Origin of the sequence: Sphingobium fuliginis, assembly GCF_004152845.1 — a bacterium.
Lineage (GTDB): Bacteria > Pseudomonadota > Alphaproteobacteria > Sphingomonadales > Sphingomonadaceae > Sphingobium > Sphingobium fuliginis.
Map to the genome: position 1 here is coordinate 1 of NZ_SEON01000001.1, position 54,663 is coordinate 54,663.

General features: G+C 65.5%; 55 protein-coding genes, 3 tRNA genes and 1 pseudogene (1 of these 59 only partly in view). 28 read left to right on the plus strand and 31 right to left on the minus strand.

The window, feature by feature from the left end:
* Positions 1-105, plus strand: a pseudogene (locus EWH10_RS00005) (IS5/IS1182 family transposase); the annotation flags it as partial.
* Between the two features lie 119 nt (positions 106-224).
* Here the strand turns inward: EWH10_RS00005 and EWH10_RS00010 are convergent.
* From EWH10_RS00010 to tkt, 4 genes are all read right to left on the minus strand, one after another.
* Positions 225-1,121 (minus strand): fructose bisphosphate aldolase, encoded by an 897-nt coding sequence (locus EWH10_RS00010; RefSeq protein ID WP_044662548.1) that lies wholly within the window; start codon positions 1,119-1,121, stop codon positions 225-227.
* A 125-nt stretch (positions 1,122-1,246) separates the two neighbouring features.
* Positions 1,247-2,449, minus strand: coding sequence for a phosphoglycerate kinase (locus tag EWH10_RS00015; protein WP_044662549.1), 1,203 nt, complete (start codon positions 2,447-2,449; stop codon positions 1,247-1,249).
* 74 nt (positions 2,450-2,523) lie between these two features.
* Complete coding sequence (gene gap / locus EWH10_RS00020) at positions 2,524-3,534, minus strand: type I glyceraldehyde-3-phosphate dehydrogenase (RefSeq protein WP_025552063.1); 1,011 nt, start codon at positions 3,532-3,534, stop codon at positions 2,524-2,526.
* A gap of 28 nt (positions 3,535-3,562) precedes the next feature.
* On the minus strand, positions 3,563-5,530 hold the full coding sequence (gene tkt / locus EWH10_RS00025) for a transketolase (RefSeq protein ID WP_044662550.1): 1,968 nt from the start codon (positions 5,528-5,530) through the stop codon (positions 3,563-3,565).
* Between the two features lie 173 nt (positions 5,531-5,703).
* Between tkt and EWH10_RS00030 the strand changes: the two genes are divergently transcribed.
* From EWH10_RS00030 to EWH10_RS00045, 4 genes are all read left to right on the plus strand, one after another.
* On the plus strand, positions 5,704-5,910 hold the full coding sequence (locus tag EWH10_RS00030) for a hypothetical protein (RefSeq protein WP_229742433.1): 207 nt from the start codon (positions 5,704-5,706) through the stop codon (positions 5,908-5,910).
* Entirely contained in the window at positions 5,903-6,238 is a 336-nt protein-coding gene (locus tag EWH10_RS00035) for a cell division protein ZapA (protein ID WP_044662552.1), read from the plus strand. Before EWH10_RS00030 ends, EWH10_RS00035 begins: the two co-directional genes overlap by 8 nt.
* 197 nt (positions 6,239-6,435) lie before the next feature.
* Complete coding sequence (locus tag EWH10_RS00040; RefSeq protein ID WP_025552056.1) at positions 6,436-7,014, plus strand: 5-formyltetrahydrofolate cyclo-ligase; 579 nt, start codon at positions 6,436-6,438, stop codon at positions 7,012-7,014.
* Positions 7,011-7,253: a DUF2842 domain-containing protein gene (locus tag EWH10_RS00045; protein WP_025552055.1), complete on the plus strand. Its 243-nt coding sequence runs from the start codon at positions 7,011-7,013 to the stop codon at positions 7,251-7,253. The genes EWH10_RS00040 and EWH10_RS00045 overlap by 4 nt, the downstream gene beginning before the upstream one ends.
* Before the next feature lie 201 nt (positions 7,254-7,454).
* Here the strand turns inward: EWH10_RS00045 and EWH10_RS00050 are convergent.
* The 3 genes from EWH10_RS00050 to EWH10_RS00060 all read right to left on the minus strand — a co-directional run bounded on the left by EWH10_RS00050 (position 7,455) and on the right by EWH10_RS00060 (position 8,886).
* A tRNA-Asp gene (locus EWH10_RS00050) sits at positions 7,455-7,531 on the minus strand.
* Positions 7,532-7,613: 82 nt separating this feature from the next.
* Positions 7,614-7,690 (minus strand) — tRNA-Asp (locus EWH10_RS00055).
* Positions 7,691-7,731: 41 nt separating this feature from the next.
* Positions 7,732-8,886 carry an AI-2E family transporter gene (locus EWH10_RS00060; RefSeq protein ID WP_044662553.1) on the minus strand — a complete coding sequence of 385 codons (1,155 nt, stop codon included), beginning with the start codon at positions 8,884-8,886 and terminating at the stop codon, positions 7,732-7,734.
* Between the two features lie 173 nt (positions 8,887-9,059).
* Here EWH10_RS00060 and EWH10_RS00065 point away from each other — a divergent pair, with 173 nt between their 5' ends.
* Positions 9,060-9,527 carry a hypothetical protein gene (locus tag EWH10_RS00065; protein WP_044662554.1) on the plus strand — a complete coding sequence of 156 codons (468 nt, stop codon included), beginning with the start codon at positions 9,060-9,062 and terminating at the stop codon, positions 9,525-9,527.
* A gap of 75 nt (positions 9,528-9,602) precedes the next feature.
* Here EWH10_RS00065 and EWH10_RS00070 read toward each other — a convergent pair whose 3' ends face one another.
* Together EWH10_RS00070 and ygfZ are read right to left on the minus strand one after the other, a co-directional pair.
* Complete coding sequence (locus EWH10_RS00070; protein WP_044662555.1) at positions 9,603-10,349, minus strand: glutaminyl-peptide cyclotransferase; 747 nt, start codon at positions 10,347-10,349, stop codon at positions 9,603-9,605.
* A complete protein-coding gene (ygfZ, locus tag EWH10_RS00075) occupies positions 10,346-11,083 on the minus strand; it encodes a CAF17-like 4Fe-4S cluster assembly/insertion protein YgfZ (protein ID WP_044662556.1) in 738 nt (245 codons plus the stop codon). The genes EWH10_RS00070 and ygfZ overlap by 4 nt, the downstream gene beginning before the upstream one ends.
* 62 nt (positions 11,084-11,145) lie before the next feature.
* On the opposite strand from ygfZ, the gene EWH10_RS00080 reads away from it, so the two are divergent.
* Positions 11,146-12,471 carry a dihydroorotase gene (locus tag EWH10_RS00080; RefSeq protein WP_044662557.1) on the plus strand — a complete coding sequence of 442 codons (1,326 nt, stop codon included), beginning with the start codon at positions 11,146-11,148 and terminating at the stop codon, positions 12,469-12,471.
* On the opposite strand, the gene rarD is transcribed toward EWH10_RS00080, so the two are convergent.
* Entirely contained in the window at positions 12,468-13,334 is an 867-nt protein-coding gene (gene rarD / locus EWH10_RS00085) for an EamA family transporter RarD (RefSeq protein ID WP_076605722.1), read from the minus strand. The two genes, EWH10_RS00080 and rarD, sit on opposite strands and share 4 nt — an antisense overlap.
* A 41-nt stretch (positions 13,335-13,375) precedes the next feature.
* Entirely contained in the window at positions 13,376-13,597 is a 222-nt protein-coding gene (locus EWH10_RS00090; protein ID WP_044662558.1) for a hypothetical protein, read from the minus strand.
* Positions 13,598-13,757: 160 nt separating this feature from the next.
* Between EWH10_RS00090 and EWH10_RS00095 the strand changes: the two genes are divergently transcribed.
* The gene (locus EWH10_RS00095; RefSeq protein ID WP_044662559.1) at positions 13,758-14,453 is read left to right on the plus strand and encodes a hypothetical protein; all 696 of its coding nucleotides are present in this window, start codon (positions 13,758-13,760) and stop codon (positions 14,451-14,453) included.
* A gap of 57 nt (positions 14,454-14,510) precedes the next feature.
* Here the strand turns inward: EWH10_RS00095 and EWH10_RS00100 are convergent, their stop codons facing one another.
* The 4 genes from EWH10_RS00100 to thyA all read right to left on the minus strand — a co-directional run bounded on the left by EWH10_RS00100 (position 14,511) and on the right by thyA (position 19,200).
* Positions 14,511-15,797 (minus strand): dihydrolipoamide acetyltransferase family protein, encoded by a 1,287-nt coding sequence (locus EWH10_RS00100; RefSeq protein WP_044662560.1) that lies wholly within the window; start codon positions 15,795-15,797, stop codon positions 14,511-14,513.
* A gap of 9 nt (positions 15,798-15,806) precedes the next feature.
* Positions 15,807-16,811 (minus strand): alpha-ketoacid dehydrogenase subunit beta, encoded by a 1,005-nt coding sequence (locus tag EWH10_RS00105; protein WP_025550931.1) that lies wholly within the window; start codon positions 16,809-16,811, stop codon positions 15,807-15,809.
* 50 nt (positions 16,812-16,861) lie between these two features.
* Positions 16,862-18,157 (minus strand): 3-methyl-2-oxobutanoate dehydrogenase (2-methylpropanoyl-transferring) subunit alpha, encoded by a 1,296-nt coding sequence (locus EWH10_RS00110; RefSeq protein WP_044662561.1) that lies wholly within the window; start codon positions 18,155-18,157, stop codon positions 16,862-16,864.
* Positions 18,158-18,264: 107 nt separating this feature from the next.
* Entirely contained in the window at positions 18,265-19,200 is a 936-nt protein-coding gene (thyA, locus tag EWH10_RS00115; RefSeq protein ID WP_044662562.1) for a thymidylate synthase, read from the minus strand.
* A 156-nt stretch (positions 19,201-19,356) separates the two neighbouring features.
* On the opposite strand from thyA, the gene EWH10_RS00120 reads away from it, so the two are divergent.
* The 4 genes from EWH10_RS00120 to EWH10_RS00135 all read left to right on the plus strand — a co-directional run bounded on the left by EWH10_RS00120 (position 19,357) and on the right by EWH10_RS00135 (position 21,497).
* Entirely contained in the window at positions 19,357-19,650 is a 294-nt protein-coding gene (locus EWH10_RS00120; RefSeq protein ID WP_044662563.1) for a JAB domain-containing protein, read from the plus strand.
* 104 nt (positions 19,651-19,754) lie between these two features.
* Positions 19,755-19,831, plus strand: a tRNA-Pro gene (locus EWH10_RS00125).
* Between the two features lie 58 nt (positions 19,832-19,889).
* On the plus strand, positions 19,890-20,384 hold the full coding sequence (locus EWH10_RS00130) for an Lrp/AsnC family transcriptional regulator (protein ID WP_025550938.1): 495 nt from the start codon (positions 19,890-19,892) through the stop codon (positions 20,382-20,384).
* A gap of 66 nt (positions 20,385-20,450) precedes the next feature.
* Complete coding sequence (locus tag EWH10_RS00135) at positions 20,451-21,497, plus strand: LacI family DNA-binding transcriptional regulator (protein WP_130029748.1); 1,047 nt, start codon at positions 20,451-20,453, stop codon at positions 21,495-21,497.
* A 125-nt stretch (positions 21,498-21,622) separates the two neighbouring features.
* On the opposite strand, the gene purB is transcribed toward EWH10_RS00135, so the two are convergent.
* Positions 21,623-22,936, minus strand: coding sequence for an adenylosuccinate lyase (gene purB, locus EWH10_RS00140; protein ID WP_065846743.1), 1,314 nt, complete (start codon positions 22,934-22,936; stop codon positions 21,623-21,625).
* A gap of 255 nt (positions 22,937-23,191) precedes the next feature.
* Here purB and EWH10_RS00145 point away from each other — a divergent pair, with 255 nt between their 5' ends.
* Positions 23,192-23,581: an EF-hand domain-containing protein gene (locus tag EWH10_RS00145; RefSeq protein WP_044663177.1), complete on the plus strand. Its 390-nt coding sequence runs from the start codon at positions 23,192-23,194 to the stop codon at positions 23,579-23,581.
* Between the two features lie 109 nt (positions 23,582-23,690).
* Here EWH10_RS00145 and EWH10_RS00150 read toward each other — a convergent pair whose 3' ends face one another.
* The 3 genes from EWH10_RS00150 to ku all read right to left on the minus strand — a co-directional run bounded on the left by EWH10_RS00150 (position 23,691) and on the right by ku (position 27,441).
* Complete coding sequence (locus EWH10_RS00150; RefSeq protein WP_044662565.1) at positions 23,691-23,879, minus strand: hypothetical protein; 189 nt, start codon at positions 23,877-23,879, stop codon at positions 23,691-23,693.
* Between the two features lie 160 nt (positions 23,880-24,039).
* A complete protein-coding gene (gene ligD, locus EWH10_RS00155; protein ID WP_044662566.1) occupies positions 24,040-26,535 on the minus strand; it encodes a DNA ligase D in 2,496 nt (831 codons plus the stop codon).
* Between the two features lie 3 nt (positions 26,536-26,538).
* On the minus strand, positions 26,539-27,441 hold the full coding sequence (ku, locus tag EWH10_RS00160) for a non-homologous end joining protein Ku (protein WP_025548903.1): 903 nt from the start codon (positions 27,439-27,441) through the stop codon (positions 26,539-26,541).
* A gap of 138 nt (positions 27,442-27,579) precedes the next feature.
* On the opposite strand from ku, the gene EWH10_RS00165 reads away from it, so the two are divergent.
* The 7 genes from EWH10_RS00165 to pyrF are packed head-to-tail and all read left to right on the plus strand — an operon-like array spanning position 27,580 to position 33,695.
* On the plus strand, positions 27,580-28,704 hold the full coding sequence (locus EWH10_RS00165) for a fumarylacetoacetate hydrolase family protein (RefSeq protein WP_044663178.1): 1,125 nt from the start codon (positions 27,580-27,582) through the stop codon (positions 28,702-28,704).
* Entirely contained in the window at positions 28,701-29,459 is a 759-nt protein-coding gene (gene xylB, locus EWH10_RS00170) for a D-xylose 1-dehydrogenase (RefSeq protein WP_044662567.1), read from the plus strand. The genes EWH10_RS00165 and xylB overlap by 4 nt, the downstream gene beginning before the upstream one ends.
* 4 nt (positions 29,460-29,463) lie before the next feature.
* Positions 29,464-30,336, plus strand: a complete 873-nt coding sequence (locus EWH10_RS00175; RefSeq protein WP_044662568.1) for an SMP-30/gluconolactonase/LRE family protein — start codon at positions 29,464-29,466, stop codon at positions 30,334-30,336.
* 22 nt (positions 30,337-30,358) lie between these two features.
* Positions 30,359-31,771: a sugar porter family MFS transporter gene (locus EWH10_RS00180; protein ID WP_025548897.1), complete on the plus strand. Its 1,413-nt coding sequence runs from the start codon at positions 30,359-30,361 to the stop codon at positions 31,769-31,771.
* 14 nt (positions 31,772-31,785) lie between these two features.
* Positions 31,786-32,658 (plus strand): aldose 1-epimerase, encoded by an 873-nt coding sequence (locus tag EWH10_RS00185; RefSeq protein ID WP_044662569.1) that lies wholly within the window; start codon positions 31,786-31,788, stop codon positions 32,656-32,658.
* A 30-nt stretch (positions 32,659-32,688) separates the two neighbouring features.
* The gene (locus EWH10_RS00190) at positions 32,689-33,024 is read left to right on the plus strand and encodes a lipopolysaccharide assembly protein LapA domain-containing protein (RefSeq protein ID WP_044662570.1); all 336 of its coding nucleotides are present in this window, start codon (positions 32,689-32,691) and stop codon (positions 33,022-33,024) included.
* Positions 33,021-33,695 (plus strand): orotidine-5'-phosphate decarboxylase, encoded by a 675-nt coding sequence (pyrF, locus tag EWH10_RS00195; protein ID WP_044662571.1) that lies wholly within the window; start codon positions 33,021-33,023, stop codon positions 33,693-33,695. Before EWH10_RS00190 ends, pyrF begins: the two co-directional genes overlap by 4 nt.
* Positions 33,696-33,718: 23 nt before the next feature.
* Here pyrF and EWH10_RS00200 read toward each other — a convergent pair whose 3' ends face one another.
* The 7 genes from EWH10_RS00200 to EWH10_RS00230 all read right to left on the minus strand — a co-directional run bounded on the left by EWH10_RS00200 (position 33,719) and on the right by EWH10_RS00230 (position 43,599).
* Positions 33,719-34,138, minus strand: a complete 420-nt coding sequence (locus EWH10_RS00200) for an acyl-CoA thioesterase (RefSeq protein ID WP_425281075.1) — start codon at positions 34,136-34,138, stop codon at positions 33,719-33,721.
* 81 nt (positions 34,139-34,219) lie between these two features.
* Complete coding sequence (locus tag EWH10_RS00205; RefSeq protein WP_025548890.1) at positions 34,220-34,873, minus strand: outer membrane protein; 654 nt, start codon at positions 34,871-34,873, stop codon at positions 34,220-34,222.
* A gap of 172 nt (positions 34,874-35,045) precedes the next feature.
* Positions 35,046-36,440 (minus strand): L-serine ammonia-lyase, encoded by a 1,395-nt coding sequence (locus EWH10_RS00210; RefSeq protein ID WP_044662572.1) that lies wholly within the window; start codon positions 36,438-36,440, stop codon positions 35,046-35,048.
* Between the two features lie 2 nt (positions 36,441-36,442).
* Positions 36,443-40,624, minus strand: coding sequence for a translocation/assembly module TamB domain-containing protein (locus EWH10_RS00215; RefSeq protein ID WP_044662573.1), 4,182 nt, complete (start codon positions 40,622-40,624; stop codon positions 36,443-36,445).
* Entirely contained in the window at positions 40,624-42,687 is a 2,064-nt protein-coding gene (locus EWH10_RS00220) for an autotransporter assembly complex protein TamA (protein ID WP_083199128.1), read from the minus strand. The genes EWH10_RS00215 and EWH10_RS00220 overlap by 1 nt, the downstream gene beginning before the upstream one ends.
* A 146-nt stretch (positions 42,688-42,833) precedes the next feature.
* Positions 42,834-43,304, minus strand: coding sequence for a DUF1465 family protein (locus EWH10_RS00225; protein ID WP_025548883.1), 471 nt, complete (start codon positions 43,302-43,304; stop codon positions 42,834-42,836).
* Positions 43,305-43,419: 115 nt separating this feature from the next.
* Positions 43,420-43,599, minus strand: coding sequence for a YdcH family protein (locus EWH10_RS00230; RefSeq protein ID WP_037482328.1), 180 nt, complete (start codon positions 43,597-43,599; stop codon positions 43,420-43,422).
* Positions 43,600-43,790: 191 nt separating this feature from the next.
* On the opposite strand from EWH10_RS00230, the gene EWH10_RS00235 reads away from it, so the two are divergent.
* The gene (locus tag EWH10_RS00235) at positions 43,791-43,949 is read left to right on the plus strand and encodes a YdcH family protein (protein WP_007684009.1); all 159 of its coding nucleotides are present in this window, start codon (positions 43,791-43,793) and stop codon (positions 43,947-43,949) included.
* Between the two features lie 146 nt (positions 43,950-44,095).
* Here the strand turns inward: EWH10_RS00235 and EWH10_RS00240 are convergent, their stop codons facing one another.
* Positions 44,096-44,461 (minus strand): PilZ domain-containing protein, encoded by a 366-nt coding sequence (locus EWH10_RS00240; protein WP_025548880.1) that lies wholly within the window; start codon positions 44,459-44,461, stop codon positions 44,096-44,098.
* Positions 44,462-44,526: 65 nt separating this feature from the next.
* Complete coding sequence (gene dksA / locus EWH10_RS00245) at positions 44,527-44,991, minus strand: RNA polymerase-binding protein DksA (protein ID WP_025160963.1); 465 nt, start codon at positions 44,989-44,991, stop codon at positions 44,527-44,529.
* A gap of 441 nt (positions 44,992-45,432) precedes the next feature.
* Here dksA and EWH10_RS21850 point away from each other — a divergent pair, with 441 nt between their 5' ends.
* Positions 45,433-46,251 (plus strand): PEP-CTERM sorting domain-containing protein, encoded by an 819-nt coding sequence (locus EWH10_RS21850; RefSeq protein ID WP_170825622.1) that lies wholly within the window; start codon positions 45,433-45,435, stop codon positions 46,249-46,251.
* A 53-nt stretch (positions 46,252-46,304) separates the two neighbouring features.
* Here the strand turns inward: EWH10_RS21850 and EWH10_RS00255 are convergent, their stop codons facing one another.
* Positions 46,305-46,745, minus strand: coding sequence for a host attachment family protein (locus tag EWH10_RS00255; protein WP_025548877.1), 441 nt, complete (start codon positions 46,743-46,745; stop codon positions 46,305-46,307).
* A gap of 97 nt (positions 46,746-46,842) precedes the next feature.
* Between EWH10_RS00255 and serS the strand changes: the two genes are divergently transcribed.
* The 4 genes from serS to rimO all read left to right on the plus strand — a co-directional run bounded on the left by serS (position 46,843) and on the right by rimO (position 51,574).
* Positions 46,843-48,120 (plus strand): serine--tRNA ligase, encoded by a 1,278-nt coding sequence (gene serS, locus EWH10_RS00260; RefSeq protein ID WP_044662575.1) that lies wholly within the window; start codon positions 46,843-46,845, stop codon positions 48,118-48,120.
* Between the two features lie 34 nt (positions 48,121-48,154).
* Positions 48,155-48,928: a 5'/3'-nucleotidase SurE gene (gene surE, locus EWH10_RS00265; RefSeq protein ID WP_044662576.1), complete on the plus strand. Its 774-nt coding sequence runs from the start codon at positions 48,155-48,157 to the stop codon at positions 48,926-48,928.
* A gap of 168 nt (positions 48,929-49,096) precedes the next feature.
* On the plus strand, positions 49,097-50,155 hold the full coding sequence (locus EWH10_RS00270) for a potassium channel family protein (protein WP_044662577.1): 1,059 nt from the start codon (positions 49,097-49,099) through the stop codon (positions 50,153-50,155).
* 36 nt (positions 50,156-50,191) lie between these two features.
* A complete protein-coding gene (rimO, locus tag EWH10_RS00275; RefSeq protein ID WP_170825621.1) occupies positions 50,192-51,574 on the plus strand; it encodes a 30S ribosomal protein S12 methylthiotransferase RimO in 1,383 nt (460 codons plus the stop codon).
* Positions 51,575-51,669: 95 nt separating this feature from the next.
* On the opposite strand, the gene EWH10_RS00280 is transcribed toward rimO, so the two are convergent.
* The gene (locus tag EWH10_RS00280) at positions 51,670-52,524 is read right to left on the minus strand and encodes a DUF4163 domain-containing protein (protein WP_044662578.1); all 855 of its coding nucleotides are present in this window, start codon (positions 52,522-52,524) and stop codon (positions 51,670-51,672) included.
* Complete coding sequence (locus EWH10_RS00285; RefSeq protein WP_007684028.1) at positions 52,524-52,727, minus strand: hypothetical protein; 204 nt, start codon at positions 52,725-52,727, stop codon at positions 52,524-52,526. The genes EWH10_RS00280 and EWH10_RS00285 overlap by 1 nt, the downstream gene beginning before the upstream one ends.
* Before the next feature lie 139 nt (positions 52,728-52,866).
* Between EWH10_RS00285 and EWH10_RS00290 the strand changes: the two genes are divergently transcribed.
* Together EWH10_RS00290 and EWH10_RS00295 are read left to right on the plus strand one after the other, a co-directional pair.
* The gene (locus EWH10_RS00290) at positions 52,867-54,264 is read left to right on the plus strand and encodes a leucyl aminopeptidase family protein (RefSeq protein ID WP_044662579.1); all 1,398 of its coding nucleotides are present in this window, start codon (positions 52,867-52,869) and stop codon (positions 54,262-54,264) included.
* A 61-nt stretch (positions 54,265-54,325) separates the two neighbouring features.
* Positions 54,326-54,663 carry the 5' portion of a MarR family winged helix-turn-helix transcriptional regulator gene (locus EWH10_RS00295; protein ID WP_025548865.1) on the plus strand. It continues 70 nt past the right edge of the window, so 338 of the gene's 408 nt are visible here — the first part of the coding sequence; it begins with the start codon at positions 54,326-54,328; the stop codon falls past the right edge of the window.

Below are 54,663 nucleotides of genomic sequence, written 5' to 3' on the forward strand. Positions count from 1 at the left end.
GCCAAGCTCAAGCAGTGGCGCCGTATCGCAACACGCTATGACAAACTCGCCGCAAACTTCCTCGGCTTCGTCAAACTCGCCAGCATCATGCTATGGCTCAAATGATTAAATCGTCACTACGGCCTAGTTTCACCCCGTCAGAACCGAACCGTGCTCCTGCGAAGGCGGGAGCACGGCGGACCGGCCGCGAGCGCCTTCCGGGCGCTCACGACCGTCACCGCAGATCAGGCCGCCTTGCTGGTGGAAGCGCCGTGAATCTCGTCGATCGCTTCGCCCAGCGAGGCGTTGAACTCCTCGTCGCTCATCTGGTGGCGCAGGTCGTTCAGCAGCGCGCGGCTGAAGCTGGCGATGATGCCGCGATTCCTGGCCAGCTCGACGCAGGCTTCGGAACGCGAGAAACCGCCGGACAAGGCGACGACGCGCAGCACGCGGGGATGGTCGACCAGCGGATCGAACAGACCGGCCTTGGTCGGCAGCGACAGCTTCAGCATCACCTTGTCGTCTCCCGGCAGCGCGTCGAGATTCTTGAGGATTTCCTCCAGCAGGATCTGGTCGGCCTCTGCGCGTTCCGGGCTCTTGATGTTGACTTCCGGCTCGATGATCGGAACGAGCCCTGCGGCCAGCACCTGCCGACCGACCTCGAACTGCTGCCTGACGACGGCGGCGATGCCCTCGCGATTGGCGAGGTTGATGACCGAACGCTCCTTGGTGCCGAACACGCCCAGCGCCTTGGCGCGGTGCAGCAAGGTGTCGAGGCCGGGGTTCGGCTTCATCAACTGAACGCCGTTCGCTTCATCCTCCAGCCCCTTGTCGATCTTGATGAAGGGCACGACGCCGCGCTCGATCAGCGCCTGCGGAACCGATTTGCCGCCCGCTTCGCCGTCCATGGTGCGCTCGAACAGGATCGCGCCCAGCACCTTCTCGCCCGAAAAGACAGGCGAGGTGATGATGCGGCTGCGCATATCGTGGATCAGCGCGAACATTTCCTCTTCGGTGGACCAGGCGTCTTCCTCGATGCCATAGCCCTTCAGCGCCTTGGGCGTCGAACCGCCGCTCTGGTCGAGCGCCGCGATGAAGCCGTTGCCGCCCTCGATCTTCGCCTTCATGTCCTCGAACTGCATCTGCACATACCTCTTGGTTGGATGCGCCGCCCTCCCGGCAGCGCGTCTAGGGGGCGGACGCCATTGCACGGCGTCCATGGTCGAGCGGAGCGCGCCACTCTCCAAGGCGCGCGCCGCAATCTGAATCAGGCCATCAGCGCCTTGACGCCGGGCAGCTCCTTGCCTTCCATCCACTCCAGGAACGCGCCGCCAGCGGTGGAGACGAAGCTGAAATCGCCCGCCACGCCCGCATGGTTGAGCGCCGCGACGGTATCGCCGCCACCCGCGACGGACGTCAGCCCGCCTTCCTTGGTGAGCGCCGCCGCGGTCTTGGCCAGCGCCACGGTCGCCTTGTCGAAGGGCGCGATCTCGAATGCGCCCAGCGGGCCGTTCCATACCAAAGTCCGGCAATTCTTCAGCGCATCGCCCAACGCCTCGACCGCCGCTGGGCCGACGTCGAGGATCATCTCATCCTCTGCCACCTCATGCACGTTGCATGTGCGCAAGGAGGGCGGGTTGGCGGCAAATTCCTTCGCCACGACGACGTCATAGGGCAGATGGATGGTGCAGCCCGCCGCTTCCGCCTTGTCGAAGATCGCCTCCGCGGTCTCCGCCAGATCCTTCTCGCACAGCGACTTGCCGACATCCACGCCGCGCGCGAACAGGAAGGTATTGGCCATGCCGCCGCCGATGATCAGATGATCGACCTTGGCGACGAGGTTGTTGAGCACGTCGAGCTTGGTCGACACCTTCGCCCCGCCGACGACCGCCGCGACCGGCTTCACCGGTTCGCCCAGCGCGGCCTGCAGCGCGTCCAGTTCCTTCTCCATCGATCGGCCGGCAAAGGCGGGCAGCTTGTGCGCCAGCCCCTCGGTCGAGGCATGGGCGCGATGCGCGGCGGAAAAGGCGTCGTTGACATACAGGTCGCCAATCGCCGCCATCGCCTCCACCAGCGCGGGATCGTTCTTTTCCTCGCCGGCATGGAAGCGGGTGTTCTCCAGGATCGCGATGTCGCCGTTGCGCATCACCTTGATGCCGTCGACAGCCGCCTCGCCCTGACAGTCGGGGATGAACTGCACGTCGCGGCCCAGCACGGCGGTCAGCGGGCGAGTGATCTTGGAGAGCGAGAATTCGGGGTTCTTCTGGCCCTTGGGACGGCCGAAATGGGCAAGGATCAGAACCTTGGCGCCCCGATCGGCCAGTTCCAGCACGGTGGGCATCGCCGCGCGCAGGCGGGTGTCGTCGGAGACGGAACCATCCTGCATCGGCACGTTCAGATCCTCGCGCACCAGCACCACCTTGCCCGTGATGTCTTCCATGTCGTCGAGTGTCTTGAACGGCTTTGCCATGATCGCTCCCTGCTGCGAAAATAAGGATGGTGATGAAAAACCCCGCCGGACGGTCCGGCGGGGCTGATGGTCTTTTAGAGGAACTTCGCCACGACCCCGGTGGTGTCGATCATGCGGTTCGAGAAGCCCCATTCATTGTCGTACCAGCTCAGCACGCGGACCAGCGTGCCGTCGATCACCGCCGTTTCCAGGCTGTCGACGGTCGAGCTGCGCGGATCGCCATTATAGTCGATGGACACCAGCGGCTCCTCCGAATAGCCAAGAATGCCCTTCAGCGGGCCGGATTCCGAAGCGGCCTTCAGCAGTTCGTTGACTTCCTGGACGGTGGTGGCGCGCTTGGCGATGAACTTCAGGTCGACGACCGAAACGTTCGGGGTCGGCACGCGCACCGACGAACCGTCCAGCTTGCCCTTCAGTTCCGGCATCACCTCCCCGACAGCGCGAGCGGCGCCGGTGGTGGTCGGGATCATCGACAGGGCGGCGGCGCGGGCGCGGCGCATGTCCTTGTGAAGCTGATCCAGCGTGTTCTGGTCGTTGGTGTAGCTGTGGATCGTGGTCATGAAGCCCTTTTCGATGCCGATGGCGTCATGCAGGACCTTCGCCAGCGGCGCGAGGCAGTTGGTGGTGCAGCTCGCATTCGAGATGACGACGTCGCCGGCGCTCAGCGTCTCATGATTGACGCCGAAAACCACGGTCTTGTCGACGCCGGTGGCGGGAGCGGAGATGACGACGCGCTTGGCGCCCGCGGTCAGGTGCGCGCTGGCCTTTTCCTTGTCCGCGAAAATGCCGGTGCACTCCAGCGCGACGTCCACGCCCTGGGCGGCATGGGGCAGCTTGGCGGGGTCGCGTTCGGCGGTCACGGCGATACGCTTGCCGTCGATGACCAGGAAATTGCCGTCGACGCTCACTTCGCCGGCCCAGTTGCCGTGCACGGAATCACGCTTGAACAGCAGGGCATTCGACTTGGCGTCGCCCAGGTCGTTGATGCTCACCAGTTCCAGATCATGGTCGGTGCGCGAGAGAATCGCACGGGCGACCAGACGACCGATGCGGCCGAAACCGTTGATTGCTACCTTCGTTGCCACTGCACTTGTCTCCCGGTTGGTTTGAATTTCAGTCGAGCGCGGCCACGATCTGCGGCGCGATCTTGGCGGCGGTCAGGCCGAAATGATCGTAGAGCACTTCCGCCGGAGCCGAGGCGCCGAACGTATCGATGCCGAAACGCAGGCCGGCGATGCCGACATAACGCTCCCACCCGAAAGTGGTGCCTGCCTCAATCGAGGCGCGCAGGACATGGTGCGGAAGGAGATCATCCTTATACGCCTGCGGCTGCGCATCGAAATGCGCCCAGCTCGGCATGGAGACGACGTCCGCGCCGATGCCCTGCTCTTCCAGCAGCGCGGCGGTAGCGACGGCGATCTCGACCTCGGACCCGGTGGCGACCAGCACCACCTTGCGCTCGGCCGTGGCCGCCTTCAGGCGATAGGCGCCCTTGGCCGACAGGTTTTCACCCGCCTTCTCGGTGCGAAGCTGCGGCAGGTTCTGGCGGGTCAGCGCCAGCACCGACGGGCCGTCGGCATCCTTCAGCGCCAGTTCCCAGCACTCAGCCGTCTCGACAATGTCGGCCGGGCGATAGACGTCCAGGTTCGGGATCATGCGCAGCGACATGACATGCTCGATCGGCTGGTGGGTCGGGCCGTCCTCGCCCAGACCGATGGAGTCATGGGTCAGCACATGGATGGCGCGGATCTGCTGGAGCGCCGCCAGACGGATGCCCGCGCGCATATAGTCGGAAAAGACCAGGAAGGTGCCGCCATAGGGAATGACGCCGCCATGAAGCGCCATGCCGTTCATGGCGCAGGCCATGCCGAACTCGCGAATGCCGTAATAGACGTAACGGCCCGAATAATCGTCTTTGGTGAGCGGCCCGGTCGACTTGGTCTTGGTGTTGTTGGAGCCGGTGAGGTCCGCCGAGCCGCCCAGCGTCTCCGGCAGCAGGTCGTTGATCGCGCCCAGCGTCAGTTCGCTCGCCTTGCGGGTGGCGACCTTCTGCGGATTGGCGATCAGCGTGTCGATATAGGCGTCAAGCGAGAAACCGGCGGGCAGGTCGCCGGCCATGCGGCGCTCGAATTCGGCCCTTTGCGCGTTGGAACCAAGACGATCCGCCCAGGCCACATGGGCGTCGCCGCCCTTTGCGCCGATGGCGTGCCAGGCGGCGGCAATGTCTTCCGGGATCACGAAAGGTTCGGCCGACCAGCCAAGGAATTCACGAGCGGCAGCGACTTCGGCTTCACCAAGGGCGGAGCCGTGGACGCCCGAAGTGCCCGCCTTGTTGGGTGCGCCATAACCGATCTTGGTGGCGCAGGCGATCAGCGAGGGGCGCGGATCGGCCAGCGCCTCGTCGATGGCGCGGCGCACATCGGCCATGTCATGACCGTCGCAGGACACGACATGCCAGCCGGTCGCGGCATAGCGGGCGCGCACATCCTCGCTGCTCGAAAGGTCGACCGCGCCGTCGATGGTGATCTTGTTATCGTCCCACAGCACGATCAGGCGGCCCAGGTTCAGATGCCCGGCAAGGCCGATGGCCTCATGGTTGATGCCCTCCATCAGGCAGCCGTCGCCGGCCAGCACCCAGGTGCGGTGATCGACCAGATCGTCGCCGAACTGCGCATTCAGATGCCGCTCGGCAATCGCCATGCCCACCGCGGTGGCAAGGCCGGAACCCAGGGGCCCGGTGGTCGCCTCCACCCCCGCCAGCTCGAAATTCTCCGGATGGCCGGCGCAGGGGCTGCCCAGCTGGCGGAAATTCGCGATGTCTTCGATGGTCGGACGCGCATAGCCGGTCAGGTGCAGCAGCGAGTAGATCAGCATCGATCCATGGCCCGCGGACAGCACGAAGCGGTCGCGGTCCGCCCATTTCGGCGCCTTGGGATCGAACTTCAGATAATCCTTGAACAGCACGGTGGCGACGTCGGCCATGCCCATCGGCATGCCTGGATGGCCGCTGTTAGCGGCCTGCACCGCGTCCATGGAAAGCGCCCGGATGGCATTGGCGAGGGACTTTTCGGAAACGGTCATCGAAGCGGCGTCTTTCCTGGCTTGTCTATGGCCCCCTGTTAAGGCCAGCGAATCGAAATTGCGCCCCCTTTGTCGCCTCAGGGACAAGGCGTCAACTACGGGTGGCCCCCAGGGTGCGCCAAGCCGCCGAATGACGGCTTTTGCGCGGTGAAAACTTTGTCTATGCGTGGAGCATGGCAAGTGACCGAATGATGCAGGCGATCCGCGCTCTGGAACGCGCGATCGACCGGCTCGAACAGGATGTGGAAGGCCTTGCGTCGGCCGCCTCCGGCCCCTCCCCAGGCATCGACGCCGCCGCCGCCCGCACGGCGCTGCGGTCGCTGGACAGTCTCATCACCGAATTGAAGGGGCAGGATGTGAAGGAACAGGCCGGTGGCTGAAACCACATTGCACATTGCCGGGCGCGTCTATGACCTGCGTTGCCGCGACGGGGAGGAGGCCCATCTGGCGCATCTCGCCAACCTGATCGAGCGCAAGGCGCGACTGGCGCAGCAGAACACCCCGGGCCTGACCGAGGTGCGCACGCTGCTGTTCGCCGCGCTGTTCCTGGCCGACGAACTCAACGACCTGAAGCGCGAGGCGATAGGGCGGCAACAGACCCTGGCGCTGGAGCCGGAGGACGAGCCTGCCATCCGCGCGCTCGAATCCCTTGCCACCCGCATAGAAAAGCTGCGCGAGAGACTTGTCGCCGCCGCTCCTCAGGCCTAAATAGAGAGGCGACGGGCACTGCGCGGTATCGAGCTTTAGCGAACATCCCTGAGGCGATAATCACATCCACGGGGACTGTCCCTGGGCGGGCTCTGGCCCGATCTACATGGTTCCCACCTGACGTTGAGGCGTCAGAGGATTTTCCAGCACACGGCCGAGGCGGTCCCGTCACCCCCTCCCGCAATTCAAGGCCCCCGATGAGCGACGACACTGACAAGGCGACCCTGCGTGCCATCGCCCGGCAGAGGCGACGCGCCTTCGTGGCTTCGCTCGATCCGCTGGCGCACCGGCTGGCGTTCAAGGTGGTCCCTTCCCCCCTTGCGCATCGGCTGGCGGACGCTGAGGTGGTGGCTCTCTATATGGGCCTGGACGATGAAGCCCCCGCGCAAAGGCTGGCCGCGCCCTTGCAGGCCATGGGCAAGACACTGGCCCTGCCCCGCGTACTGGATCGGCTTGGCAGCATGGATTTCGTGCGCTGGAACCCGGAGGAACAGCTTTTCCCCGGCCTGTTCGGCACCAGCCATCCCGAACCGGTGGGCGATCCGGCTACCCCCGACGTCATCATCGCGCCGCTGATCGGCTTCGACCGGGCGATGAACCGGCTGGGGCAAGGGGGCGGCTATTATGACCGGGTGTTCGCACGCTATCCGGATGCCTTGAGGATCGGCCTCGGCTGGTCGGTGCAGGAACATGACGATCTGCCCGCGGACCCATGGGATCTGCCGCTGCACCTGATCCTGACCGAAGTCGAACTGATCGAAGGATATGAAGCATGAGCACGGACCCCCGGCCAGCCTACAAGCCGAGCTGGCGCAAGCCGGTGGGCATGTTCGTGATCCTGGGCCTGATCGCGCTCTGGGCCGTGCTTGTGGGCAGCCTGTCGGCGCTGATCGGACGGCTGCCGATGATGGTGCAGGTGCCGGTCTATGTCTTTCTGGGCCTGATATGGATCTGGGTGCTCCCGTTGAAGCGCCTGCTTGCCTGGATGGAGACGGGACGCTGGCGGGGATTTTGAAGGCGGGATGGATGGATTGCGGACATTCCCCCTCCCGCAGGCGGGAGGGGGTTAGGGGGTGGGCTGGCGCGGCATCTGCGCTGTTTTGCAACGGCTAAGTCAGAAGCTCGCTACGCTCGCGCCCACCCCTAACCCCTCCCGTTTACGGGAGGGGAATGTCCTGAATTGGCCATTTCCAGCCATATCCATTATAAAGGAAAGTGGCGCGAGTGACGGGGCTCGAACCCGCGACCTCCGGCGTGACAGGCCGGCGCTCTAACCAACTGAGCTACACCCGCGCAGGGCGGCATCTTGGCATGACCTCAATGGCCACCAGACGATGCTGATCTGGAAAACCTTCCACTTCCCCCTTGAGGAAAGTGGCGCGAGTGACGGGGCTCGAACCCGCGACCTCCGGCGTGACAGGCCGGCGCTCTAACCAACTGAGCTACACCCGCGTTCGGTGTGGGCGGGCATCTATGCGGCCCCGTTCCCCCTGTCAACTGCCTGCAACATCAGTTTCACGGCTTTCGTCATTTTCTTTGCGCGGGTCGACCGTCAGCGTGCCGCGCTCGAACAGGAAACCGGCGATATCCGGTGTTCCGGCCGCCGACACGACTGTCTGGATGATGATCAGCAACGGCACGCCCAGCAAGGCGCCCGGGGTTCCCCACACCCACCCCCAGAAGGTCAGCGACACCAGAATCAGCAGGGGGTTCATGGTGAGCCGCCGTCCCAATATCGTCGGCGTGATGACATTGGCCTCCACCAGATGGAATCCGACCTGCAAGGCCGCGGGCAGCAGCGCCTTCCACACATCGTCGAACACCATGAGCCCGCCGAGCGCCAGCAAGGCGGCCGCCAGCATCGGCCCGAAATAGGGAACGAAATTCAGCAGCGCGACAATTCCGCCCCACATCAGCGGCGAAGGCATGCCGATCAGCCACAACGCCAACGCCACCGCCAAGCCAAGGCACAGGTTGATCGTCGCGATGGTGAGGACATAGGCGGATGTCGCGTCGACCACATTCTGGATCACCCGCGCCACCGCCATTGCGCCATCGAAACTGCCCCGGCTGTTGATCGTCCGCCGCCGCAGTCGCGTCCAGCCGGCAAGGAAGAAATAGATGATGAGCAACGCGAACACCATCTGGATGATCGCCGCGGGGGCGGAGGTAGCCGCGAACTGCAGGAGCGATCGGGGCGCATCCACCGCCGCCGTCTGCGCCGCCGCCACCGGCCCGGTCGCCAGCATCTGCACCGTTTCGTCGACGAAGCGCTGAAGCTGCGAATAGAAATCGATCAACGGGGCGAGATTATTCTGTATCTGGGGAAGGCGCTCGGGCAACAGCCGGAACCAGTCGGCCGCCGGGACGACGATCAGCACGAGGGCGGTATTCGCCACCAGCAGGAAGGCGATCACCGCCATCAGCGCCGCCAGTGCGGAAGGGACGCGCCGCCGCTCCATCCATTCCAGGAACGGAACCAGCGCAATGGCGATCACCAGCGCGGCGGTCAGCGGCAGGAAGAACTCCGCCCCCTCCCTCAAGGCGAAGGGTAGCGCCAGGACGAGCCCGATCCCGGTCGTCAGCGCGATCGACGCCAGCAGGCGGTCCCGCCGCCGGTTGATCTCCTGCTGTTCCTGGGGTGTCACGCCTGAAATGTCCTTGCCCGCCGCCCTTTTTCTGCACCGGCGGCACCGGTCCGTCAATTTAGGCCCGACGATTTACATCAGCGAAACAGGCGGATAGCAAGGGAAACAAGGTCTTAACCAAATCTTCGGCACCTGCTGCCACATTCGGCCGGGAAACAGCATGGGGGACTGGGATGAAATTGGGGGCTTGGCTCGTCGCTCTCGCCTGCACGGCGGCGCCGCAGCTTGCGTCGGCACGGCAGGAGATCCGTTTGGAGCGGCAGATGTTCGTGGAGCGGGTCAGCACCGACGTCAACGGCCGCGCCCGCCGCGTGCTGGAAAGCGCCGACCGTGCAGGATCGGGCGACCAGCTTATCTTCGTCGTCAACTGGCGCAATGAGGGCAACCGTCCGGTGCGCGGCCTGGCCGTCACCAATGCCGTGCCGCGCGGTACGCAACTCGACCTCAGCGATCCGGCCATGCAGGTTTCGGTGGATGGGGGTGCTCATTGGGGGCGCCTTGCCGACCTCTGGCTGCCAACTCCGCTGGGCGGAACCCGTCGGGCCGTGCCTGCCGACATCACCCATGTCCGCTGGACCGTGCTGGACGAGATTTCACCGGGGGAGAGCGGCCGGCTGAGCTATCGGGCTACTGTTCGTTAAGCGGTACGGCGATCCGGGTGTAATTGGCCAATAGGCGCCCTTACCGCCCCGCTCCCAATACGCCCGCCACCCAATTCATTTCCCGATCCTGATCTCGAAAAGCCTGGCCCAGTTCTTGCCTGTCACGAACAGCCGGTCGGCCTTCGCGTCATAGGCGATGCCGTTCGCCACCGCCTCGCTGTCCTTCGCGCCGCTCGCCTTCAGGAGCGGCGCGATGTCGAGCCAGCCGATCACCGCGCCCGTGCGCGGATCGATCCGGACGATATGGGTGTCGTACCAGATATTGGCCCAGATCTCGCCCTTCACATATTCCAGTTCATTGAGCCGCTCCACCGGGCGGCCGTTCCATGTCACCGTGATCCGGCGCTCTTCGGTCAGCCCTTCGGGGTCCAGGAACCGCAATTGCGCGGTGCCGTCACTCATGATGAGGCTGCGCCCATCCTGCGTCAGCCCCCAGCCTTCCCCTTCATAACGGAACTGGGAAACCGGCGAAAAATCATCGAGCTTCCAGACGAAACCCTGCCGATGCCGCCAGGTCAGGCTGATCAGCCGATCCTTCCAGTTGACGATGCCTTCCCCGAAATAAGGGCGGGGAACGATCCGGCGGTTCAGCACCTTGCCGCTTTTGGGATCGACCTTCCGAATCTCCGACTCGCCTTCCAGACCCGTGCTCTCGTACAGGGCGCCGTCATGGTAGAAGAGCCCCTCGGTAAAGGCGCCGGGATCGTGCGGATAGCTTCGGACGAGCGTCCAGCGCGTTTCCGCCTGAGCGGGAACGATCAGCAGCCACGCGCCCAGCAGCGCGAAAAGCGCGCGCTTCATCCGGCGGCCTGGTCCGCCACGGCCCCAGCGAGCCAGCCGGGCAGGAACGCGGGATCGACATCCTCCACCCGCCGCAATTCGATGGAGAGGCCAAGATCGGCCAGCGCGGCCTTCTGCCGTTTCTCGTCGGCCTGGGCCAGCGGCACCGCGACCAGGCGCCGGTTCACCTTGTTGCGATAATGCATGCGGGCGGTGTTTTCCTGCCCGACATAGCATCCCTTGTCATAATCGACCCCGCCCAGTTCGCCGGCATTGGTTTCCAGCCATAGGATCTGGTCCTGTCCCAGTTCGCCCACCCCCTCGAATATGCCGAGCGACAGCCGGTGCGCCCGAAATGCCGCCGAAGCATCGCCCTCATCCGGCGGCGCGATCCAGCGATGGCCGAGTTGCGACAGACGTGGGTCGAAAGGCTTGCCAGAAGCCTCCAGCGCCCAATGCACCGCCAGTTCATCGGCCCGCGCAATGGCGACCTTGCGCCGCAGCCGGTAAATCGTCAGACGCTTCGCCAAGGCTTCCGCCTGACTCGCCTCGCAATCGATCAGCACATCCTCGCCATCCGCCCACAGGATGAAGTCGAACAGCGCCTTGCCCTGTGGCGTCAGCAGCGCGGTCCAGCGCGGTTCGCCCTCCTTCAGCCCCAGCACATCGCGGGTGAGCAGGCCCTGAAGGAAGCTTTTCGCCTCCTCGCCGGAAATTCTGAGGAGAGCGCGGTCGGTAAGGGTGGTGCCGGTCATCGGCTTTAGGTAGGACAATCGCCCATCATATCCAAGCCCACCCCCAAGCTGGCGAGACCGACATGACTTTCGACCTTCTCCTCAAGAACGGCACCGTGCACACCCCCGGCGGGGCGGAAAGCGTGGATGTGGGCGTGCGCGGCGGCAGGATCGTCGCCATCGGCACGGCGCTGGGCGACGCGGGAGAGGCGATCGACTGCACCGGCCTGGACGTGCTGCCCGGCTGCATCGACAGCCAGGTCCATTTTCGCGAACCGGGGCTGGAGCATAAGGAAGACCTGGAATCGGGCAGCCGCGCCGCGGTGCTGGGCGGCGTCACCGCCGTGTTCGAAATGCCGAACACCAACCCCAATACCGACACCGCCGATCGCGTGCACGACAAGCTGAAGCGCGCCCATCACCGCATGTGGTGCGACCATGCCTTCTATGTCGGCGCCACCGCCGACAATGCCGAGCGGTTGAAGGAGCTGGAGCGGATTCCCGGCACATCGGGGGTCAAGATCTTCATGGGCGCCTCGACCGGCAGCCTGCTGGTCGACGATGACGACGCCCTGTCGCGCGTGCTGGCCAGCGGCACCCGCCGCGTCGCCATCCATGCCGAGGATGAGGCGCGGATGAACGCCCGCAAGGATCATCGCGTGGAGGGCGACCCGTCCTCCCACCCCGTCTGGCGCGACGATGAAAGCGCGATGATCGCGACGAAGCGGATCATCGACCTTGCCCGCAAGGCCCGCCGCCGCATCCATATCCTGCATGTGACGACGCCCGCCGAACTGGAATATATCGCCCGTCACAAGGACATAGCGACCTGCGAGGTGACGCCCCAGCATCTGACCCTGGCGGCGGAGGACGCCTATCCCCGCCTTGGCACCTATGCGCAGATGAACCCGCCGATCCGGTCCGGCGCGCATCGCGACGGTCTGTGGCACTGGCTGAACCAGGGCGTGCCCGACGTGCTGGGCAGCGACCATGCCCCCCACACGATCGAGGAGAAGGCGAAACCCTATCCCGGCTCGCCCAGCGGCATGCCCGGCGTCCAGACGCTGGTCCCGCTGCTGCTCAACCATGTGGCGGAGGGACGGCTGTCGCTGCGCCGCTTCATCGAACTGACCTCCTCCGGTCCCCAGCGCGTCTTCGGCCTGGTGGGCAAGGGCCGCATCGCCCTGGGCTATGATGCCGACTTCACCGTGGTGGACCTGAAGAAGCGCTGGACCATCGGCAGCGACTGGCTGGCTTCGCGCTGCGGCTGGTCGCCCTTCGAGGGCATGGAACTGACGGGCAAGGCCATCGGCACCATCATCCGCGGGCATCGCGTGATGTGGGAGGACGCACTGGCCAACCAGGCGGTGGGCGAGCCTGTCCGGTTCGAAGCGACCGAGTTCGCCTAAACCGTAGCCAGGCGATTGCGGCGGGCAGCGGTCAGGCCGTCCGCCGCGAACAGGATGAGGCTGAGCCAGATCAGCGCAAAGCTCGCCATCTGGCCCGCCGTCAGCTTTTCCCCGAACAGCAATATGCCGCACAGGAACTGCAGGGAAGGCGCCAGATATTGCAGCAGGCCGAGCGTCGCCATGGGCAGCCGGTGGGCGGCGGTCGCGAACAGCAGCAGCGGCGCTGTCGTTACCGCGCCGGCGGCAATCAGCAGGATGGTGGTCGGCATGTCCTGCCCGAAGCCGACGCCGCCATGCCCCGACAGCCAGAACAGATAGGCCATGGCCGGCGGCATCAACAGCAATGTCTCGACACCCAGCCCCACCATCGGCGCCACCGGCGTCAATTTCCGGATCAGCGCGTAAAAGGCGAAGGTCAGCGCCAGCGCCACGCTGATCCAAAGCGTCGTGAGGGCGGTCGCCGCCATGATGGCGACGCCGACCGCGGCTATTCCCACCGCCGCCAACTGCCCTCGCCGCAGTCTTTCGTGGAGCAGCAGCACGCCCAGCCCGACGGTGACCAGCGGATTGAGGAAATAGCCCAGGCTGGCGGCGAGCACATGCCCGGCGTTCACCGCCCAGACATAGGTCAGCCAGTTCATGCCGATCAGGACGGCCGATGCGGCGAGGGCCGAAAGAAGCCGCCGGTCGCGCAATATCGTAACCAACTCGACAAGGTTGCGCCGCATCAGCAATAGCGCCAGGATCAACAGCAGCGACCAGAGCACGCGCTGGCTGACGATCTCCACTGCATTCACATGATGCAGCAGCTTGAAATAGATCGGCAGCAGCCCCCAAGCGCAGTAGGCGGCCACCGCCGCGATGAGGCCGCGGCGAGCCGCCTGTTCCGATGGCGGGGAGGAATTCAGAGGATGCCTCCGCCCAGGAACAGCCGCAGCGCACCGAAGGCCGCCACGACCAGACAGAAATTGCGCCCGCCATTTTTGGTCGAGAACATGCCGACAAAAGCGCCCAGCAGCGCGACCGGCACCAGCAGCCAGTTGAGCGCCCCCAGCAGCGGAAAGACCGCTGGGATCATCAGGATCAGGGTGACGAGGCCGATCAGAGCTGCCAGGATATTGAGCATGGTTGCACAAATGGCGTGTCGGCAGGCCCAGGGCAAGGCGGACAGCCGGGCCAGTTGGCAGAGACTGGCCCGCCCCAGGATTGAATTTCCGGATTCACCAATATCCCTAACGGAAAATTAACCTTTGCTCTTCATCCCCTGTTTACGAAGGAGTGAAGCCATGCCGCCTGTTCGGTCTTTCTATGTTCTGGCGATACTTGTCGCCCTGCCGCTGGCGGGTTGCGGCAAGAAGGAGGATGATCTGAACGCGCTCGACGCCCAGCTCACCAATAATGCGGTGGACGCGCTCGCCAATCAGATCGTGGTCGATCCGCAGCTCGCCGGCCAGCCGCAGCGTACCGCCAAACTCCCTGCGCTGAAGGGCGAGGCCGCCGCTGCGCTGGCGGCATCCGTCAAGCTCGCCGGCGGCACGCTGCTCGCCACGCCTGCGCCGGACGAGGGGGAGGCCAAGGAATCCGAATCGTCGCTCGCCGCCGTCGCCAGCGAGCAGAAGAAGCCGGGCGGCAACGCCTTCTGCCGCGAGCGGCTCATCCATGGTGCGCAATGGGCCAGCCGTCTGCCGGAACCATTCACCGTCTATCCGGGCGCGCAGCTGACGGAAGCGGCGGGTGCGGAAAAGGACGGATGCACGCTGCGCGCGGCGACATTCGTGACCCCTGTCCCATGGCAGAGCGTGATGGACTTCTACTATACCCAGGCGCGCCGCGCGGGTTTCGATGCCGAACACAAGGTTATGGGCGGCGACCATGTACTGGGCGGCTCGCGCAAGGATGACGGCAGCGCCTTCCTGCTCCTGTTCGCGCAAGCGGCCGACGGCACGACCAGCGTGGACGTGCTGGCGGACAACGGCCGATAAGGGGGCCGGCAGCCCGGAGAAGGCCGCGTTCCGCCATCCCTCACCACCACCAATAGCCTAATCCGCGAACAGCAGGACAGGCGTTTCCAGCAACTTCCGCACCGCCTGGACGAAGCTCGCCGCGTCCCAACCGTCGACCACCCGATGGTCGCAACTGATCGACAGGTTCATGAGCTTGGCAGGCACCACTTCACGGCCCCGGAAGACCGGCCGCTCGATAATGCGATTCGGTCCGATGATCGCCACTTCCGGCCGGTTGATGACCGGCGTCGTCGCCACCCCGCCCAGCGGCCCCAGCGAGGTGAGGGTCAGCGTCGAGCCGGACAGTTCCTCCGACTTCGCCTTGCCCGTGCGGGCCGCGTCGGCCAGCCTTTTTATCTCCGCCGCGAGCTGCCAGACATTGCGGTCCTGCGCATCGCGGATCACCGGCACCATCAGTCCAGCGTCGGTCTGGGTCGCAATCCCCATATGCACGGCGCCATAGCGCGTCACCACGCCCGCCTCATCGTCATAGCGCGCGTTCAGCATGGGAAATTCGGGCAGAGCACGGCAGATCGCCACGATCAGCAGCGGCAGCAGAGTGAGCTTCGGCTTGTCGCCGCGATGGGCATTCAGTTGCTCGCGGGTTTCCTCCAGCGCAGTGACGTCGATCTCCTCGACATAGGAGAAATGCGGGATGGCGCGTTTGGAGGCGGCCATGTTCTCCGCGATGCGGCGGCGCAGGCCGATGACCTTGACCTCCTCGTCGGCGCGCCTTCCTGAGCGCCCGGCCGGCCGATAGCCCTGCCCCGATCCGTAAAGGAGAAAGGCGTCGAGATCGGAATGGCGGATATGATCGCCGCCCGGCTTCACCTGGGAAAGGTCGATGCCCAGTTCCCTGGCGCGGGCCCGAACGGCGGGCGAAGCCAGCACATCGGCCTTCGCAGCCGTCCTCCCCTGCTGGGAGACGTTAGCGGAGGGCATGGGCGCGGCCGGCCTTTCCTCAGCAACGGCTGGGGCAGGATCGCCCCGCTCGCCGCCCTCCCCCGCCGCTTCAGGCAGGGGCGCCGTGATCGCGGGCGGCGGAGCTGCCTCGACGTTGGGAGCAGAGGCTTCGCCCTCTCCTTCCGTCTCGATCTCCACCAGCATGGAACCGATGGCGATCTGCTGTCCCGGCTCCCCGGCCAGCCGGACCACCGTGCCGGCAACCGGCGATTCCATTTCCACCGTCGCCTTGTCGGTCATCATGTCGGCGATCGGCTGGTCTTCCTCGACCCGGTCGCCGACCTTCACATGCCAGCCGACGATCTCCGCTTCCGCAATGCCTTCACCGATGTCCGGCAACCTGAACGTAAAAAGCGCCATGACAGCCCCTCAATCCTTCAAAATCTTGTTGATGGCCTCGCGAATTCGCACCGGGCCGGGGAAATAGGCCCATTCCAGACTGTGCGGATAAGGCGTGTCGAAGCCGGTGACGCGCTCGATCGGCGCTTCGAGGTGGTAGAAGCACCGCTCCTGCACCTGCGCCATCAATTCCGCGCCAAAGCCGCTTGTCCGCGTGGCTTCATGCACGATCAGGCAACGCCCGGTTTTCCGCACCGACCGCTCGATCGCCTGGATGTCCAGCGGCACCAGCGTGCGCAGGTCGAGGATTTCAGCATCCACGCCCATTTCGGCAACCATATTCTCGACCACATGAACCATCGTGCCATAGCAGATTATGGTCAGCGCCTCGCCCGCCCGCGCCACCCGCGCCTCGCCCAGGCTTATGCGATAATAGCCCGTCGGCACCTGCGCCTGCGCATGTCCCGCCCAGCTCTTGGCCGGCGCGTCGTAATGCCCGTTGAACGGCCCGTTGTAGATGCGTTTGGGTTCGAAGAAGATCGTGGGATCGTTATCCTCTATGGCCGCGATCAACAGGCCCTTGGCGTCATAGGGCGTCGACGGGATCACCGTCTTCACGCCCGACACATGGGTGAAGATGCCTTCGGGCGACTGGCTGTGCGTCTGCCCGCCGAATATGCCGCCGCCAAAGGGCGAGCGCACCGTCATGGGCGAGATGAACTCCCCCGCCGAGCGGTAGCGGAGCCGCGCCGCTTCCGACACAAGCTGGTCCAGCGCGGGATAGATATAGTCGGCAAACTGGATCTCCGGCACTGGCCTCAGGCCATAGGCGCCCATGCCCACCGCGACGCCGATAATGCCGCATTCGGTGATCGGCGTATCGAACACGCGATTCTTGCCATATTTCTGCTGCAAGCCCGCCGTTGCGCGGAAGACGCCGCCGAAATAGCCGACATCCTCGCCCATCACGACCACGTCGGGGTCGCGCTCCATCATCACGTCCAGAGCGCTGTTGATCGCCTGGATCATGTTCATCTGGACCGTATCACCGTGGGTTTCCGTAACCGCTTCGCTCATCATGTCGCTCACAGGCCGGCTGCCTTCCATTCGTCGAGCATCTGCTGCTGCTGCTCGCGCAGGTGCCAGGGCATTTCCTCGAACACATCCTCGAACATCGATTCCATCGGGTGGTGCAGGCCGTGGCCGAGGATGCCGTTCTTCTCTGCCTCCCGCGCCGCGTCGCGGACCGTTTCGGCCAGTTCCCTGTCCATCGCCGCATGCTGCTCCTCGTCCCAGATGCCGAGCGCGATGCAATGTTTCCGCAGCCGTGCGATGGGGTCGCCCAGCGGCCAGTGGCTCGCCTCGTCGGCGGAACGATAGGCGCTGGGATCGTCCGACGTGCTGTGCCCCTCGACGCGATAGGTGAAATGTTCGATCAGGGTCGGGCCCGCATTGGCCCGTGCCCTGTCGGCGGCCCAGCGCGTCGCAGCATAGACCGCCAGCGCATCGTTGCCGTCGACCCTGAGGCCGGCAATGCCATAGCCGATGGCCCGCGCCGCGAAGGTCGTCGCTTCGGCGCCCGCAAAGCCCGAAAAGCTGCTGATCGCCCACTGGTTGTTCACGACATTCATGATCACAGGCGCGCGATAGACGCTGGCAAAGGTGCAGGCGGAATGGAAGTCGCCCTCCGCCGTGGACCCTTCCCCGCACCAGGTCGCCGCGATCCGCGTGTCGCCCCGCGCCGCGCTGGCCATGGCCCAGCCCACCGCCTGCGGATATTGGGTCGTGAGGTTGCCGGAAATGGAGAAGAACCCCGCCTCCCGCGCCGAATACATGATGGGAAGCTGGCGCCCCTTCAGCCTGTCGCCCTTGTTCGAATAGATCTGGTTCATCATGTCGACGATGGGCCAGCCACGCGCGATCAATATGCCCTGCTGGCGATAGCTGGGGAAGCACATGTCGTCGCTGGCCAGCGCAGCCGCGGCGCCGATCGACACGGCTTCCTCACCCGTCGACTTCATGTAGAAGCTGGTCTTGCCCTGCCGCTGCGCGCGGAACATGCGCGCGTCGAACGCCCGGGTCAGCGCCATGGCCCGCAGCATCTTCAGCAGCGTTTCGGGCGGCAGCTTCGGATCCCAGGGGCCGACCGCCGCCCCTTCCTCGTCCAGCACCCGGACCAGTCCATAGGCAAGGTCGCGCATGTCGCCCGGCTGCGCGGTCTCGTCCGGCCTTGGCTGCGCACCCGCGGGCGGAATGTCGAAATCGCTGAAATCGGCGGTGTCGCCCGGCCTGAATTTCGGCTCCGGCACATGCAGCCGAAGCGGCGGCAGATTACGCCCCGCCCCTTCCATTCCGGCGTCCGAATCGATCCGGTCGCTCATCCTGCCTCCTTTTGTGCATTGCAATAATATTGCTCAGTGCAATTATTATATTACAACACCCGCAAAGGCAAGCCTTACTGACCCATTTGGCCGCGCCTCGTCCTCCGCTAGACGGCGACGGGGGCGGCGATATGCCTTTGCGGCGCATAATCGACCACTTCGAAATCCTCGATCCGATAGTCGAAAATGCTCGAAGGCCGACGGTTGATCCGCAATTTGGGGCTGCCCGCTGGAATTCGCTCGATCTGCTCCTCCACCAGCGCGGCATGGTTGAGGTAGAGATGCACGTCCCCGCCCTGCCAGACGATCTCGCCTGCCTCCAGATCGCATTGCTGCGCCAGCATCCGGGTGATCATCGACAGGCCGAAGATATTGAAGGCGAATCCCAGCCCCAGATCGCAGCTCCGCTGGAACAGCAGCCCGTTCAGGCGCCCGTTCGCCACCTGGAACTGATAGGTCATATGGCAGGGCGGCAGCGCCATGCGCGATACTTCCGCCACGTTCCAGCCAGTGAACAGCAAACGCCGCGATCCGGGACTGGTCCGGATCGCCTCGACCAGATCGGCAATCTGGTTATGTCCCTGCGCGGCCCGGCGGTAGAGCCCGTCCCCGACCTCCTCATAGCGCGGCCAATTCACCCATTGCGCGCCATAGACCGGCCCCAGATCGCCCCAACGCGCCGCGAAGGCCTCATCCTCGACGATCCGCGCCTCGAACGCATCGCGGTCGATCTCCTCGCCCGTGGCCCGGCGATAGCTGTCGAGCGGCCAGTCGGTCCAGATATGCACGCCCTGCCGCACCAGTTCGCGAATGTTGGTGTCGCCGGTCAGGAACCAGAGCATCTCCCGCGCCGCGACTTTCCAGTAGACCCGCTTGGTGGTGAGCAGCGGCACCGCATCGTCGGCCAGGGAGAAGCGCATCGTCGCGCCCAATATCGACCGCGTGCCCACGCCCGTCCGGTCGATCCGCTCATCCCCATGCCGCCAGATCTGCCGCATCAAGTCCAGATATTGCTGCTCATAATGGGGCGGGAAGGATGCCATGCGGACACTTTCATGATTCTGGCGAATGTCCCCTCCTGTAGCGAAGCGGCCCGCCGACGCCAAATGCTGCGAAACGGATCAAATTGTCCGCCATCCGGTCGGAAAGGGATCAGCCTTCCCCTACCGCTCACGCGGCGCAAGCCCATTCTGCCGCGCATGTGTGAATGCGTTTCCCTAAACCTCCTCGTCCTGGACGAGGAATGGCGCCCACTCCACCGGCTGCGCGCCGATCAGGACTGGCACTGCACCGTGGGCGCGCTGCTGCGATGGGAAAGCCATTGGCTGGCGATCGAACAGCAACGGCCGGGCAGCCCCCTTCCCCGCTGGGCCGACATCCGGCTGACCCGGACCCTGTCGAAACGCCTGCGGCCGATCGAGATCGCGCTGGCGGACCATGTGATCCACACCGGAAAAGGCCGTTTCAGCTTCCGCCAGGCGGGGCTTTTATAGGCTGCCCAAAAAAAACCGCATCGGCCGCTTGCCAGCCGGAAAAGCCGCCTCTATAGGCTGCGGCCTGCCCAGCGGGATCGCCTCGAAACGGACCCGCTATCGGTCGGGGAGTAGCTCAGCCTGGTAGAGCACTGTCTTCGGGAGGCAGGGGCCGGAGGTTCGAATCCTCTCTCCCCGACCATCATCCTTGTCGGAAAATGCGTGGCTTTTCGCGACAACCTGCTCCCACGGCGCAATCCATGAAAAATCAGCCGACGACGATCGAAATGGACGAGTTCGATCGGAAGATCGTCGCCGCCCTGGTCGAGGATGGCCGCATGACAGTCACCGATCTTGCCCAGACGGTGGGCCTGTCCAAGACGCCCTGTCAGGTTCGCCTGCGTCGCCTCATCGACACCGGGGTGATCCGCGGGTTTCGCGCCATCGTCGATCCCGCGAAGCTGGGCATGGACCATGTCGCCTTTGCGGAGGTGAAGCTGTCCGACACGCGCGAAAAGGCGCTGGATGAGTTCAATGCCGCCGTCCGCCGCATTCCCGAGGTCGAGGAATGCCATATGATCGCCAGCAGCTTCGATTATCTGCTGAAGGTGAGGACCGCCGACATCCGCCGTTACCGCGCCGTGCTGGGCGAGAAGATCTCCAGCCTGCCCCATGTCGCCAGCACCTCCACCTATGTCGCGATGGAAACCGTGCTGGATGCGGGCGGCCATCCCCGGAACAGGGGCCGCGCCTGACCGGTCCGGAAGCGGGTTGGAGGATTTTGCTTAGTATCGGGCGAGCTTCCCGTTACCATTACGCCCATGGAACCGAGAAGCTCTAGGCGGCAGCGCAACGCCCCTACCATCAATGATGTTGCGAAACATGCGGGTGTGTCGCCCATGACGGTGTCCCGCGTCATCAACGGCGAACAGATCGTGAGAAGCGCCACCAAGGAAAAGGTGGAAGCGGCCATCGCCGCGCTCAACTATTCGCCCAGCGCCGCCGCGCGCAGTCTGGCGGGCGGGGACGAAACCCGTATCGGCCTGCTCTACAGCAACCCGTCGGCCTCCTATCTGAGCGAATTCCTGGTCGGCAGCCTGGACCAGGCGAGCCGCAGCGGGGTCGATCTGGTGGTGGAGAAATGGGATGAGGAAACCGCCATCGACACGGTGGTCGACCATCTGTTGCGCGGCCGGATCAACGGAGTCATCCTTCCGCCCCCATTGTGCGATCATCAGGCCATGAAGGATGCGCTGAAGGCGGCGGACATCGTCGCGGTCGCGGTCGCCACCGGGGAAGCGCCCGCAGACATGTCGGCCGTCAGCATCGACGACCATGCCGCGGCGCTGGCGATGACGCGCCATCTGATCGCGCTGGGCCACCGCCGCATCGGCTTCATCAAGGGCCACCCGAACCAGAGCGCCAGCCAACGCCGGTTCGAAGGCTATGGCGATGCGCTGGCGGAGGCGGGTATCGAGCTGGACGAGACGCTGGTCGAGCAGGGTTATTTCACCTATCGCTCCGGACTGGATGCGGCGGAACGCATTCTGGCGCTGCCCGAGCCGCCGACCGCGATATTCGCCAGCAATGACGACATGGCGGCGGCGGCCGTCGCCATCGCCCATCGCAGCGGACTGGACGTGCCGGGCGACCTGACCGTCTGCGGCTTCGACGATACGTCGCTGGCGACCACGATCTGGCCTGAACTGACGACGATCCGCCAGCCGATCAGCGCCATGTCACGTGCCGCCGTCGAATTGCTGGTGCGGCAGATCAAGGCGCGCAAGGGCAAGTCGGGGGAAAAGCCTTCGCATCTGCTGCTCGATTATGAGCTGATCCGGCGGCAGTCGGACGCCGTTCCGCATTGACGGCTTTTCCGTCATGAGGGCCGGGTTCTAGCGCGGCAGCGATCCACCAGGGCTGCACCGTGCTCCTGCTTTCACAGGATCACGGAACCGGCAGGCCCGGCACGGCTTGCCGGGCCTGTTCGATCCTATTCCCCGAATACCCGGCGGAAGATCGTGTCGACCTGGCGGAAGTGATAGTCGAGGTTGAACTTCTCTTCGATCTGCTCCGCCGTGAGGGCGACCGCGACGTCGGGGTCGGCCTTCAGCAATTCCATCAGCGATAGCTGGCCGTCCGATTCCCAGACCTTCATCGCGTTGCGCTGGACATAGCGGTAGCTGTCCTCCCGCGAGACGCCCGCCTGCGTCAGCGCCAGCAGCACCCGCTGCGAGTGGACCAGGCCGCCCATCTTGTCGAGATTCTTCATCATCCGCTCAGGGTAGACGAGCAGCTTGTCGATGACGCCCGTCAGCCGGCCCAGCGCGAAGTCGAGCGTGATGGTGGCGTCGGGACCGATATAGCGCTCGACCGACGAGTGCGAAATGTCGCGCTCATGCCATAGCGCCACATTCTCCATCGCCGGCAAGGCATAGCTGCGCACCATGCGGGCAAGGCCGGTCAAATTCTCGGTCAGCACCGGATTGCGCTTGTGCGGCATGGCGGAACTGCCCTTCTGGCCGGGCGAGAAATATTCCTCCGCCTCCAGCACCTCGGTGCGCTGAAGGTGGCGGACCTCGACGGCGAGCCGCTCGATGGAGGAGGCGATCACGCCCAGCGTGGCGAAGAACATCGCATGGCGGTCGCGCGGGATGACCTGCGTCGACACCGGCTCGATGGCAAGGCCCAGCTTTTCCGCGACATGTTCCTCGACGCGGGGGTCGATATTGGCGAAGGTGCCGACCGCGCCGGAAATGGCGCAGGTCGCGACTTCGGCACGGGCGGCGATCAGGCGCGCCTTGCAGCGGCTGAACTCCGCATAGGCCTCTGCCATTTTAAGGCCGAAGGTCACCGGCTCCGCATGGATGCCATGGCTGCGGCCGATGGTCGGGGTCAGCTTATGCTCATAGGCCCGGCGCTTGATGACCTCCAGCAGCTTGTCGAGATCCTCGATCAACAGGTCGGCGGCGCGGCTCAACTGCACGGCCAGGCAGGTATCGAGCACATCGCTGGACGTCATGCCCTGGTGCATGAAGCGGGCTTCGTCGCCCACCTGCTCCGCAACCCAGGTCAGGAAGGCGATGACGTCATGCTTGGTCACGGCCTCGATCGCGTCGATGGCCGGCACGTCGATCGCGGGGTTGGTCGCCCACCAGTCCCAGAGCGCCTTGGCCGCGGATGCCGGCACGACGCCCAGTTCGCCCAGCTTTTCGGTCGCATGCGCCTCAATCTCGAACCAGATTTTGAAGCGGGCTTCCGGCTCCCAAAGGGCGGTCATTTGCGGGCGGGCGTAACGGGGGACCATCGGGCGAATCCTGCGTGCATGAGTTGAATGTCGCTGCGCCGCCTAGCAGCACCGCCTTTCCGGGGCAAATCGACCGCAAGGACAGGGCAGGAAGCACCGCTTTCCCGTACTTCATCCCATTAATGGCAGGATCGGGCGGCGAAACGACGCGAATCGGAAGATGAGTGGAGCGGCATGAACAAAAAGTCAGGAACCACATGTTTTATCTGGCTATTACTCCATGTGAAATACGGACGATCGGTTCTGGAGCAGATGATGATCCGCGCATTTCTTCTGACGGGCGCCCTCCTGGCCGCAACGCCCGCCCTTGCGCAGGCGGGGGCAGCCGCGCCGCAGGAAGCCGCTCCGGCCTCGCCGCAGGGGAATGAGGCCCAGCCCGCGACGCCGGGCGATGCGGTCGCATCCATCGTCGATACGGAATTTCCGGCCTATGACCAGAATCATGACGGGCAGCTCGACAAGGCGGAATTTTCGCGCTGGATGGTGGCGCTCAAGGATCAGGAGCTGAAGGCGACGGGCCAGTCCCTTCCGCCCGCCGAAGTGACCGCCTGGGCCGACGGCGCCTTCGTCACCGCCGACGCGGACAAGAGCATGTCGGTCAGCAAGCCGGAACTGATCGCCTATCTGAGCGGCAGCGCGGCATAGGATAATTCCCCGTCCGAGCGGGGACAGAGCCCTGGAAGGGTCGCATCATGAGGCGGCATGGAGCGAAGGCCATGCCGCCTCCTTTTTTTCCGCTTTGCCGGAGGGAGCTTCAGCCCCGTTTCTTGTTCGCGTAGAGCAGCGCCGCGACGATGGCGGCCGATCCTATGCCGACGGCCGTTCCCATCCAGACCGCCTTGCCCGCCGATTTACGCGCTGCGGAGGCCATGTCGGACGTCTCGGCGGTGGAGGCAGGGGCGGCGGCGGCGCTATCGGGCGCTTCTTCGGTCGGCTTCGTCATGGTGATTCCCGATATGCAACAAAGCACAGGCGCAGAAAAGGCGAATGCGGCAAAAATCCGCCCAAGCGCCGTGTGGGACGCGGGAACCGACTCTCCCTTCGCACCGATGCGACAGCAAAAATCCGGAGCGTGCGGCCCCCGTCGGATGACGCAGGCCGCCCTAATGCGCCGGCAGCGGCTGATGCGCCTCGCCCCAGCCGCGCAGGTCCCGCGAAGAGGCGCGGTCCAGCAGGACGGCGGCATCCTTCACCGTGAAGTGCGCGGCGCTGTCGATCCCGTCCAGCTCTTCCCAAGTGACGGGGGCGGCGACGGAAGCCGGCTCGCGGGCGCGCACCACATAGGGCAGCACAGCCGTCGCGCCGCGCTGGTTGCGCAGCCAGTCGATGAAGATGCGGCCCTTGCGCTTCGCCTTGCTCATCGTCGCGGTGAAGCGGTCCGGTTCCTGGGTGGCGAGGGCGCGGGCGAAGCGGTCCGCGAAATCCTTGACCTCCGGCCATTGCGCCTGCGGCGTCAGCGGCACGACGACGTGGATGCCCTTGCCGCCGGACAGCATGGCGAAGCTGGTGAGGCCCAGATCCTCCAGCGCCCGCCGGATGTCCCGCGCGGCCTTCTTCACATCCTCAAAGTCCAGCCCCTCGTCGGGATCGAGGTCGAAGATCATGCGATCCGGCCGCTCCACATCCGCGACACTGGACCCCCAGCCATGAAATTCGATCGCGCCCATCTGGACGCAGGCCAACAATCCCTCGCTATCCTCGATATAGAGATAATCCTCCTCATTCCCTTCCTTCTCGCGGATCGGGACATGTTTGACATGATCGCCGAAGCTGCCGCTGTCATGCTTCTGGAAGAAGCATTTTTTCGCCCGGCCCTGCGGACAGCGGACCAGGCTGATCGGCCGGCGGACGATCCAGGGCAGCATCGCCGCGCCCATGCGGGCGTAATAATCGGCCAGCTCGCCCTTGGTGATCTTCGCCTCCGGAAAGATCAGCCGGTCGGGATTGCTGATCCGGATCGAGCTATGGGCTTCGGGCGTCGGCATGGCTTCCTCGCGTCGAACGTCGCCGGCTGCCTTGTCCTCGCGCAGGCCAAGGAAGCTGGCATGGCGGACGATATGCTCCGCCGTGAATTCGGCAAAGGCGATTTCAGCGACCAGATCGGGGCGGACCCATTGGGCGCCTTTGCTTTCGCTGCGCGGCACGCTGAGCGCGGCGGCCTTGCGCCCGCGCTTGCCCAGGGCGGCGATCAGTCCGGCGCTGTTGGCCGCGTTGAAGCCCGTGCCGACCTTTCCCGCATAGACCAGGCCATCCCCTTCCCGTTGGCCAAGCAGCAGGTTGCGGATGGACCGGCCGCTGGCGCTGCTGGGAGTCCAGCCGACGATGACGAATTCCTGACGGCGGGTGCATTTGACCTTCAGCCAGTTCTTCGTGCGCGCGCCGCGATAGGCGGCGTCGGCGCGCTTGGAAATAATCCCCTCCTGCCCGGCGCCGCACATGGCGTGGAACAGCTTTTCCCCGGCGCCGACGACATGATCGCCGACATGGACATGGGCGGAACCCTCCCCCAACAGGCCGGCCAGCTTTTCCTTGCGGCCGATATTGGGCATGGCGGTCAGATCCTGCCCGTCCAGATGCAGCAGGTCGAAGGCGAACAGGTGCAGCGCCGCCTTTCCCTCTCCCTTCAACACCTGTTGAAGCGTGGAGAAATCCGGATTCCCATCGCTGCCGGGGGCGACGATTTCGCCATCGATCAGGGCGGCGGGCAGGTTCATCGCCCCGATTTCCGCCGGCAACGGCGCAAACCGATCCGTCCAGTCGAGGCCCGACCGCGTAAAGATCTTGACCTTCCCGCCCGATACGGAAACCAGACAGCGATACCCGTCATATTTGATCTCGTGCATCCAGCCATTGCCCGTGGGCACGGCATCGACCAGCGTCGCCAGTTGCGGCGGCCGGAAGGCCGGCATGCGGCCCGTCCCTGCCTTGGCGCGCCTTTTCGCCGGGACGGCGCGGTCGGCCTGCGCCATCGCCGCGTCAAAGGCTTTTCCCCTCTTCCCCTTCAGCGACATGGGCGGCGTGCCGGCGGCGATTTCCGCCATGGTGCGACCGCTCCTGATGCTCGTCAGCTCGCGCGCGGTCAGTTCGTCCGCGCTGCCGGCATGGGCATCCTCGATCTTGCGCAGCAGCCAGTTTTCTCCCTTTTCCCTGCCCCGCGGCTTCAGTCGGATCAGCAGCCATTCGCCCCGCATCCGCTGCCCGTGCAGGATGAAATGGAGATGCCCTTTTTCGATGTCGCTCGCGCTCTTGCCCGGAACGGGTTCCCATGTGCCCTCGTCCCAGAGCATCACGGTGCCGCCGCCATATTCCCCCTTGGGAATGGTCCCCTCGAACGTCGCATAGGACAGCGGATGATCCTCCGTGCGGACGGCCAGCCGCTTGTCCGCGGGATCGATGCTGGGGCCGCGCGTCACTGCCCAGCTCTTGAGCACGCCATCCATTTCCAGGCGGAAGTCGTAATGCAGGCGGGTCGCATCGTGCTTCTGCACGATGAAGCCGTTGCCATTGCCGTGGCTGCGTCCGCGCTTGCCCGCCGGCTCGCGGGTGCGGGTGAAATCGCGCTTGCGGTTATAGGTGCTGAGCGGATCGGCATCGGCCATGGGTCAGGCCCGTTTTCGGCTGGCCGGCTTGGCGGGGGTCTTTCGCGTCGTGGCCTTGGCGGGCGCCTTGGCGGCAGGCGCCTTCTTCGCCGCCGGTTTCGCGGCGGAAGAAGCCGCGCCGGAACCGACCGACTTCTTGAGCGCCGCCATCAGGTCGATCACATTGCTGCCGCGCGGAGCCGCGCCCTCCTCTTCCTCCTCTATGACGCGGCGGCCCTTCGACTTCTTCTTCTTTTCGATCAGCCTTTCCAGCGCGTCCACATAGCGGTCGTGGAAGCTGTCGGGCTTGAAGGGCGCGGTCTTCTTCTCGATCAGCGTCTCGGCAAGGTCGAGCAGCTCCGCATCGGGCTTCGCATCCTCTATGTCGCGGAAATAGCTCTGGGCGCGGTTCACCTCATCGGCATAGCGCAGCGTTTCCAGAACCATGCCCCGGCCGCAAGGCTTCAGCGAGACGATATATTCCCGGCCCCGCATGGCAAGCTGGCCCAGCCCGACCTTCTTCGTCCGCCGCAGCGCCTCCCGCAGGACGATGAAGGCTTCCTCCGCCAGATCGTCGGCGGGCACGACATAATAGGGCCGCTCATAATAGAGGACATCGATCTCGCTGGCGTCGACGAACTGGGTGAGTTCGAGCGTCTTCTTGCTCTCCAGCTTCACCGCGTCGATCTCGTCGGGCTGGAGCAGCACATAGTCGCCCTTGGACAGCTCATAGCCCTTGACGATGTCCTCCGGATCGACCGGGCCCAGGCCGGGAACGGTCTTTTCATAACGGACGCGCTTGCCGCTGGGCTGGTGTATCTGGTGGAAGGCGATCTGCGCGCCGGACTTGGTGGCGGCATAGATCTCCACCGGAATGGATACCAGCGCCAGACGAATCTGCCCCTGCCAATATGCGCGAGCGGCCATGAGCGTGCTGCCTCCTTTTTCAGGAGGAAATGCGCGGGCGATGGGGCGGTTCCGCGGCTACGACTCCCAGCACCCTTGACTTCGACCGCCAGTCGTGGTGGTAGCGCTATCAATAACGGACGTTCTTAGGAGTCGATGATGCCGGGGGTCTCCACTTTGCTCGATTGCCTTCCCGCCGACTGGCGGTCTGGCCTGTTCCTTGGCCGCATGGAAACGGCGGAGGGCCCAACCCCCATATTGGTCGAAGGCGGCGTCGCCTATGACATGAGCCGCGTCGCCCCCACTGTCGCGCAACTGGTCGAAATGCTGCCTGCCGCCAGGACAGCCAATGGTGTAGCGCTGGGCGCGCTGAATAGGCTGAACCTGCCGCTGCTGAGCCCGGTCGACCTGCAATGCGTCAAGGCCTGCGGCGTGACCTTCGCCTTTTCCGCCATCGAACGGGTGATCGAGGAACAGGCGCGCGGCGAAGCAGGCGCGGCGGCGGAAATCCGGGCGCGGCTTGAGGAGCGGGTCGGCGGGTCGATCCGCGCCGTCGTGCCGGGTTCGGCCGAGGCGGCGGCGCTCAAGCAGGCGCTGATCGAAGACGGGCTCTGGTCGCAATATCTGGAGGTCGCCATTGGCCCGGATGCGGAGGTGTTCACCAAGGCGCCGGTGCTCTCGACGGTGGGCGCGGGCGCGGAGATCGGCATCCGTTCCGATTCCAACTGGAACAATCCGGAGCCGGAGATCGTGCTGATCGTCGATGCCGGCGGCCGGACCGTCGGCGCGACGTTGGGCAACGACGTCAATCTGCGCGATCTGGAGGGTCGTTCCGCCCTGCTGCTGGGCAAGGCCAAGGACAATAATGCATCCTGTTCGCTGGGGCCGCTCGTCCGGCTGTTCGACAATGATTTCACCATCGATGACGTGCGCAACGCTGTGGTCGAACTCACCATCGACGGCCCGGAAGGCTACAGGCTGGAAGGCACCAGCAGCATGAACCAGATCAGCCGCGATCCGCTGGAACTGGTGCGTCAGACGCTTTCCGAGCATCAATATCCCGACGGTCTGGCCCTGTTCCTGGGCACGCTGTTCGCACCCGTCCAGGATCGCGACGAACCGGGACGCGGCTTCACCCACAAGGTGGGCGACATCGTCGCCATCTCCACCCCGCGCCTGGGACGGCTGGTGAACCGGGTCGTGACGTCGAAGCAGGCGGCGCCGTGGAAATTCGGACTTGCCGCGCTGATGGCCAATCTCGCCAAGCGGGGCCTGCTCGCATGAGCGGCGCCATCTATCCCAGCCTGAAGGGCAAGCGCGTCTTCATCAGCGGCGGCGGCAGCGGAATCGGTGAAGGGCTGGTCGAAGCCTTTGCCGCGCAGGGAGCCAGGGTCGCCTTTTGCGACATTGCGCAGGAAGAAGGCCGGGCCGTCGCGGAACGGCTGAAGGACGCGGATTTCGCGCCCGTCTTCCACCCCTGCGACCTAAGGGACATCGAAGCCGTGCAGGCCATGATCGCCACGGTGGAAGCGCAGCTTGGCGGCGTCGACATATTGATCAACAATGCGGCCAATGACGACCGCCACGGCATCGAGGATGTCACGCCCGCCTATTGGGACGAGCGCATGGCGGTGAACCTGCGCCACCTCTTCTTCGCGGCGCAGGCGGTGGCCCCGGCGATGAAGCGCGCGGGCGGCGGGGTGATCCTGAACTTCGGGTCGATAAGCTGGCACCTCGCCCTGCCCGATCTGGTGCTGTACCAGACCGCCAAGGCGGCGATCGAGGGGCTGACGCGCAGTCTGGCCCGCGATCTGGGGCGCGACAATATCCGCGTCAACACCATCATTCCCGGCAATGTGAAGACGCCGCGCCAGATGAAATGGTACACGCCCGAAGGCGAGGCGGAGATCGTCGCCGCGCAATGCCTGGACGGGCGGATCATGCCGGCGGACGTGGCCGCGCTGGCCATGTTCCTGGCGTCCGACGACGCGCGCATGTGCACGGGGCATGATTATTTCATCGATGCGGGCTGGCGCTGAGGCTATGGCCCCGGTTCCGGAAAGCGTCCTCAGCGTCGGCGCGACCCTGGGCGAAGGGCCCGTCTGGGTGGCGCGGGATGCAGCGCTCTGGTTCGTCGACATCAAGGAGAAGCGCATCCACCGCTTCGACCCCGATCTGGGCGTCGCGCGCAGTTGGGACGCGCCGGGCCAGGTCGGCTGGATCGTTCCGGCGCAGGACGGATCGTTCGCCGTCGGGCTCCAGTCCGGCGTGCACCGCTTCGATCCCGATGCCGCCGGCTTCACGCTGCTGCACGCGCCGGAGGCCGACCGGCCCGGCAACCGGTTGAACGACGCCACGGTCGATCCGGCGGGCGGTCTCTGGTTCGGATCGATGGACGATGGGGAGGAGGCCGATAGCGGGCGCTTCTACAGGCTGCACCAGGGCCGGCTGACTGAAAGCGGTCTGCCTCCGGTCTCGATCACCAATGGTCCTGCTGTCTCGCCGGACGGCACGCTGCTCTATCACACCGACACGCTGGGCAGGCGGATCTGGCGGACGCGGATCGCGGCGGACGGCACGCTGCACGATACGGCGCTGTTCGCGGAGATCGAGGATGGCGCCGGCTATCCCGATGGACCGACCGTCGATGCGGAAGGCTGCCTGTGGACCGGGCTGTTCGCCGGCTGGGCCGTGCGGCGGTACGATCCGGCGGGCGGGCTGATGGCGGAGGTCCGCTTTCCCGTCGCCAATGTCACCAAGATCGCCTTTGGCGGACCGGACCTGTCGACCGCCTATGCCACCACCGCACGCAAGGGCTTGACGAGGGACCAGCTTCTCGCGCAGCCCTGTGCCGGTGATCTTTTCGCTTTCGATCCCGGCGCGCGCGGGCAAACATCCTATATTGCAGCCATCTAGAATATAAATCGGAGGAGCAGGAATGTCCGAAGGGAGTGCCGATAAGGTCAATATGGCCTTCATCGCCGCCATCGTCGCCGTGGCGACCATCGGCGGGTTCATGTTCGGTTATGACAGCGGCGTCATCAACGGCACGCAAAAGGGGCTGGAAAGCGCCTTCGACCTCGGCAAGCTGGGCATCGGCGTCAATGTCGGCGCCATCCTGGTGGGCTCCTCCATCGGCGCGTTCCTGGCCGGGCGCATGGCCGACCTGATCGGACGGCGCGGGGTGATGATGCTGTCGGCTGCGCTGTTCCTCGTCAGCGCGATATTGGCGGGGGCGGCGGGATCGTCCGTCATCTTCATCGTCGCGCGCATCGTCGGCGGCCTGGGGGTCGGCGCGGCGAGCGTGATCTCCCCGGTCTATATTTCCGAAGTCACTCCGGCGGCGGTGCGCGGCCGTCTCTCCAGCGTACAGCAGGTGATGATCATCTCCGGCCTGACCGGCGCGTTCGTCGCCAATTTCGTGCTGGCGCGCTATGCCGGCGGATCGACGGCGCAGCTGTGGCTGGGCTTTCCCGCCTGGCGCTGGATGTTCTGGCTCCAGGCCATTCCGGCCGCGATCTACTTCCTGGCGCTGCTGGTGATCCCGGAAAGCCCCCGCTATCTGGTGGCGCGCGGGCAGGAGGAGCGCGCCCAGGCCGTGCTCACCCGCCTGTTCGGCGCCGAAGCCGCATCGCGCAAGGTGGTCGAAATCCGCAACAGTCTGGCCGCCGATCATCACCGGCCCAAGCTCAGCGACCTGATCGACAAGGCCAGCGGCAAGATCCGGCCCATCGTCTGGACCGGCATCGGCCTGGCCGTATTCCAGCAGCTGGTCGGCATCAACGTCGTCTTCTATTATGGCGCTACCCTGTGGGAAGCGGTCGGCTTTTCGGAGGATTATGCGCTCCAGACCAACATCCTGTCGGGCGTGCTGTCGATCGGCGCCTGCCTTGCCACCATCGCGCTGGTCGACCGGATCGGGCGCAAACCGCTGCTGCTGATCGGATCGGCGGGCATGGCGGTGACGCTGGCGACCGTCGCCTATGCCTTCTCCACGGCGGTCACGGCGGCCGACGGCGCCGTATCGCTGCCCGGCAATAACGGCGTGATCGCGCTGGTGGCCGCCAATCTCTACGTGATCTTCTTCAACATGAGCTGGGGTCCGATCATGTGGGTGATGCTGGGCGAGATGTTCCCGAACCAGATCCGGGGATCGGGGCTTGCCGTGTCCGGCTTCGCGCAGTGGATCGCCAATGCGCTGATCTCCGTCAGCTTCCCGGCGCTGGCGGTCTCGCCCGGCCTGGCGATCACCTATACCGGCTATGCCTTCTTCGCCGCCGTCTCCTTCTTCTTCGTTCGCGCCCTGGTGCATGAGACGAAAGGCCGCGAGCTTGAGGACATGGTCGGCTGAGCGGCCTGATCGCCCTGAAGGCGGGCGCGGTGGAGGCCGTGCTCGCCCCCGCCGTCGGCGGATCGCTGGCGGCGCTTCGCTTCGCGGGGACGGACATATTGCGGACCGCTCCGGTCGACAGCAGCGATCCGTTGCAGATGGCGAGCTTCCCGTTGGTGCCCTATACCAACCGGATCGCCCATGGCCGCTTTCGTTTCGCCGGGCGCGACGTGCGGATGCCGCTCAACTTCGGGGACCATCCGCACAGCCTCCACGGCATCGGCTGGACCTCGGCATGGAGCGTCGCGGCGGCGGCGCAGGACAGCGCGCACCTCACGCACCGATATGACGGCGATGGCGGCTGGCCATGGGCCTATGAAGCGCAGCAGCATTTCACCCTGTCCGACCATGCCATCGAAATGAGGCTGACGCTGCGCAACATCAGCGATGAGGCCATGCCGGCGGGCCTTGGCTTCCACCCCTATTTCCAGGCGGACGAAGACACGTCGCTCCAGTTCCGGGCGGACCGGCTGTGGCTTGCGACAGCCGACATGCTGCCCGTGCGGCAGGTGGCGGCGGACGCGCTGGGCGACTGGTCGGCGGGCGCGCGGGTGCGGGGAAACAGCCTGATCGACAATGCCTATGGCGGCTGGGACGGCAGCGCCACCGTCCGGCGAGGGGATGGGACGCGGGTCGTGCTCAGCGCCGTGGGCGCGTCATGGTTCCATGTCTATCGCCCGCCCCTTTCCCCGGATTTCTGCCTGGAACCTGTCACCCACATGCCCGATGCCGTCAATCGTCCGGGGGGCATGGACAGCATCGAACCAGGCGCGGAAAAGACGCTTTCCCTTCGCATCGCCTTCCCTCCGTCCGACGAAGCGCTTCCGCAGCGCGACAAAATCGCCTAAGCTGCCCGCTCAGCAGCTATAGGAGCGTTGATGCAATTTCTGCGGACTGCCTTCTGGGTCGTCATCGCCGTCGCCCTCGCGCTATTCTGCGTCGCCAATTACACGCGCGTAGAAGTGAATCTCTGGGGCGACCTGGTCATGGAAACGAAACTGCCGGTCCTGCTGATCGGCGCCTATTTGCTGGGTGCGCTGCCCTTCTGGATCATGGCGCGGGCAACCCGCTGGCGCATGAAGCGCAAGCTGGAGAGTACCGAGCGCGCGCTCGTCGCGGCGACCGCCGCCCCCTCGTCTTCCACCCCTCCATCCCTCGCCGTCGCGGACAACAAGGCCGCGACCCCTACCCTCTCCACCACAGGACCAGCATGACCAGCCCCATCTATGTCGCCATCGATACGCCCGACCTGCGCAAGGCCCAGGACCTTGCGCAGCAGGTGCGTCATCATGTGGGCGGGCTGAAGCTGGGCCTCGAATTCTTCTGCGCCCACGGCCATCATGGCGTGCATGAGATGATGAAGTTCGGGCTGCCGGTCTTCCTCGATCTGAAGCTGCACGACATTCCCAACACGGTCGCCAAGGCGGTGCAGGCGCTGCATGTGCTGGAGCCTGCGATCCTGACCGTCCATGCCGCCGGCGGGCGCGCCATGCTGGAGGACGCGAAGGCGGCGGCAGGGGCCAAGACCCGGGTGGTCGCCGTGACCGTGCTGACCAGCCTGGACGATGGAGACCTGCTCGACATCGGCGTGGGCGGCAAGGCCGAGGATCAGGTGGCGCGACTGGCCGATCTGGCGCGCAGCGCGGGGCTGGACGGGATCGTCTGCTCCGGCGAGGAGGTCGCGCTGGCGAAGAAGGCGTGGCCTGACGGGTTCTTCGTGGTTCCGGGCGTGCGGCCGGCAGGCGGCGCGATGGGCGACCAGAAGCGCGCGGTGACGCCGCGCGAGGCGCTGGACCGGGGCGCCTCGATCCTGGTGGTCGGACGGCCGATCAGCCTGGCGGAAAAGCCGGATATTGCAGCGCGGGAGATAGAGGCGACGCTTTAGGCGGCCCGTTCAGGGTCGAAACGTCACGTTCCGTCCGGCGCGAAGAAATGCTGGATCACCTCCCGCGCCAGGCGCGCCGGACGCAGCGTGGAGGCGTCGAGGCAGCACCAGCTCGACTTCACCTCCGCCAGCACTTCCTCGCCACGGCGGATCACCGTTTCGTAGAAGGCGCGCGCGCCCTGCACCTTTTCCAGCAGGACGGTCGCGATGACGTCGTCGTTGAGGAAGGTCGGCTTGCGATAGGTGATCTCATGCTTGAGCGCGACCCATAGATGCTGGGCAACCGCCTCGGTGGGAGCGAGCGCCCGCCAATGGTCGAGTACGGCCGCCTGAACCCATTTCAGATAGCTCGCATTGTTGACATGACCCATGAAGTCGATGTCGTCCGGCTCTATGCCGACGGGATAAAGATGGGGAATGGCGTTGTGCACGGGCAGCGTCATAGCAGGTTCGAAGGCAGGGCGACAGGACGGCGCGGCATGCCTTGGGGCGAAGGGGCCGGAACGACCGGCCCCTCCCTCCCGTCAGAAGCGCCAGCCCAGGCTCGCGACGATCTGGTGCCGGTCGGTGTCGATGCCGAATTCGTCCGTCGTCGTGCCGTTGGCGAAGTCGATATGCGCATCCTCATATTTGGAATAGCGATATTCGAGCTTGGCGAAGGTATTGGCGTTGATGGCGCGCTCCACGCCCGCACCGATGCGCCAGCCGTCCAGCTTGAAATTGGTGTCGGTTTCGACATTGGTGTTGCCGGCCAGCACGTCCAGCTTCGTGTTGGTGTAGCCGCCCTTCACATAGACCAGCGTGTTCGGGCTGGCCAATATGCCCGCCCGCGCACCGATATAGAGGTCGCGGCCCTGCTTGACGCGGCCGAAGCCGAACTGGTCGGTGGGGTCCGATCGGCCGCTCTTCGAGGTGGAGTCGGTATATTCGCCCTCGACGCCGACCACCGCGCTGCCAAGGTTCACGTCATAGCCGGCGCCCACGCCGTAGAGCAGGCCGTCGATCGACTGGTCGTCGCGGCCATTGTCATTGTCCACGCTGCTGCCGGCGCCAGTATGGTCGTAGCCCAGTATCGCCTCGACGCGCGGGCCGGTGAAGGTAGGATTGACGTCCTGCGCCAGAGCGGGGCTTGCGACCGCTGCGCCGGTCAGGAGGGTTGCGGCCAGGATCTTACGCATATTCGGGTACTCCACTTTATCTTCTCAATCCCCTGTCAGCCGGGGAGACGGTGAAGTCATGGAAGTCCCTGGAGGTTGCATGAACCTCAGATAAACAACTGAATTTGTGTCCTTTATGCCACAAAACCAGCTCGGTTCGCCGCGTAGCTGAGGCGTGCAGGCGGTGAGTTGATCAACATTCCACGACATTGACGGCCAGTCCGCCAAGGCTCGTTTCCTTGTAGCGGCTCGCCATGTCCTCGCCGGTCTGCCGCATGGTTTCTATGACCGCGTCCAGGCTGACGATGTGGCGGCCATCGCCCTGGAGCGCGAGATAGGCCGCGTTGATCGCCTTCACGGCGCCCATGGTGTTGCGCTCGATACAAGGGATCTGCACCAGCCCGCCGATGGGATCGCAGGTGAGGCCGAGATTATGCTCCATGCCGATCTCCGCGGCATTTTCGACCTGCTGGTTGGTGCCGCCCAACACGGCGGCAAGACCTGCGGCAGCCATGGAGCAGGCGACGCCCACCTCCCCCTGGCAGCCCATTTCGGCGGCTGAGATGGAGGCGCGCTTCTTGTAGAGGAAGCCCATGGCCGCCGCGGTCAACAGGAAGCGGCGCTCCCCCTCCCGGTCGGCGCCGGGGACGAAGCGGCGATAATAATGCAATACGGCGGGGATGACGCCCGCCGCCCCGTTGGTCGGAGCGGTGACGACGCGCCCGCCGGCGGCATTTTCCTCATTCACCGCCAGCGCGAAGAGGCTGACCCATTCGAAGATCTGCGCCGGGCCGAGGGCATTTTGCTGGAGCACCAGCCGGTTATGGATGGCGCGGGCGCGGCGCCGGACCTTCAGCCCGCCGGGCAGCAACCCCTCTTCCTTCAGGCCGCGATCGATGGATGCGCTCATCGCGTCGATCACGCTGTCGAGGAAGGCTTCGGTTTCCCGCGGCGCGCGCCAGGCCCCCTCGTTGCGCAGGACCAGCGTGGCGATGCTGAGGCCGGTACTCTCCCCCAGCGCCAGCATTTCCGCGCCGGAGGAGAAGGGATAGGGCTGGACGACATTATGGCCGAGCGGCGCGTCGGCGGCGATCGCCTCCGCGCCCGGCAGGACCGCGCCGCCGCCGACCGAATAATAATCGCGGACCAGCGGCTCCTCCTGCCCGTCTAACCAGGCTGAAAAGCGCATGCCGTTGCTATGCGCCTCCAGAAACTCTCCCATGCGGAAGAGGAGGTCGGTCGTTTCTTCGAAGGGAACGAAGCGGTCCTCCACGCTGCCCGCACGGATGCGGCGCTCGCTGCGGATGGTGGCGAGGATGTCGGCAATGGCGTCGGGATCGACGCTGTCGGGACGCTGGCCGGACAGGCCGAGCAGGATCGCCATGTCGGTAGCGTGGCCCCTGCCCGTGAGGGCGAGCGATCCATAGAGTTCGCATTGCACGCGGGCCGGGATGGCGGGCAGCGAGTCCATGAACATCAGCGCGGCGCGCATCGGCCCGACCGTGTGCGAACTGGACGGCCCGATGCCGATGGTGAACAGGTCCATCACGCTGATCGCGGCGGCCGCATTGATGCGGGATTTGGTCACGTTCAATAATCCTTTGAGACACGGACGTTGGCGCTTTCGCGGCCAAGGGTGGAGATAGCGCCGAGCAGCGAGAGCCAGCGCGTGACCTGATATTCGATGCGGGTCGCGGAATAGCCCTGCCCGTCGGTGATCAGTTCCACATAGGTCTTGCGGGTCAGATATTTGCCCGCCGCGATGGAGGTGCCCTGCCCCTGCGTCGGATCGGCGGCGATGATGCGCAGCCGGTCGAGCCCAGCCGCCTTGCGCACGGCGTTGATCGGGTCGAGGCCGCCCTGCCCCTGAAGCGAACCCACGGCCGAGGCGAGTTGCAGCGCTTCGGGCGCGGACAGGTTGGTGATCGACGTGCCGAAGAGGATGCGGGACAGCAGTTCGTCCTGCGGCAGCGCGGGCACGCTGGTGAAGCTGATCACGGGCTTGAGGCCCGTGCCGCCGACATGAATGGTGGCGGTGAGGTCGCTGACATCCGCCTCCGCATCGATGTCGAGCGTCGGGTTGACGGGGGTGCGGCCGTCGAACTGGATCTTGCCTTCCTTGAGGTCGAAGCGGCGGCCGGCAAAGTCATAGGTGCCGCGGACGAGATCGGCGGTGCCCGCAATGGCCGGGCTCGTGACCGTGCCGCCGATGTCCAGATTGGCGCGCCACTCGCTCTCAAGGCCAAGGCCCGTGACGGTCAGGCGGTTGCGGGCGCGCGCCTTGATCGCAAGGTCCCAGGGAATGCTGGTGCGGGGCCGCTCTATCTCGTCGCCGCGACGGTTGATCTCGATCACGCGCAGTTCGGGAATCTGCGCCACGGCGGCGGCGCGCCCCATGGTGAAGCGGCTGCGGTTGAGGATCAGGTCGCCGCCGATGGTGCCGCCTTTGCCGGTGGAGGCGATGGTGATCGGGCCGGTGACGGTGGCGGCGATGTCGTCCCGTTCGAGGAGCGCGGCATTCTCCGCCTGGAGACGCAGGTCCATGCCGACCCCCGCTATGCCGTTGAAGGTGAAGCTGCCCGTCCCGGTGACCGTGCCGCCATTTTGCGCGGCGGCGCTGAAGCCGGTCATGACGAGTTGCGCGCCGGAGAAGCGGCCCCGCGCCTTGACGCCGTGCAGCCGCATGCCCGTGACGGGGCTGTTGATCGCGGCATTGTCCGTCGCGAGAGACCCCGCGATGACGGGGTCGCCCAGCGTGCCGCGCGCGTCGGCGGTGACGTTGACCGGGCCGGATATGTCCACGATCTCCACCCCCGTCAGGCGCCAGAGCGTGTCGGCGGTGCCATTGTAGCGAAGCTGCGCGAACAGGGACGCGCGGTTGAGCCGCTCCACCAGAGTGCCTTCGGTGCCGAGCGGCATGAGCAGCGCCTGCGCCCGGCCGATGGTCTGGCCGTTCGCGACGAAGATCATGCGGGTGGCCAGACGGTCATGGCTGAGGACCGCGTTGACGCCCGCATCCACGGGACGGGAACTCAGCGACAGGCCGGAGCGGGAAAGGCCGCGCACGCGCAGTTCGGCCTTCCCCGTCGGCATGCCGCCGCGCGTATGCACATAGCTGAGCGAGCCGGTCGCCGTGCCGCCAAGGCCCAGATCGTCATAGGCGATGTCCAGCAGCGAAAGCGGCAGTTTCTGCAGCCGCGCCTCTATGCTGGTGGTCTGGCCGCTGAGTTCGCCGCCAAGCTGGAGCGATCCGCCCGCAAAGCCTATAGATGCGGGGTCCAGGCGCCAGCCGTCCTGGGTGCGGGTGAATATGGCGGGGCGATTGAGCTTGATCGGCCGCTTGTCGATGGTGCCGCCCGCCTGAAGCTGGATGCGGTCGGGCGTGACCTGCGCCTCGCCGCTGAGGTCGAAGAGGCGGCCGCGCTGGCCGGAGAGGCTGGCCGTCACCTTGCCGCTGCCGTCGACCAGATCGGCATTGGCCGCAAGGCGGCCGATCTGGATCGCACCGATGCGCAGGCCCCGCGCCTGCGCCGTGGCGCCGATCGTCGTGCCGGAAGGGTCGAGCAGGATCGTGGCATCCAGCCTGCCCCGGCGCACGGCGATGCTGGTCGGGCCGTCGAAACTGGCGTCGGTGGCGGTGAGGGCGAGCTTCAGCTGCTGAACGCCGTTTACAGGGGCAAAGGCGACGGTGCCGGTCACAGGGCCGCTGACGTTCAGCACGCCGTCCAGCCCGCCGGTCACCGGGCGCAGGTCGCCGCTGGCGCTGACGCCCGATGCGGCCACGCGGGCAATGCGGACGATCGCCTGGCCGCCGGGCGGCAGCAGGATCGCGCCGTTGCCGGTGAAGGGACCGAGCGTCGATCCCCCCTCCGCCGTGAAGGCGTAACCCGCCGCATCGGGGACCAGATGGGCGTGCATGTCCGTGACGCCAAGCGCCTTCAGCGGGCTTTGCAGCACGACATCGACGGTCGGACGGTCGATCCTGCCATCCAGGATCAGGCGCAGCGGACCATAGCTTCCATGCTGGCCATTGCCTTCGAAATGGAACGTGCCGTCGCGGCGGCGATAGCCCTTGGCCGACAGCGTCAGCAGCGGCGCCTCCAGGCGGAGGCCGGTGAACTGAAGCTGCCCGTCCGGTCCGAGCGACAGACCGCTGCGCAACACCGGAAGGCCGCCGCCCAGGGACCGCAGGAAGCTGTTGTCCAGCCGCCGCATCCGCGCCATCGCATTGCCGCTCAAGGTGAAGGCGCCACGGGGGCCGGGCACGGCGCGCAGCTTCGACGTCAGGTCGACGATGCCGAGGCCGCGAATGGCCAAGCCGCTGATCTGGCCGTCCAGGCCGATGTCGTAACGCCCCGATTTCAGGTCGGCGAGGAAAAGCAGCCTGCCGCGCAGCTTGTCGGACCGCACCGTCATCGGATTGCTGACGACCTGCTGGTTCCTGAGCTGCAACACGCCGTTCAGGTCGAAATTGCGGATGATCCCCTCTACCAGCGGGCCCTGGCCGTCGAGACGCCGGGCGCGCAGATGGACGGGGATCAGCGCCGGGCCGCCTTTCGCCCTGCGTCCCTTGCCGTCGGCGCGCACATCGTGGATCACGGTCTTGCCGAAGGCGAGTTGCCTGGCAGTGAGCAGATATTCATAGCCGAAGCCCGAGAGCGAGCCATCCAGCCGGATGCGCGCCGCAATATCCCGGCCGCCCATCGACTTGAGCAAAGCCTGCGGGCGGGCGAGCTTCACATCGACCAGCAGATTGTCGAGCGCATTGTTGCGCAGGTCGATGGCGCCGTCCGCGTTGAGGTCGATCGCGGCGGAGCGAAGCGACAGCTTGCCGTCGACCACCCGGTCGGCCATCGATCCGCTCGCCTGGATGGCGAGGCGCGGCGCGGAAAGGCGCTGGACAAGGCCCTGTCCCGCCATGGCGGCTCCCTCGACGGTGCCGGCGGCCGTATAGGTGCCGCTGCGGGCCGCCAGCTTCAGGTCTATGGCGGGTTCGCTGTCCAGCGTGCCCGCCAGGCGACCGTTCCAGCCTGTCCAGCTTCCCTGCCCCTGGATGCGGAGATTGGCGTCCTGCTTCAACCCGGCCATGATTCCCAGGACGCCGCCCCTGGGTGCGTTCACCGTGACGTCGAGGTCGAACTTGTCATCGTCGGGCCGGCTGTCGAGCGCGATGTTGAGCGCATCCTCTCCGTTCAACACCCGGGCGGAAAGATCGATAATGGCGCGGCCGCCGCGAATGTCCGCATCGCCGGAAAGCGTCGCCTGCTGCACCTTGCCCGTGATGCCCCGCTCCATGATGAGGCGCCCGACCGAAAATTGCATCAGCCGGATGTCGAAGCCGGGAAGGATCGGCCCCTCCCGCTCGCTGGGGTTGAGCTTGGGCAGCTTGTGCAGAGTCGCCTGCGGAATGACCAGGCGGTCTATATCAAGCCGGTTGGAGAGCCAGGCGAAGGGCCACCAGTCCAGTTCCACGCGCGGGGCGTCAAGGAACGCGCCCTTGGGATCGGACAGGGTCAGGCCATGGAGAACGGCCTTGCGGTAGATGCTGCCATCGATCCGGTCGACATGGATGCGCAGGCCCGAAGGCGGGCTGATCTTCGCAATGCGGGACACGAGGAAGCGATGGCCCGGCACGGTGTCGAGCCAGGCCAGCGCGCCGGCGGCGATCAGCAGCAGCGTGGCGAGAATGCCGGCGACCCAACGCTGCCAGCGACCGTCCCAGGCGCGGCGGCGGCGCGGCGGCGGCGGCGCGGCGGGCGTCTCCCCGGCCATCAGAAGGCCTGCCCCAGCGAGACATAGACGGCGATCTTCGGATCGCCCGACTGCGGATTGAGCGGCGTGCCGACATCGATGCGGATCGGGCCGAAGCTGCTGTAATAGCGCACGCCCAGCCCCGCACCAATGCGCAGGTCGCGGAAGCGCGGCAGGAAACTGGTCGAGATGTTGCCGGCGTCGACAAAGGGCACGACGCCGAAATTGCCGAAGCGGATGCGGGATTCCAGCGAGAATTCCGCCAGGCTCTTGCCGCCGACCGGATCGTCGTTCGGGCCGTAGCGCGGGCCGATCGCCTGATAGCCATAGCCGCGCACCGAAGCGCCGCCGCCGGCATAGAAGCGCCGCGAGGGCGCGATCCGGTCGACCGTGGACCCCAATATGGTGCCGAAACGCGCACGGGCCGCGAGCACGATCCGGTCGTTCATCGGCTGATAGACGCTGCCGTCAAGCTGCACGCGGGCATAGCCGAAGGTGCTGTTCTGGAAGGACAGTTCGGGGCTGAGCCGGCCGCCCAGGCGGAACCCCCGGCTGGGGTTCAGCAGGTCGTCGCTGCCGTCATAGGTGAGGCTCAATGGAATGGCGCCGATCAGGAAGGTGCGCCGGCTGCCGTTGCTGAACGCATCCGCTTCGTCCGACGCGATCAGTTCGCCGCCGATGCGCCAGACCCATTTCTTCTGGAACAATATGTTGGTCTGCCGCTCCAGCGCGCCCGACAGGGTTATGGTGCGCGCGTCATAGGCGTCCCGCTTGATGTTGCTGACGGAGAGCAGGCCCGTCAGCACATTGTCGCGACGGCGGAAATTGTTGCGGCGATAGGTGAAGGACGCCGTCTGCTCCTGCGTGCCGATCACCCCGCGCACAGTCACCGCCCCTTCCGGCGGGAAGAAATTGCGGTGCGCCCAGCTCACCTCTGCGCGATAACCCTCCCCGGTGCCATAGCCCAGTTCGCCCGCTATGGTGCGCAGCGGCGCCGGCCGGGCGTCGATGGCCAGGTCGACATGCTCGCCGTCTCCCGCATCCCTGGGGGTCATGGTCAGCGATGAAACGAGCCCGGTGGCGATCAGCGCCTGCCGCAGGTCTTCGACATCGGATGCCATATAGGTGTCGCCGGGACGGAAGCGGGCGATGCGCTGGACATGGCGGGCGCTGAACAGCGCATCATTGGCCATGACGATCCTGCCGAAGGTGCGGTAGGCGCCGGGATTGACGACGATGTCCAGATCGCCCTTGCGCTCCTCATGGTCGATGCGGACTTCCGGTTCCTCGACCTTGCCGAAGGGAAATCCGTTCTCGAGCAGCGCGACGGCCAGGGACTGCTGGCCGGCGAGGATGGCGTCGGAATCGACCGGATCGCCCGCCCTGGGCGGAAAGGCGGACCGTAATTCCGGTTCGCGCTCGCCGGTGTTCTCCAGGCCCTTCAGGTCGACGGACGACAGCAGATAGCGCGCGCCCGGCACGATCCGGAAGGTGACCGCCAGCCTGTCGCTGCCCGCCGGCGGCGGCGTCACGGCGCCGCGAATGCGCGCGGCATAATAGCCCTTGGCGCGCAGCAACCGGTCGAGCAGGTCGCTGTCCTCCTTGATCCGGCGGTTGATCTGGGCGAGATTTGCGGGCTTCCCCTCGCCCTGATGCAGCACCGACAGTTCGTTGAAGCGGGTGGTGAACTGGGCGTCGGCAATCTCCTCCACGCCGGTCAGCGCGACGGTGTAGCGGCGCTCCTCACCCGTATCCGCGCCCGTGTCCGCAAAGGTGACGGCCTCCTCAGCCTGTTCCTCGGCCGCTTCGGGCGCGACCGCCTGCTGCGGCACGTCGGAAGACTGGGGCGGCAGTTCGACCATGGGCGTGACGATGTCGGGCTGTCCCATGTCCGGCCAGTCGACGCCGATGTCGGGCATGGGGGCCAGATTGGGATCCAGATCGGGCTGATCGGGAACCGGCTGGGCGCCGGCCTGCGCCGCCGCCTGCGCATGAGCGACAGGCGCGAGCAGAAGCAGCGGCACGAGAAGAGCAGCTTGCGGCAGGCCTGAAATGCGGCGGCAGGTCCGCAAACCGGTATTCATAGCGCTGATCTAGACCAGAAATCGGGCGGATGGCCAGCCCCCAAGATGATGGCGGGACAGGCTGTGCGGGGATTTGGGCTGAAAGGCTGGATGGCGTGGAGATGTGTAACCCCGCTCCTGCCGACATGCCCCAGCGAACCCGCCTGTCAGAAGGCGGCGTTGAGCCGATCCATCAATGCCCGGGCCGGATTGGGTTCCGCCTGCGCCCGCGGACGCGCCATGCGATCCTGAAGGCGCGCGACCCTTTCGTAAAGGTCCTGGCTTGCCTCTATCAATGCGCGGGCGGCGAAGGGGAAGTTGCCGGCCACCGAAGGATCGGTGGTCGCGGCATGGCCGAGGCGGTATTTCTCGTCCAGCATTTCCGCATCGCTGAGTTCCCCCCGTTGCCAGGCGCGCTGGCTCAGCAACCAGGCGATGATGTGCATGAGGCGCGTCGTGACCTTGAGCGATTCGCAGGCGAAGGCGACGCGGCGAAGCGGATCGTCCGTCTCCGGATCGCCTCCCTCCCGCACGTCGAAATAGGCGCGCGCTTCATCCGCCATCACCATGGCTTCGACATAGAGACCGTCGACAAGGCGGCGATGCAGGCCCTGTTCAAGAGAAGCGGCGAGTTTCATGGCCGATATGTGCCATAGAGCGGGCGCCTTGTCAGTCCCGATGCGGGCCCGTTAACCCCGAATTGTGTCATTCGGGATCAGTCGGGACCGCACTGGCCATAATCCGTTCAACCGTTCAAGCGATGATGTCGGGGACGAGCTGATCCTCCAGCAGGGCCATTTCGTCGCGCAGGCGCAATTTCCGCTTCTTGAGGCGCGCGACCTGCATCTGGTCGCCCGAACCGGAGTCCACCAGCGCGCTGATGGCGCTGTCCAGGTCGCGATGCTCGATTCGCAACAATTCCAGCCGACGCATGATGTCTTCGCGGCTCACCATACACCTACTTTCGCACCCATTGCCGTCCCATCGCCCCTTGATAGCCCGGCGGGCCGGCACGAACCATCGCAAATTTCAAAGCGGCCCGTCGCAAAGCGCGAATCGCCCGAAGACACGGCCAGCGAATCGTGATCTACTCGTTCATCCATTGCCCTCGTAAGGAGAATGTCATGGAAAACAGCCACATTTCAGCTCTTTCGGCCAAGCATGCCGGGCTTGAGGCTCGAATCAAGGCGGAGACGAGTCGTCCCATGCCTGACGCGATCCTGGTGGCCTCGCTCAAGAAGCAGAAGCTTCGGCTGAAGGAGGAAATGGAGGCGCAACACTGACAGCGGTGACGCCTGTGTGAAAGGCATGGATCGGCGGTCCCTTGCCGCTGATCCTGCCCTTCCGGGAGAAGCTCCGGGGCCATGCCTTGCGGGGCTTTTTTGTTGGCGGCGGCAATCCGAGCCACCCTGTAATCCGCTTTGGATGCTCAGCGCATGAAGCGGCGCTGGCGCAGATAATCGGGCACCGCAAGCTGTCCTTCCGGCGCGGAAACCCGGCGGCGCGCGAGTTGGGGATCGATCGGCACGTCGAACGCGATGCCGATGCGATCCTCCCGTGACCAGACGACCGAACCGTGGACCTGACCGATGCCGCGCAGGTCGAAGCGAATGCGGATGCCGTTGGGCACGGCGCGCTCACAATCGGCCATGAGGCCGGTGGCGGAAAGATTGCGGACGCGGGCGCGGCCGAGCGGAACCCCGTCGGCCGAGCTTAGATTGGTGAGCAGGAAAAGGCTGTCGCGCGGGCCGGAACGCGCCGGACCACGATCACCATCATCCTGATTGCTATCCATCGACAACGCCCTGCAAGATCACTGGAATTTCCCGGCGACCCTGCCATGGCGGCATGGATAAAAGGTTAATCGTCGCGAGAGACTTTTTCCTGCCGCTCGTGCCGTTCCTGCGCTTCGACCGTCATGGTCGCGATCGGGCGGGCTTCCAGGCGGCCCAGCGAAATCGGTTCGCCAGTCACTTCGCAATAGCCATATTCGCCCTCGTCGATGCGGCGGAGCGCGGCGTCGATCTTGGAGATGAGCTTGCGCTGGCGGTCGCGGGTGCGCAGCTCGATCGACCAGTCGGTCTCGCTCGATGCGCGGTCGTTGAGGTCGGGTTCGCGGAGCGGTTCGTTCTGCAGGACGGCCAATGTCCCTTCCGCTTCGGCCAGGATCTGCTTCTTCCAGTCCCACAGGCGCTGCCGGAAATATTCCAACTGGAGCGGGTTCATGAACTCTTCGTCTGCGGAAGGACGATAGTCGGGTGGGAGTGTTACAGCCGATTTCGGCGGATTTTGGCCGTCTTTATCGGAATTCAGGACCGATGCCATCTGGCTCTCCGACTCGCGGGACCCCCGATGCTGAAAGTGCCGGGGTATCCGTGACTTGTGGTTGACGGCGCCTAATAGCCAGCGCCAAGGCCTGAGACAAGCGGGCAATCGGTCGTCCGGCGCGCCGGCCGCGCATTGCGGCGCGCTTATCCCCAGAAAATTCGCGATTCCCGGCCATCGGCAGATCATAAAAGAAAATAGACCAGCCGTATCGCCCAAGCGGCCGGCCGCCGTATCACAATGGGACGTTAACCATATGAGTTCATAATTTGTTAGTTTTTTCCTCGACTTGACCCCGATATTCAGAGTTAACGCCATTGAAGTTAACGCTTTGTTTTGCGTTGTTAGCAATAGGGAACGGCCCCGCATCCGTTACTGCGCAACGCGGTGACGAGATCGTCAGGCCGAAGACAAACAAGAGTGGAACCTATGTCGGTACGGATGGCATTGGCTAAATTATGCGCTTGCGCCGCCGGCGGCGCGATCATCGGCGGCGGCGCCGTCCATGTCGCGGAAAGCGCGCGTCCGGCAGGGGTTCAGAGCACGAAGAGCGTCAAGGCGGCGCCCCGCAAGCATTATGCGGTGCGCAAGGTGCAGCGCGTGGTGAAGACGGTTTCCTGCGCCCCGCAGACGGTGACGGTGACCACCCAGGCGGCGCCCATCCCCCTGCCGGCGCCGGTCGCGGCCGCGGAAATGCCGGTCATGTCCGGCGGTGGCGGCGGCGCGCCGGTGGTGCTGGCGGGTGGCCCCGGCTTTGGCGGCGGCGGGTTTTTCGGCGGCTTCTTCGGCGGCAGCAGCGGCGGTTCGGGCGGATCGGTAGTGATCTCCTCCACCAGCAGCTCGACCGGCGGCATCACCAGTTCCACCAGTTCGACCACGGGCGGCGTGTCCACCTCGACCGGCGGGGTTTCGACGTCCACGGGCGGGGTTTCCACCTCATCCGGCAATGTGTCGACATCCTCCGGTAATGTGTCGACCTCTTCGGGCAACGTCTCGACCTCCAGCGGCAATGTGACCAGCAGCTCCTCGACGTCGAGCTCCACGTCCAGCTCCTCTTCGACCAGTTCCTCGACCAGCAGCTCGACGTCGTCTTCGTCCTCGACGTCCTCTTCATCCAGTTCGTCGGGCGGCGACCATCATCATCCGCCGCCGCCGACCGACGTGCCGGCGCCGCCGATGGTGCTGCTGTTCGGGGCGGGCGCGGCGGCCCTGCTGGCGCGCAAGCGTTTCGCGCGCGCCAAGGCGGGCACCGAGGGTTAACCGCGGGGCGACCCGGCCGGCGCATCCGGGGGGAGCGCCGGCCGGGTCGGGTTTCAACTCGTCGCGATGATCCGCTCGATTTCCGGCACCGGGTGGTTCGACAGGTCCTTGGCGATCTCACCCACCAGCCGGCTCTGCACTTCCTTGTGATAATGTTTGCGCATTTCGCCCAGAGCGGCGGGCGGCGCGACGACGATCAGCTTTTCGAAATCATTGGCGAGCGCGCGGCGCTTCAGCAATTCTGCCGCTTCCGCGGCGAAGCGCGCTTCCTCCAGATCGTGGAAATTGGTCTGCTCGACGGAGCCGCGATGGCTCGCGACCGAATTGGGCCCGCGTCCCGTGCCGTCGGAGGCCTGCTCGCGATCGGGGGGATTATCCTGCTCCTTCACCTCCTCCGTTTCCAGATTGGGAAAGGCCGGGCTGCCCTTGTTGCGAAAGAACAGCATCTTGCGCCCATCGGCCACCAGCACCATCGCGTCATGGTCTATCTGCATCGTCCCGTTCCTCTTTTCTCAACGCCTGATTTTACCACCAACGGACGGCGGTGTGCAGGGTTGCGCGGCTGGTCGCAGAACGGCATAGGGCTGACCCATGCACGACATTCGTTTCATTCGCGAAAATCCCGCCGCTTTCGACGCGGGGCTGGCCCGGCGCGGGCTTGAACCGCTGAGCGCGGAGTTGCTGGCGCTGGACGAACGGAGCCGCGCGATCAAGACCGCGCTGCAACAGGGTCAGGCGCGCCGCAATGAAGCGAGCAAGGCCATCGGCCAGGCGATGGCGCAGAAGGACATGGCGACGGCCGACGCGCTGAAGACCGAAGTCGCGGCGCTCAAGGAGAGTCTGCCCGCCCTGGAGGCGGAGGATCGCGAGATTGGCGAAGCATTGGCGGCGCGGCTGGCGGCGATCCCCAACCTGCCGGCGGACGACGTGCCGACGGGGGAGGACGAGGTCCAGAATGTCGAGGTGGCACGGTGGGGCGAACCGCGGAGCTTCCCCTTCACGCCGAAGGATCATGCCGATTTCGGCCCGGCGCTGGGGCTGGATTTCGAAGGCGGCGCGGCGCTTTCCGGGGCGCGCTTTACCGCGCTGCGCGGGCAGATGGCGCGGCTGCACCGCGCGCTGGCGCAGTTCATGCTGGACCGCCAGTCGGGCGAAAACGGCTATGAGGAGGTCAACCCGCCGCTGCTGGTGAAGGATGAGGCCCTGTTCGGCACGGGACAGTTGCCGAAATTCGCGGAGGACCTGTTCAGGACCACCGATGGGCGCTGGCTGATTCCCACGGCGGAGGTTTCCCTCACTAATCTGGTGCGCGAACAGATCGTGGCGGTGGAAAGCCTGCCGCTGCGGCTGACGGCGCTGACACCTTGTTTCCGGTCGGAAGCCGGATCGGCCGGGCGCGACACGCGCGGCTTCATCCGCCAGCACCAGTTCGAGAAGGTCGAACTGGTGGCGATCTGCAGGCCCGAGGAATCCGAGGCCGAGCATGAGCGCATGTGCGCCGCGGCTGAGGGGGTTTTGCAGGCGCTTGGCCTGCCCTATCGGAAGGTGCTGCTGTGCACCGGCGACATGGGCTTTGGCGCGCGGAAGACATGGGATCTGGAAGTCTGGCTGCCTAGCCAGCAGACCTATCGCGAGATCAGTTCCGTCTCCAATTGCGGCGATTTCCAGGCGCGGCGGATGAACGCGCGCTACAAGCCGGAGGGGGAGAAGCAGACGCGCTTCCTCCATACGCTGAACGGGTCGGGACTGGCCGTGGGACGGACGCTGGTGGCGGTTCTGGAAAATTACCAGCAGGAGGACGGCAGCGTGATCGTGCCGGAAGTGCTGGCCCCCTATATGGGCGGGGTGACGCGGTTGCGGCCCCGATAGGCTGCCGACCCCCAAGCGAAGGGATTCCAGATATATGCGCATCCTGCTCACCAATGACGACGGGGTCCATGCGCCGGGCCTGACCGTGCTGGAGGAGATCGCCCGGACGCTGTCGGACGACATCTGGATCGTCGCGCCGAGCGAGGAGCAGTCCGGCGCCGGCCACAGCCTGACGCTGACGCGGCCGTTGCGCGTCCGGCAGCATGGCGAGAAGCATTTCAGCGTATCGGGAACGCCGACCGACGCGGTGATGATGGCGGTCGGCCATCTGATGAAGGATGCGAAGCCCGATCTGGTGCTGTCAGGCGTCAATCGCGGCGCCAACCTGGCGGAGGACGTGACCTATTCGGGCACGGTATCGGCCGCGATGGAGGGCGCGATCTCGGGCATCAGATCGATCGCGCTCAGCCAGGTCTATGTGCGGGAGGGGATGGGCGACGCCGTGCCCTTCGCGGCGGCGCGGGCCTGGGGCGAGCGGGTGCTGCGCCCGCTGATCGCCATGCCGGCCAGCCCCCGGCTGCTGTTCAACGTGAACTTCCCGGCCGTCGAACCCGAAGCCGTCAAGGGCATCAGCGTGGTGCGGCAGGGCTTTCACGATGTGGACCGGACGAAGATCATCCATGGCACCGATCCGCGCGGCTATGATTATTACTGGTTCGGCCTGGGCAAGAGCGACTCCGTGCCGGAGGGCAGCGATCTGGCCGCCATTGCCGAAGGCTATGTGACGGTGACGCCGCTGCATTACGACCTGACGCAGGACAGCGCGATCGCGGCGACGGCGCAGGCCTTCGGAGGGCAGGTCGGCTGACGGCATGTTCCTGCCCAGGCGGGGATATGGTTTTGCAGTCGGCCGGAACGGAATCTGGCCATGGCGCGGCCAGAGCGTTAAAGACATGGCGATGTCGCGCGCATTCCTTCTTCCTGCCTTCACCATTCCCACGATGCTTCCCGTCCGTATCATCGAAGAAAAGGTCCGATGAGGATCGTTCCGGTAAGGCCGCCGTCCAGCGCGGCGGGCTTTCTGCGGCGGCGGTCTTCGCTGCCGATCTGGGCCGATCTCACCTGGCGCGTGGGACTGGTGTTCGGCCTGATCGGGCTGGTGTTGCTGATCCACTGGGTCGGCCGGGATGGATTGAAGGACAATCTCGACGACAGGATCAGCTTCGTCGACGTGCTCTATTTCACCACCGTCACCGTGACGACGGTCGGCTATGGCGACATCGTGCCGGTCAGCCCGGAAGCCCGGCTGTTCGAGGCATTGCTGGTGACGCCGATCCGCCTGTTCGTCTGGCTGATCTTCCTCGGCACGGCCTATAATCTCTTTTTCCGCAACATCCTCTACAGGTGGCGCATGGCTCGCATTCAGGCCGATCTGCACAATCATATCGTCGTGACCGGCTTCGGCACCAGCGGGGCCGAGGCGGTGCGCGAGCTACTGGCGCGGGGCGTCGATCCGCGCGAGATCGTGGTGGTCGACCCGGTAGAGAAGGCGCTGGCCGAGGCCGAAGCGCTGGGCTGCAACATATTGTGCGGCGATTCGACGCGGGACCGGACGCTGAACGATGTCGCGATCCACCGGGCGCGGACGCTGATCGTGTCGGCGGGGCGGGACGACACCTCGATCCTCATCACCCTGACGGCGCGGCATCTGGCCCCTCGCCTGCCCATCAGCATCGTCGTGCGCAACGAGGATAACGAACTGCCCGCGCGGCAGGCGGGCGCGACCACCGTGATCAACCCGGTCAGCTTCGCCGGGCTGCTGCTGGCGGGCAGCACCAGCGGCCAGCATATTGCCGACTATATGTCGGACCTTGCCGCTTCGGGCGGTCAGGTGAAGCTGAACGAACGCTTCGTTCTGCCGGAGGAGATCGGGCAACCGCTTTCCGCCATCGCCACTGGTCTGGGGGTACGCATCTACCGCGACGGGCGGGCCATCGGCTTCTGGGAAGAGGGCGCGGCCCGGCTCCAGACCGGCGACCTGATCATAGAGATCGTGCAGGGCGCGGCCGCCGGGGAAGCCCGGTCCCTGCCCTGATTTCCTGCCCCCGTGACATTGCGCGCAAAAATCCCTATGTGCGCGCCGATCATGGCAACCAAAATTCCCGAAGCGCCGAAGGTCGGCATGGTGTCGCTGGGCTGTCCCAAGGCGCTGGTCGACAGCGAGCGCATCCTGACCAAGCTGCGTTCCGACGGCTATCAGATGTCCGCCGACTATGCCGGCGCCGACGTCGTGCTGGTCAACACCTGCGGTTTCCTCGATTCGGCCAAGGAAGAATCGCTGGAAGCCATTGGAGAGGCGATTGCGGAGAATGGCCGGGTCATCGTCACCGGCTGCATGGGCAATGAAGCGGAACTGATCCGTCAGAAATTCCCGCAGGTGCTGGCCGTCACCGGCGCGCATCAATATGAGGCGGTGGTGAACGCGGTGCATGAGGCGTCGCCGCCCATCCCCAACGCCTTCGTCGATCTGGTGCCGGAGGGTGGGCTCAAGCTGACCCCGCGCCACTACAGCTATCTGAAGATTTCGGAGGGCTGCAACCATCGCTGCTCCTTCTGCATCATCCCCTCGCTGCGCGGCGATCTGGTCAGCCGGCGCATAGACGCTGTGCTGCGCGAGGCGGAAAAGCTGGTGCATGCCGGAACCCGGGAACTGCTGATCATCAGCCAGGACACCTCCGCTTACGGGGTCGACACCCGGCATGAGGCGCGCCAGTGGAAGGGGCGCGAGGTTCGCGCGCACATGACCGATCTGGCGCGCGAACTGGGGCAGCTTCGCACCGCCGATGGCACGCCGCCCTGGGTCCGTCTGCACTATGTCTATCCCTATCCCCATGTGGATCAGGTGATCCCGCTGATGGCCGATGGGCTGCTGACCCCCTATCTCGACATTCCCTTCCAGCACGCCGCGCCTTCTGTCCTCAAGGCCATGAAGCGCCCGGCGAACGAAGCGAAGGTGCTGGACCGCATCCGCAAATGGCGGGACATCTGCCCGGACATCGCGATCCGTTCCTCCTTCGTCGTCGGCTTTCCCGGCGAGACGGAGGCGGATTTCGACTATCTTCTCCAGTGGCTGGACGAGGCGCAGCTCGACCGCGTGGGAGCCTTCCGCTTCGAACCTGTGGAGGGCGCGGCGGCCAACGACCTGCCCGGCGCCGTGCCGGAAGAGGTCAAGGAAGAACGCTATCAGCGGATCATGGAGAAGACCGCCGCCATTTCCGCCGCACGGTTACAGGCGAAGGTCGGCCGCGTGCTGCCCGTCATCATCGACGAGGTGGGCGAAGCGGACGAGGACGGCTCCATCGGCGCGACCGCGCGCAGCCAAGCCGACGCACCGGAAATCGACGGCAATGTCTTCCTGCGCGACGTGGGCGAAGGCTTGCAGCCGGGCAGCATCCTGAACGTGCTGATCGAGGATGCCGACGAGCATGACCTTTACGGAGTGCCGTCGGTTTAGGGCACCATGTTCCTGCGAGGGCATGAACCCAGTTCCGACGTCAGAACGGAACGCCCGCCTTCGCAGGGGCACGGCGCATTGTGGGGGGGGCAGCGTCATTCTGCCGCCGCAAAGGCGTCCTGATATTCCGTCCTGATCGCCTTGCGCATGGCCCCGTCCACAGGCAGCGCGATCTCATAGCTTCCCTCGGCATAGGGCCCGGCGCTGTAGGGACCGACGACCACGGTGACGCCGTCGATCAGCTTGCCGTCCTTCGACGTCGGCACCAGCACCTGCTGCATCGGATCGATGCATTTGGTGAAGTCGTCGTCATCGCTCCGCTTCACCGGCTCGCCGCGCTTTTCGGCGCGAGCCTTGTCCAGTGCGTCGCAGAAGCGGTCATGGATGGCGGCCGCGAAGGCGGCAGGCGAAGTCATCAACGCCGTGACCGCCGTCTCCCGCTTGCGCGCCTTGTCCCACAGCAATGCGTCATAGCCGGTCATGCCATGCGCCCCGCCGGTATAGACATAGCTTTCCGATTGGAGCGCAAGGAAGCGTGGCGTATCGGCGGCGACCGTCCAATGGACGTCAAGCGCATGGGCGCGGAAGGGATAGCCGGACGCGCTGGCGGCCTTCTGGTCTTCGCGCGCCATTTTCAACGCATCCGCCTTGCCGACCTTCAGCGCGTTGCCGAACTTCTCCGCCAGGGCGGGTATCTGCGCGGCCTGGGCAGGGTAGCCATAGGCGAATTCGAGCAGATCGGTCTTCTCCTTCTGCTCGAAGGGTTGGGCGGGCGGCGGCGGCTCCGGCTGGCCGGACATGCGGTTCGCGAAATTGCTGGCCGCGACATCGTTGCCCGGCAGAGCCGCTTCGCCCGCATTCCGGGCATCTTTCGACGGCGAACAGGCGCAAAGCAGCAGGACCGCCCCCAGGGGCAGTCCCGCCAGTCCCCTCCCCTTTATCCGGCGCATCAATGGGCCTTGGCTGCCGCCATGCACCGTTCGCTGATCGCCTTGCGCGCATAGCTGCTCTGGAGCGCCGCGCCGGCATTGGGCCAGCCTTCCGCGATCAATGCCTGCTCCACCGCATGCGCTCCGTCGAAACGCCCGCTTTCCGCCAGCGCATAGGCACGGGCGCGCAGGGCCTGAAGGCGGCCATCGTCGCTGTGCATCATCATGTCTCTCCTTCTTTTAACTTCGTTCAATCTATGCCTGCGCTCCGCCCGACGCAAATGATAGCGCGGTCGAAGGAGGCGCGCGGACGACGAAAGATTGGGCTTTTCTTACCCGCCGCCTTTCTCCAGAACATAGGGCATGAGCGATTTTTCCGACCTGCTGAAAGCCGACAACAATCAACCTGCCCGTTCGATCCTGATCGTGGAGGCGCCAGGGCTGGAAAGCTGGCTGGGAAGCCAGCCGGAGCGTGTGCGCGCGCTGGCCGCCGCGCAGAAATTCAAGGGCAAGGCGCATGAATTCGCCATTCTGCCTGGCGAAGATCCGGCGGACTGGTCGGTAGTGGCGGGCGTCGCTTCCGCCACGAAGCTGGGACCATGGTGCCTTGCCAGGCTGGCCGAGGCCTTGCCCGAGGGGACTTATCGGTTGGTCGAAGGCGCGGCCGGCGCGGCGATGCTGGGATGGCTGACCGCGCAATATCGCTTTGACCGCTATCGCAGCGAAGAAAATGGATCGGGAGCGCGCGTCCTGCTGACCGCGGAAGTGGCGCAGATCGATGCGGCCACGCGCCTGGCGGAGGCGGTGGCGCTGGTGCGCGATCTGGTCAACACGCCCGCCGCCGACATGGGGCCGGCCGAACTGGAAGCTGCAACCCGCAAGGTGGCGGAACGCTTCGGCGCCGACTGCAAGGTGACGAAGGGGGATGCGCTGGAACATGGCTTCCCGATGATCCATGCCGTGGGCAAGGCCGCGGACAAGGGCTTCGCGCCGCGCCTCATCGAATTGCGCTGGGGCGATCCCGGGCACCCGAAGGTCGCGGTCGTCGGCAAGGGCATTTGCTTCGACAGCGGCGGCCTGGACATCAAGCCGTCTTCCGCCATGCGCCTGATGAAGAAGGACATGGGCGGCGCGGCCCATGCCCTGGCGCTGGCGCAGCTTGTCATGGACGCGGGCCTGCCGGTTAGGCTTCACCTGCTGATCCCGGCGGCGGAGAATGCGGTGTCCGGCAATGCCTTCCGGCCCGGCGACATATTGCGGTCGCGCAAGGGGCTGACGGTCGAGATCGGCAATACCGATGCCGAGGGGCGGCTGGTGCTGGGCGACGCGCTGACGCTGGCGGGAGAGGACAAGCCGGACCTGATCATCGACTATGCTACGCTCACCGGCGCGGCGCGGGTGGCCGTGGGGCCGGACCTCCCCGCCCTGTTCGCCAATGACGAGGCGCTCGCCGCAGACATGGATGCGGCCGGGACCGCCGTCGACGATCCGACCTGGCGCCTGCCCCTGTGGGACGGCTATGCGGAAATGCTGAAGTCCGATGTGGCCGACATCAACAATGCGGGCGAAGGCGGCTTTGCCGGGGCGATCACCGCCGCGCTGTTCCTCAGGCGGTTCGTGCCCGACGCCGTGCCCTGGCTGCATCTCGACACCTTTGCCTGGCGTCCCGCCTCCCGGCCGGGGCGGCCCAAGGGGGGCGAGGCGCTGGGACTGCGCGCCGTCTTCCATATGCTGCAAGCGCGCTACGGCCGTAAAAAGTAAAAAGAAAGCGATTGTCCGAGGCCGTTACGCAACCGGATTGGCTATCGTGCGTTACGGGGTCATGGATGCCCATTCCGCACAGACTGAAGCCGCAGAGCTGAACCGTCCCGGCCTGAAGCCGCTCAGCCAATGGATGCGCACATTGGTCGATTATGTGCGGTCCGGCAAACCCGACCTCACCAACCGGCAGATGGCGCTGATGCTGACCGTCTACATCGGCGCGGGGCCGCATACGGTGCGGGGACTCGCGGAGGCGCTGAACGTCTCCAAGCCGGTCATCACCCGCGCACTCAACAAATTATCGGCGCTCGGCTATCTGCGGCGGGAACGGGACTCCACCGACCGACGCAATATTTTCATCACCCGAACCCCAAAAGGGGCGGAATTTCTTGACGCCTT

Excerpts from the sequence above, each read along its gene's own strand:
- EWH10_RS00010 (WP_044662548.1), bottom strand. The coding sequence starts at position 1,121 with ATGCAGTTCGAGGACATGAAGGCGAAGATCGAGGGCGGCAACGGCTTC.
- EWH10_RS00015 (WP_044662549.1), bottom strand. The coding sequence starts at position 2,449 with ATGGCAAAGCCGTTCAAGACACTCGACGACATGGAAGACATCACGGGC.
- tkt (WP_044662550.1), bottom strand. The coding sequence starts at position 5,530 with ATGACCGTTTCCGAAAAGTCCCTCGCCAATGCCATCCGGGCGCTTTCC.
- EWH10_RS00030 (WP_229742433.1), top strand. The coding sequence starts at position 5,704 with ATGGCAAGTGACCGAATGATGCAGGCGATCCGCGCTCTGGAACGCGCG.
- EWH10_RS00040 (WP_025552056.1), top strand. The coding sequence starts at position 6,436 with ATGAGCGACGACACTGACAAGGCGACCCTGCGTGCCATCGCCCGGCAG.
- EWH10_RS00045 (WP_025552055.1), top strand. The coding sequence starts at position 7,011 with ATGAGCACGGACCCCCGGCCAGCCTACAAGCCGAGCTGGCGCAAGCCG.
- EWH10_RS00065 (WP_044662554.1), top strand. The coding sequence starts at position 9,060 with ATGAAATTGGGGGCTTGGCTCGTCGCTCTCGCCTGCACGGCGGCGCCG.
- EWH10_RS00070 (WP_044662555.1), bottom strand. The coding sequence starts at position 10,349 with ATGAAGCGCGCGCTTTTCGCGCTGCTGGGCGCGTGGCTGCTGATCGTT.
- ygfZ (WP_044662556.1), bottom strand. The coding sequence starts at position 11,083 with ATGACCGGCACCACCCTTACCGACCGCGCTCTCCTCAGAATTTCCGGC.
- EWH10_RS00080 (WP_044662557.1), top strand. The coding sequence starts at position 11,146 with ATGACTTTCGACCTTCTCCTCAAGAACGGCACCGTGCACACCCCCGGC.
- EWH10_RS00090 (WP_044662558.1), bottom strand. The coding sequence starts at position 13,597 with ATGCTCAATATCCTGGCAGCTCTGATCGGCCTCGTCACCCTGATCCTG.
- EWH10_RS00095 (WP_044662559.1), top strand. The coding sequence starts at position 13,758 with ATGCCGCCTGTTCGGTCTTTCTATGTTCTGGCGATACTTGTCGCCCTG.
- EWH10_RS00100 (WP_044662560.1), bottom strand. The coding sequence starts at position 15,797 with ATGGCGCTTTTTACGTTCAGGTTGCCGGACATCGGTGAAGGCATTGCG.
- EWH10_RS00105 (WP_025550931.1), bottom strand. The coding sequence starts at position 16,811 with ATGAACATGATCCAGGCGATCAACAGCGCTCTGGACGTGATGATGGAG.
- EWH10_RS00110 (WP_044662561.1), bottom strand. The coding sequence starts at position 18,157 with ATGAGCGACCGGATCGATTCGGACGCCGGAATGGAAGGGGCGGGGCGT.
- thyA (WP_044662562.1), bottom strand. The coding sequence starts at position 19,200 with ATGGCATCCTTCCCGCCCCATTATGAGCAGCAATATCTGGACTTGATG.
- EWH10_RS00120 (WP_044662563.1), top strand. The coding sequence starts at position 19,357 with ATGTGTGAATGCGTTTCCCTAAACCTCCTCGTCCTGGACGAGGAATGG.
- EWH10_RS00130 (WP_025550938.1), top strand. The coding sequence starts at position 19,890 with ATGAAAAATCAGCCGACGACGATCGAAATGGACGAGTTCGATCGGAAG.
- EWH10_RS00135 (WP_130029748.1), top strand. The coding sequence starts at position 20,451 with ATGGAACCGAGAAGCTCTAGGCGGCAGCGCAACGCCCCTACCATCAAT.
- purB (WP_065846743.1), bottom strand. The coding sequence starts at position 22,936 with ATGGTCCCCCGTTACGCCCGCCCGCAAATGACCGCCCTTTGGGAGCCG.
- EWH10_RS00145 (WP_044663177.1), top strand. The coding sequence starts at position 23,192 with ATGATCCGCGCATTTCTTCTGACGGGCGCCCTCCTGGCCGCAACGCCC.
- EWH10_RS00150 (WP_044662565.1), bottom strand. The coding sequence starts at position 23,879 with ATGACGAAGCCGACCGAAGAAGCGCCCGATAGCGCCGCCGCCGCCCCT.
- ligD (WP_044662566.1), bottom strand. The coding sequence starts at position 26,535 with ATGGCCGATGCCGATCCGCTCAGCACCTATAACCGCAAGCGCGATTTC.
- ku (WP_025548903.1), bottom strand. The coding sequence starts at position 27,441 with ATGGCCGCTCGCGCATATTGGCAGGGGCAGATTCGTCTGGCGCTGGTA.
- EWH10_RS00165 (WP_044663178.1), top strand. The coding sequence starts at position 27,580 with ATGCCGGGGGTCTCCACTTTGCTCGATTGCCTTCCCGCCGACTGGCGG.
- xylB (WP_044662567.1), top strand. The coding sequence starts at position 28,701 with ATGAGCGGCGCCATCTATCCCAGCCTGAAGGGCAAGCGCGTCTTCATC.
- EWH10_RS00175 (WP_044662568.1), top strand. The coding sequence starts at position 29,464 with ATGGCCCCGGTTCCGGAAAGCGTCCTCAGCGTCGGCGCGACCCTGGGC.
- EWH10_RS00180 (WP_025548897.1), top strand. The coding sequence starts at position 30,359 with ATGTCCGAAGGGAGTGCCGATAAGGTCAATATGGCCTTCATCGCCGCC.
- EWH10_RS00190 (WP_044662570.1), top strand. The coding sequence starts at position 32,689 with ATGCAATTTCTGCGGACTGCCTTCTGGGTCGTCATCGCCGTCGCCCTC.
- pyrF (WP_044662571.1), top strand. The coding sequence starts at position 33,021 with ATGACCAGCCCCATCTATGTCGCCATCGATACGCCCGACCTGCGCAAG.
- EWH10_RS00200 (WP_425281075.1), bottom strand. The coding sequence starts at position 34,138 with ATGACGCTGCCCGTGCACAACGCCATTCCCCATCTTTATCCCGTCGGC.
- EWH10_RS00205 (WP_025548890.1), bottom strand. The coding sequence starts at position 34,873 with ATGCGTAAGATCCTGGCCGCAACCCTCCTGACCGGCGCAGCGGTCGCA.
- EWH10_RS00215 (WP_044662573.1), bottom strand. The coding sequence starts at position 40,624 with ATGGCCGGGGAGACGCCCGCCGCGCCGCCGCCGCCGCGCCGCCGCCGC.
- EWH10_RS00220 (WP_083199128.1), bottom strand. The coding sequence starts at position 42,687 with ATGAATACCGGTTTGCGGACCTGCCGCCGCATTTCAGGCCTGCCGCAA.
- EWH10_RS00225 (WP_025548883.1), bottom strand. The coding sequence starts at position 43,304 with ATGAAACTCGCCGCTTCTCTTGAACAGGGCCTGCATCGCCGCCTTGTC.
- EWH10_RS00230 (WP_037482328.1), bottom strand. The coding sequence starts at position 43,599 with ATGCGTCGGCTGGAATTGTTGCGAATCGAGCATCGCGACCTGGACAGC.
- EWH10_RS00235 (WP_007684009.1), top strand. The coding sequence starts at position 43,791 with ATGGAAAACAGCCACATTTCAGCTCTTTCGGCCAAGCATGCCGGGCTT.
- EWH10_RS00240 (WP_025548880.1), bottom strand. The coding sequence starts at position 44,461 with ATGGATAGCAATCAGGATGATGGTGATCGTGGTCCGGCGCGTTCCGGC.
- dksA (WP_025160963.1), bottom strand. The coding sequence starts at position 44,991 with ATGGCATCGGTCCTGAATTCCGATAAAGACGGCCAAAATCCGCCGAAA.
- EWH10_RS21850 (WP_170825622.1), top strand. The coding sequence starts at position 45,433 with ATGGCATTGGCTAAATTATGCGCTTGCGCCGCCGGCGGCGCGATCATC.
- EWH10_RS00255 (WP_025548877.1), bottom strand. The coding sequence starts at position 46,745 with ATGCAGATAGACCATGACGCGATGGTGCTGGTGGCCGATGGGCGCAAG.
- serS (WP_044662575.1), top strand. The coding sequence starts at position 46,843 with ATGCACGACATTCGTTTCATTCGCGAAAATCCCGCCGCTTTCGACGCG.
- surE (WP_044662576.1), top strand. The coding sequence starts at position 48,155 with ATGCGCATCCTGCTCACCAATGACGACGGGGTCCATGCGCCGGGCCTG.
- EWH10_RS00270 (WP_044662577.1), top strand. The coding sequence starts at position 49,097 with ATGAGGATCGTTCCGGTAAGGCCGCCGTCCAGCGCGGCGGGCTTTCTG.
- rimO (WP_170825621.1), top strand. The coding sequence starts at position 50,192 with ATGTGCGCGCCGATCATGGCAACCAAAATTCCCGAAGCGCCGAAGGTC.
- EWH10_RS00280 (WP_044662578.1), bottom strand. The coding sequence starts at position 52,524 with ATGCGCCGGATAAAGGGGAGGGGACTGGCGGGACTGCCCCTGGGGGCG.
- EWH10_RS00285 (WP_007684028.1), bottom strand. The coding sequence starts at position 52,727 with ATGATGCACAGCGACGATGGCCGCCTTCAGGCCCTGCGCGCCCGTGCC.
- EWH10_RS00290 (WP_044662579.1), top strand. The coding sequence starts at position 52,867 with ATGAGCGATTTTTCCGACCTGCTGAAAGCCGACAACAATCAACCTGCC.